We start from the raw sequence: 42,497 nt of genomic DNA, 5'->3' as shown, positions 1-42,497 counted from the left end.
GACCCCGACTCCGGGCGAGCTCCCCAGCCAACCAGCGGGAGAGGCCAACCGAAACAACAAATCTCAAGTCTCTACGGTTTCAGGGGATTGCCGGAGTCGTGGATCCGGGTCCAACGAATCGGCGTGTCGGCAACCGCGGTAGTGGGCCGGGGTGCTTGGGGGTGGGTGGTTGATAGGTGGGGGCTATCAGGTCATAGGCAGGAATGCTTTGACCGGGGTGGTGGGGGCGGCGGAATATTGTATACATGGTTAGCGAGGTTGTGGCCGGTGCTTTCGTCCCGGGGCCTGGGCGTGCGGTGCGGGTGCGTGAGATTGCCACTGAGTTGCGGGGGCTTCGTGGGGCGTTGATGCCGGTTTTGCACGCGGTGCAGGAGGAACTGGGGTACGTCGCTCAGGATGATGTGGCTGTGATTGCGGACGTGCTCAACCTGTCCGTGGCTGAGGTGCATGGAGTGGTCACGTTCTACAAGGACTTCCGGCGTACGGCGGGTGGGCGGACGACTGTGGGGATCTGTCAGGCCGAGGCTTGCCGGTCGGTGGGGGCTGTTGAGCTGGCTGAGCACGCGAAGCGTGTGACCGGGTGCGGGTTTGGCGAGACGACGTACGACGGGCGGATCACGCTCGACGAGATCTTCTGCTTCGGGAACTGCGCACTGGGGCCGGCGGTGCAGGTCGGGGAGAAGTTGCACGGGCGGGTCACGGCGGCACGGCTCGACGCCTTGCTTGGGGAGGCTCGATGAAGGTCTATGTGCCTAGGGACTCCGCGGCGCGGTCGGTCGGTGCGGATGAGGTCGCGGAACGGATTGCTGCGGTCCGGGGTGAAGTGGAGATCGTCCGCACCGGTTCGCGTGGCATGTTGTGGCTTGAGCCTCTGGTCGAGGTGGAGACACCCGAAGGCCGCGTCGGTTACGGACCGGTGGCTCCGGAGGACGTCGATGGGTTGATCGCGGCCGGAATGCTGCAAGGTACGGGCGCGCACCTGGGGCTGGTGGAGGAGTTGCCGTGGATGAAACGGCAGCAGCGGTTGACGTTTGGGCGGGTCGGAGTGATCGATCCACTGTCCGCCGAGGACTACACGTCGTACGGCGGGAATACGGGCCTGAGGCAAGCACTTGCCATGGCCCCGGCCGAGGTGGTCGAGACCGTGGTCGACTCGGGGCTGCGCGGGCGAGGCGGTGCCGGGTTTCCGACCGGGATCAAGTGGCGGACCGTGCTCGGTGCGCAGGCGGATCTGAAGTTCGTTTGCTGTAACGCGGATGAGGGCGACTCGGGTACATTCGCGGACCGGATGCTGATCGAGGGCGATCCGTTCACGCTGATCGAGGGCATGACGATCGCGGCGTACGCCGTGGGGGCGTCGGAAGGGTATGTCTACCTGCGCTCGGAGTACCCGGATGCGGTCGCGACCTTGAAGGCCGCGATCGAGATCGCGCGGGCGAAGGGCTGGTTGGGGCCGGACATCCTTGGCTCAGGGTTCGGCTTCGACCTGCATGTCCGGGTCGGCGCGGGTGCGTACATCTGTGGTGAAGAGACCTCGATGCTGGAGAGTCTCGAAGGCAAACGCGGGATGGTACGCGCGAAGCCGCCGATCCCCGCTCTGGAAGGGCTCTTCGGCCGCCCGACCGTGGTCAACAACGTGTTGTCCTTGGCGACAGTCCCGACGATCCTTGCCAATGGCGCCAAAGCGTACGCCGCGTACGGGACCGGAAGATCGCTCGGTACGAGCGTCTTTCAGCTGGGCGGGAACGTCGCCCGCGGCGGCATCGTCGAGACCGCCTTCGGCATCACGCTCGGCGAACTGGTGAACGACTTCGGCGGCGGTACGTCGTCCGGACGGCCGGTGCGGGCGGTCCAGGTGGGTGGGCCACTGGGGGCTTACCTGCCGGTCGAGCAATTCGATTTGCCGATGGATTACGAGGCGTTCGCGGCGGCCGGCGCGATGGTCGGGCACGGCGGGATCGTGGTGTTCGACGAGACCGTCGACATGGCGTCGATGGCCCGGTTCACGTTCGAGTTCTGCGCGGCCGAGTCGTGCGGCAAGTGCACCCCGTGCCGGGTCGGCGCGGTCCGCGGCGTCGAGACCATCGACCGGATCGTGGCCGGCGAGGACCGCCAGAAGAACCTTGTTCTCCTCGACGACCTGTGCGATCTCATGACCGACGGCTCCCTCTGCGCGATGGGCGGCCTCACCCCGATGCCAGTCCAAAGCGCCGTCCGCCACTTCGGAGAGGACTTCAACGCATGAACGAGCGAAGCGAGTTCATCATTCAATACAGCCCCCTAAGTGCCTCATCGGCGCCCGGAGCGAAGCGAGGACGCCGATGAGCTTGCTCAAGGAACCCGACTTCGGTACGCCGGCCCGCGCGGGCGAGGCCACCATCGAGCTGATCGTCGACGGGGTCGCGGTGAAGGTCCCACCAGCTACGTCGGTGATGCGGGCGGCGAAGCAGGCCGGGGTCGACGTACCGAAGTTGTGCGCGACCGACAACCTGGAGGCATTCGGGTCGTGCCGGTTGTGCGTGGTCGAGATCGACGGCGTGCGCGGTACGCCGGCCTCCTGTACGACGCCCGTCGCGGACGGCATGGTGGTCCGGACGCAGAACGAGCGGCTCGGCAAACTCCGTCGCGGCGTCATGGAGCTGTACATCTCCGACCACCCCCTGGACTGCCTGACGTGCTCGGCCAATGGTGACTGTGAACTGCAGGACATGGCCGGTGTCACCGGACTCCGCGAAGTACGGTACGGATCCGGCGTCGAGGCGGGCGCGAACCACATGGATCTGCCGACCGACAGCTCCAACCCGTACTTCGACTTCGAGGCGTCCAAGTGCATCGCGTGTTCGCGGTGCGTCCGCGCGTGTGACGAAGTACAAGGGACGCTGGCGCTGACGATCGAGGGGCGTGGCTTTGATTCGAAGGTCGCCGCGGGTGCCGGGGTGTCGTTCTTCGACTCCGACTGCGTGTCGTGTGGCGCGTGCGTCCAGGCCTGCCCGACCGCGACGCTGCAGGAGAAGTCGGTGGTCGAGCTGGGCATGCCTACGCGATCGGTCGTGACCACGTGCGCGTACTGCGGTGTCGGGTGCTCGTTCAAGGCCGAGCTCCGCGGTGACGAGCTGGTCCGGATGGTGCCGTACAAGAACGGCGGCGCGAACGAGGGCCACTCGTGTGTGAAGGGCCGCTTCGCCTTCGGGTACGCGAGCCACCCGGACCGCGTGCTCGAACCGATGGTGCGGGACACGATCGAGGACGAGTGGCGGACGGTGTCCTGGGACGAGGCGATCTCGTTCACGGCTCGCCGGTTGCGCGAGATCCAGGCGTCGTACGGCCAGGGGTCCATCGGCGCGATCACCTCGTCGCGGACCACCAACGAAGAGGTGTACGCCGTTCAGAAGATGGTGCGCGCGGTCTTCGGCAACAACAACGTGGACACGTGTGCACGGGTCTGCCACTCGCCGACGGGCTACGGGCTCAAGCAGACGTTCGGTGAATCGGCCGGCACGCAGGACTTCAAGTCGGTCGACGAGGCCGATGTGATCCTGGTGATCGGCGCGAACCCGACCGACGCGCACCCGGTCTTCGCATCCCGGATGAAGAAGCGGCTCCGGCAGGGCGCCCAGCTGATCGTGATCGACCCGCGCACGATCGACCTGGTCCGCTCGCCGCACATCGAGGCCGCTCATCACCTGCGGCTCGCACCCGGGACGAACGTCGCGATCATCAACGCGATTGCCCACGTCGTGGTCACCGAAGGCCTTGTCGATCGTCCTTTTGTCGACAATAGGTGTGAGGACTTCGAGTCGTGGGAGGCGTTCATCGCGCGACCCGAGCACAGTCCCGAAGCGGTCGCCGAGCTCAGCGGCGTACCGGCCGAGGAGATCCGCGCGGCCGCCCGGCTGTACGCGACCGGCGGGAACGCAGCGATCTACTACGGTCTCGGCGTCACCGAGCACAGCCAGGGCTCGACGATGGTGATGGGCATGGCCAACCTCGCGATGGCCACTGGCAACATCGGCCGCCGCGGTGTCGGCGTGAACCCCCTGCGTGGGCAGAACAACGTGCAGGGCTCGTGCGACATGGGCTCGTTCCCGCACGAACTGCCCGGCTACCGGCACGTGTCCGACGACGGCGTCCGCGAGGTCTACGAGAAGCTCTGGGGTACGCCGCTACTGAACGAACCGGGACTGCGAATCCCCAACATGTTCGACGCGGCGATCGACGGATCGTTCAAGGCGTTGTTCGTACAGGGTGAGGACATCGCACAGTCGGATCCGAACACGCAGCATGTCTTCGCGGCACTCGGTGCTCTCGACCTGCTCGTCGTACAGGACCTGTTCATCAACGAGACGGCGAAGTTCGCGCACGTGTTGTTGCCGGGGACATCGTTCCTGGAGAAGGACGGTACGTTCACGAACGCCGAGCGGCGGATCAACCGGGTCCGGCCGATCATGGCGCCGAAGACCGGCAAGCAGGAGTGGGAGATCATCTGCGAGATCGCCCAGGCGATGGGCTACCCGATGCACTACGACTCGGCCGCGCAGATCATGGACGAGATCGCGGTCACCACGCCGACGTTCATGGGTGTCTCGTTCGATCGGCTGGACGAGGCCGGGTCGATCCAGTGGCCGTGCAACCTCGAGCACCCCGACGGCACGCCGATCATGCACGAGGACGAGTTCACCCGGGGTAAGGGGCGGTTCATGGAGACCGTGTACGTGCCGACGTCGGAGCGGTCGACGCGGAAGTTCCCGCTGATCCTCACCACCGGGCGGATCCTCTCGCAGTACAACGTGGGTGCGCAGACCCGGCGTACGGCGAATGTCGCGTGGCATCCCGAAGACATTCTCGAGATCCACCCGCACGACGCCGAGGTACGCGGGATCGAGGACGGTGACACGGTCGCGCTGTCGAGCCGGGTCGGGCGGACGACGCTGCGGGCGAAGCTGTCCGGGCGGATGCCGGTCGGGGTCTGCTACACGACCTTCCACCACCCGGTCACCGGGGCGAACGTGATCACGACCGACAACTCCGACTGGGCGACGAACTGCCCGGAGTACAAGGTGACCGCGGTGCAGGTCGACCTGCTCCCCGACTCGGTCGCGACCGCTGCGGAACGCGAACCAGTTATCGCTGGTGGTAGCCGATGAGCGGGGCTACGATCCCGCCGTACGTGCGGCTGGCGAACGAGATCGCGGCCCAGTTCGCACACCGGCCCCCGACCGAAGCCGCCACCGCGATCGCCACCCACCTGAAGGCGGTCTGGGACCCCCGCATGAAGAAGGCCCTGATAGCCCACGTAGAAGCCGGCGCCGAAGACCTCGACCCCGTGGCCGCCCTGGCAGCCCAACAACTGGCAGCCGCCCAGTGAGCCAGCCAACGCCCGACGGCGAAGGCGCCGGAGGCCGGCGGCAGGTGGAGGCCGGCCTGGCCCGAAAGCCTTCCGAGGGCCTCGGCCTTCGGGCGCGGCGGGACGCTCTGCCGTGGGATGTGGCTCGGGAACTGGCGCATGCCGCAGGGCGGCCGGGGCGGGTGGTTTCTCGGGGGTTGGGTGAGGCTGAGGGGGGTGTGCTGGCCACTCCGTTGGTTTCGGTGGGGAATGTGCCGCCGGTGGATCGGGCGGCTATGGATGGGTACGCCGTTTGTGGTGCGGGACCGTGGCAGGTGGTTGGTCGCATTGGGGTGAGCTGTGCGGCGGGTGTGGTGCTGGCGGATGGTGAGGCGTGCGGGATTGTCACAGGGGCCGCGGTGCCGTCGGGTGCCTCGTCGGTGATGCGGTCCGAGGATGCTGTGGTGGTTGGGGATCGGCTGCACGGGCCGGCCGAGGAGGGTCGGCATATCCGGCGAGCGGGTGAGGAATGTGCGGCCGGCGAGCAACTGCTTCCTGCGGGAGTGGTGGTCGACCCCGCGGTGCTTGGGCTGGCTGCCGCGGTAGGGCTCGACCGGCTGACCGTCATCCCGCCACCGCGAATCGCCGCCCTCGTCACCGGCGATGAACTCGTGCACCGCGGACCGTCAGGACCAGGCCGAGTACGGGACGCGATCGGCCCGATGCTGCCCGGCCTGATCCGCCGGGCGGGCGCGCACGGCGCCCCCGTGAACCCCGTGCCGGGAGCGTCAGGTTCCCCCGTGCGGCATTTGCCGGACTCTCGGGACGAGCTGGTCCGCGCTCTGAGCGACACCGAGGCGGATCTGATCCTCGTTTCCGGGTCCTCGGCGGCTGGGCCCGCGGATCACCTGCGGCCGGCGCTGGCGGCGCTGGGAGCCGAGCTGATTGTCGATGGGGTGGCGTGCCGGCCGGGTCACCCGCAGGCGCTGGCGCAGCTTGCCGACGGTCGCCTGGTGCTCGGCCTGCCGGGCAACCCGTTCGCTGCCCTCGTCGCCTTCCTCACGCTCAGCGTCGCCACGATCAGCCGGATGCGCGGCCTCCCCTTGCCCACGCTGACGAGAGCCCCCGTCCCGGGCGGACTCGCCTGCCACCCGACCAGCACCCGCCTCGTCCCCGTCCGCCTCACCCCACAAGGCGCCGTTCCGGTGGGCCACGGTGGTTCCGCCATGCTCCGCGGCGCCGCGGCCGCCGACGCGCTCGCAGTCGTCGACCCCGGCCCGTCCGAAGCGATCGCGGCTCGCCTGCTCCCCCTCGACCCCGGAGCCCGGCCATGGACCGTCTAACCGCCCGCCTGCTCCCCCTCGACCCCGGAGCCCGGCCATGGACCGTCTAACCGCCCGCCTGCTCCCCCTCGACCCCGGAGCCCGCCCGTGGGCCGGCTGATCGCCCGCCGCCCGGTCGTCCGCATCACCCCGACCGGCGACCGCTCCCGCCCGGACTCGATCGCGGTCGAGGAACCACTCGAGCTCCGCGTCGACGGCAAAGCGCTCGCCGTCACCATGCGCACTCCAGGCCACGACGTCGAGCTCGCGCACGGGTTCCTGCACACCGAGGGCGTGATCGGCAGCGTCGACGACATCCGCGACGCCCGGTACTGCGACTCCCGCGACGACGAGGGCCGCAACACCTACAACGTCCTCGATCTCGGCCTCGCCCCCGGCGTCCCAGCACCCGTCACGGGCGTCGAGCGCAACTTCTACACGACCTCGTCCTGCGGTGTCTGCGGCAAGGCTTCACTGGACGCAGTACGAACGAAAACCCGCTTCTCCCCGGCCGACGACGACGTCCAGGTCCGGTACGACGTACTCGCGGGCCTCCCGGACGCACTCCGGACCAGGCAGCAGGTGTTCGACCGTACCGGCGGACTGCACGCGGCCGGCCTGTTCACCTCGGAGGGCGACCTCCTCGTCGTCCGCGAGGATGTCGGCCGGCACAACGCCGTCGACAAGGTCGTCGGCTGGGCTCTGCTGAACGACCACATCCCGGCCCGCGGCCTGATCCTCATCGTCTCCGGCCGTACCTCGTTCGAGCTGGCCCAGAAGGCCGTCATGGCCGGCATCCCCGTCCTTGGCGCCGTCTCCGCGCCCAGCTCGCTGGCCATCGACCTCGCCGCCGAATCCGGCCTGACCCTGGCCGGGTTCATCCGCAACGGCAGCATGAACCTCTACAGCCGCCCCGACCGCATCACCACACCGGCGTTGCAAGGCCGGCAGGAAGGTCACGCCGTGCAGCCGCCGTTGTGACCGGTAGCTGTTGCCCATCCACAGCGAAATGTCGAGGTGCGGGAATCGGTGCCGACGTGACTTGCATGGATGACTACGGAGTGACCGGTGCTACCACCGGAGCAGAGGTGTTGCTGACGCTGCCGGTCGAGACCGTCTGGACGGGGATCACGGCCATCGACCGGTACGGCGAGTGGAGCCCGGAGTGCTACTACGGCGCCTGGCTGGATGGCGCGGACGCGGTGGTCGCAGGCGCGCGGTTCGAGGCGCGGAATCGGTTCCGGGACGGGCTGGAGACCTACGTGTCCTGCGTGGTGACGGTTGCCGATGAGCCCTGGCGGTTCGGCTGGGATGTGTACGGCGATGAGGAGGTGCCGTTCGCACACTGGGAGTACCAGCTCGAGGCGCAGGGCGCGACCACTCTGGTGAAGCAGAGATTCACCCACGGGCCTGGAGACAGCGGGATGCGGGAAGGCGTTCGGCTGCATTCGGACCGGGCTGCCGAGATGATCCAGGGACGCCTCGACCAATTGTCCGCCAACATGCGCACGACTCTGCTGGCCATGCAGACGACGCTCGGCGGCTAGGAGGCTTCGCTGGCCTTCGTGGTGGACGGGGCCACCCACAGGGAGTCGGCGGTGCCTTCGGCCACGTGCTCTTCGTAGATGGTGACCTTGTAGGTGATGACGTTCAGGCACTCGTTGAGTTCATGGATCTGGGCCGCGACATACTCCTGGTGGCCGCGCAGCAGGGCCAGACGCTCCTGCTCGTTGCCAGGACCCTGCCGGACGAGTTCGGTGTACTTGCGGATCGTGTCCAGCGGCATCCCCGACGAGCGGAACTTGATGCACATGTCCAGCCAGTCGACATCGTCCTCGGTGTAGACGCGCCGGCCGTTCGACTCCCGCCGTACGGCGTCTGCCAGCAAACCCTCACGCTCGTAGAACCGCAAGGCGTGCACGCTCAGCCCGGTCCGCTCCGCCACCTGCCCGATACTCAGTCCAGCGTCCATACGCGGCACCCTAACCCCGCAACCAGCTCTCAGAGCAGTGGTTTCAGGGCGGTGAGCGCCTGATGGACGTCGGCGAGGGTCGTGTAGATGTGGAACGACGCGCGCAGCTTTCCGTCCCGGACGGCCGCGCGGATCCCGGCTGCCTCGAACGCCTCTTTCGCGCCCGGCAGCGACGTACTGACGATCGCGGAATCGCCCGGCGGCAGCCCGAGACCGGCGCGGAACTCGTTCGCCAGGTCCAGGTTGTGCCGTTGGATCGTCTCGACGCCCATCTGCTCGACGAGCTCGAGTGCGGGCGCCGCGCCGACGAAGCTGAACCAGGCCGGCGACTGATCGAACTTGCGCGCGCCGGGAGCGAGTTCCATCCGCGTCCCGTAGTACGAGTCGTGCACCTGAGCACCGGAGTACCACCCGGCGGCCGACGGACGGCAGCGCTCCTGCAACCGCGGCGAGAGATAGCCGATGGTCGCACCGCGTGGCGACATCAACCATTTGTACGTGTGGGCGATCAGCACATCGACGCCGTCCACACCGACCGGCAGCCAGCCCAGCGCCTGGCTGGCGTCGATCACCAGCAGCGCGCCGATCTCCGTGCTGGCGGCAACAACCGCGGCCAGGTCGAGGACAGCGCCCGTGGACGACTGGACCGCACTCACCGCAACCAGGTCGGTGCCCGGCCGGATCGCGGCCACCAGCTCATCCCCCGGTACGGCGACCACCTCGACGCCACGGTCCGCGTGCACCTGCCACGGGAACACGTTCGACGTGAACTCGACGTCGTCGGTCAGTACCTTCGCCCCGTCCGGCAACGCCGCCGCGATGGGCACCAAGGCAGCGGAGACCGTGCTGCCCACGAACACATCGGTGGCGTCCGCACCGACCAGCCGCGCGAACGATTCGCGAGCCCGGGTCGTCGACTCGTCCCACGGCTCCCAGCTCGTCGCGCCGACCCGCCAGTCGGACAGCGCGGCCTGCAGCGCCTCCCAGGCCGGTCGCGGCGGCAACCCGTACGAGGCCGTGTTGAGCCAGCCCGGCTCCGGATCCCAAAGCTCCGCGAAGTCCATTGCCCCACCCTACGTGTCACGCAGATGCGCAAGCAGGGTCGCCAACCGCCGCTGAGCCCGGGCCGTGCGGCTCTTGACCGTGCCGAGCGGGACACCGAGTACTTGCGCGATCTCGGTCTGGGTCAAGTCGTCGTAGTACGCGAGTCGCAGCACCTGGCGCTCCCCCGGCCGTAACCGCTCGAGCGCCGCCTGCACCTGCCCGGCCTGCCAGACCGCCACGATGTTCGGCGCCTCCGTGACCACGGTTTCGGTCGCCGGGTCGAAGGTCAACTGCTGCTGGGTACGCCGTTCCCGCCGATAGATGTCCACCGCCGCCCGGCGCGTGATCGCGTAGAGCCACGGCTTCAGCTCGCGCGCCGGGTCGAACCGGTCGGCCGCCCGCCACGCCTGCACGAAAGCCCGCTGTACGGCGTCCGCCGCGTGCTCACGATTTCCGAGCAGGGTGAGCGCGGTCGCGTCCATCGGCGCGGAGTAGCGCTCGTACAGTTCGTGCATCGCCACCCCGTCGCCGACCCGAAAGCGCTCCCCCAGCGTCTCCTGTTCCATCAAGGTCGTCATGGAATCCCATGCTCGGCGCGGCCACTACCTGCCCACATCGGTGGCGATCACCTATTCGCTGGGCCCACCTACCTATGGGTTGACCTAGACCGGGCTCTAGCTCCTAGCGTTCCGGGCACAACGAACGGAACGCTAGGAGCTGTTACATGCGCTATCGCACGCTGGGTGGGACCGGGATCGAGGTCAGTGCGCACTGTCTCGGCGCGATGATGTTCGGCGCGGTCGGGAACCCCGACCACGAGGACTGTGTCCGGATCATCCACGCCGCCCTCGACCAGGGCATCAACTTCGTCGACACCGCGGACATGTACTCCACCGGCGAGTCCGAGGAGATCGTCGGCAAGGCGCTCAAGGGGCGCCGGGACGACGTGATCCTCGCGACCAAGGTGCACTTCCCGTTGCACGACGACAGCCGCAACCGCAGCGGGAACTCCCGGCGGTGGATCACCCGCGCGGTCGAGGACAGCCTGCGCCGGCTCGACACCGACTGGATCGATCTCTACCAGGTGCACCGGCCTGATGACACGACGGACATCGAGGAGACGCTCTGGGTGCTGACCGACCTGGTCAGCGCTGGGAAGATCCGTGCGTTCGGGTGCTCGACGTTCCCGGCCGAGGACATCGTGGAGGCGTACCACGTGTCCGAACGGCGTGGGTACGGACGTTTCCGCACCGAGCAACCGCCGTACTCGATGATCGGTCGCGGGGTCGAGCGTTCGCTGCTGCCGACGTGCCAGCGGCTGTGGATGGGGGTGCTCACCTGGAGCCCGCTCGCGTTCGGATTCCTGTCCGGCAAGATCCGCAAGGATCAGCCGGTCGACCTCACCTCCGGCCGGGCCGCCATCGCACCGCACCGCTTCGACCCGTCGCTGCCCGCCAACGCCGCGAAGTACGACGCCGTCGAGCGTCTGATCGAGGTTGCCGAGGGCGTCGGGGTGTCACTCCCGGAACTGGCGATGGCCTTCGTCACCACGCATCCGGCGGTCACGTCGGTGATCAGCGGACCCCGCACGATGGAACAACTCGACGGCCTCCTCAAGGGCGCCGACCTCACCCTGGACGACTCGACCCTCGACCAGATCGACGAGATCGTCCCCCCAGGCACCGACCTCTGGGACACCGACGCCGCCTGGCGACCCCCGTCCCTCACCAATCCCACCACCCGCCGCCGCCCGATCCCCGACCGCTGACGAACTTCCCGTCGGACCAGGGCGTCTCACAAGATGCCCTGGTCCGCAACAGACGGTAGTTAGTTTTTGACAGAGCCCGGCTGGGCACCGGGAGATCGTCAACCGAAGAAAGAAGTGAGAGCGATGACACCCCTGCCTCTGTCCATCCGCAACGCAGAGGAGCCCTGGACCGCCCGAGAAGTCAGTACGTTGAAGCAGCTCGCCGCGGCGAATCTCTCGCCGTCGCTGATCGGCCTCCGCCTCGGCCGCCCCGAGCCGGCCATCCTGAGCAAGGCCGTCCAGGCAGGTATCACGCTCACCCCGCTCAACCGCCCGCCGTACGGCGTGTGACGCCGACATTCTGACGCCGGGACGGCGCCGTCGTACCGTGGAGTGCAAACACGTCCCAGGGAGGGTGTCATGACTGTCCGCAGACCCGGTAGATGGGATCCCGGCGAAGAGCCGTCCCCGGTGATCGACGAGACGCTGCAGGAGGAAGGCCTCGAGCTGACCAACTACGACGGCGAGATCCCCGACCACCCCGGTGGCAAATCCCTCGGACCGCAGCCCAACCCACCCCGGCGCCCGCCCCACAAGGCACCCCCGGAGGAACCGGCGGAGGAGCCGGCGGACAGCTGACCGGAGCGACCCTCCAGCGGCGAGCGAGCGCGCGGCCGACGGCGACAGCCGGCCGCGTGCACTACCGTGTGTGCTCATGACCTTGGGGGTGATGTCGTGGCGGTGACGATGCGGGACGTGGCCCAGCATGCCGGGGTGTCGCCGAAGACCGTCTCCAACGTGATGAACGGGTATCCGTACATCCGCGAGGAGACCCGGACCAAGGTGCTCGCCTCGATCGACGCCCTCGGCTACCAGATGAACATCTCGGCCCGGAACCTGAAGTCCGGCCGGACCGGCATCATCGCGCTCGCCGTCCCCGAGCTGAGCAACCCGTACTTCGCCGAGCTCGCCGATGCGGCGATCGCGGCCGCCGGCGAGCACGGACTGACGGTGATGATCGAGACCACCGGCGCCGACCGCGACCGAGAGCTGACCGCGCTGGCCCGGCCGCGCGGCCACCTGGTCGACGGCCTGCTGTACAGCCCGCTCGGCCTCGGCCCCGAGGACGTCGAGCAGCTGCGAACGCCGACGCCGATGGTGCTGCTCGGCGAGCGGATCTTCCACGGCCCGGTCGACCACGTGATGATCGACAACGTCGAGGGCACCAAGGCCGTCGTCCGGCACCTGCTCGACCAGGGCCGGCGCAAGATCGCGGTGATCGGCATCCGCCCCGGCGAACAGGTCGGCACCGCGGCCATCCGGTACGGCGCCTACGCCGAGACACTCGCGGAGTACGGCGTACCCGTACCGGCGGATCTGGCCGTGTCCGGAGGGAAGTGGCACCGGTCGAGTGGAGCGGACGCGATGGAGGTGCTGCTCGCGACCGGCCAGAAGTTCGACGCGGTCCTCGCCCTCAACGACACGCTGGCGCTCGGCGCGGTCCGGGCCCTCGCCGCGCACGGGCTCCGGATCCCGGACGACGTCGCGGTGGCCGGCTTCGACAACATCGACGAGGCCAGCTACAGCAGCCCGACCCTGACCACGGTCGATCCGAACCGTGTCGACATCGCCCGGACCGCGGTCGACCTGTTGGTCCGGCGGATGGCCGGGGACGACTCTGAGCACGTGGAGATCGTCGCGCCGTACAAGCTGCACACCCGTGAATCCACGCTCGGCACGGACTGATCAAACCCTGAACTATTGACGCTTCCCGGCCTCTCGGGCATCCTCTCTACACCGATGTAGTACACCGATGTAGAAGTCCCTGTCCCCACCCCCGCCTGGAGGACACGCAGATGCTTGACGACTCCCCTCCGCCCTTCCGCCCACGGCGTCGAGCAGTACTTGGTGGCATGCTCGGCGCCCTCGCGCTCACCGGTTGCGGCACCCTCGGCAGCAGACCCAGGGTCCGGGAATGGAATCTGTTCGGCGGCGGTGACGGTGCCCGCCTGCTGCAGATCCACCAGCAGTACGTCGCCGAACACCCCGGCGTACGGTTCGAGGCGACCACGCTCGCCTGGGGCCCGCCGTTCTACACCAAGCTCGCGATGTCGGCGGCCGGCGGCCGGGCGCCCGAGGTCGCGACCATGCACATGTCGCGGCTGAAGGGATTCAGCCCGACGACGATGCTCGACCCGATCCCGGTCGACCTGCTGAGTGCCGCCGGGGTGCACCAGTCCGACTTCCTCCCGGCGACCTGGGACCGCTGTGTGATCGACGGCAAGCTGTACGCCGTTCCGCTCGACCAGCACCCGTTCGTCCTCTACTACAACACCGAGATCTGCAAGAAGGCCGGGCTGCTCGGACCAGACGGCAAGATCAAGGCCGTCAAGGGCGTGAACGAGTTCCTCGACATGCTCCGGGCGGTCAAGGAGACCACCGGCAAGTACGCCGTCTCCGTCGACACCACCAGCCCGTGGCGGCTGTGGTACACGCTGTACGGCCAGCTCGATGGCGGATTCTTCAGCGAAGACGGCAAGCAGTTGGTGATCGATGACGCCAAGGCCCTCGAGGCCCTGGACCTGATCGCGAAGCTCGCCGCCGAAGGGCTCACGCCGCGGTCCGCGAACTACCCGGCCCTGGTCGCCCAGTTCACCAACGGCGAGGCCGGGATGAGTTTCAACGGCGAGTGGGAGGTCACGACGTACCAGACCGCCAAGATGCCGTTCAGCATGGCGCCGTTCCCGGTCGTGTACGACGTACCGAAGTTCCAGGGGGACTCGCACACCTTCGTGCTGCCGCACCAGGCCCACCGCAACGCCGACGACACGAAGGCGACGATCGAGTACATCGCCTGGATGCTGAAGCACAGCGTCGAGTGGGCGGCCGGCGGCCACATCCCGGCGTACCAGCCGGTGGTGAAGAGCACGGAGTACCTGGATCTCAAGCCGCAGGCGGAGTACCGCAGCGTCGCCCCGAACGTGCTGTACGACCCGGACGCCTGGTTCAGCGGTTCGGGAGCCCAGCTGGAGAACGAGTCCGCGGCCGCCTTCAGCGGGATCGCGACCGGTCAGGCTACCCCGAAGGCCGCGCTCGCCCAGTTCAAGGCGGCCACCCAAAAGCTGCTCGACACCCCGTCCCCGGTCTGAAAGGAGGCCCATCATGGCTCTACTGATGCCACGCCTCCGGCGCGGCGGGTCATGGGGCTGTGGCTCCCAGCCTTCCCTCGTCACTCCAGTCGCTGCGCTCCCTCCGTTCCTCAGTCCAGGCCGGGAGGCCCCATGACCGTGCAGACACCACCTCGTGCCGTCAGCAGCACCCGACCGGCCGCGGCGAAGCCGGCTGCGGGCCGGCCGTGGCAGGAGCGTTGGAGCGGGCTGTTCTTCGTGGCGCCGTTCCTGCTGCTGTTCGCGGTCTTCCTGCTCTGGCCGATCGTCTCCGGGCTGTGGAACAGCTTCTTCAACACCAGTCTGGCCGGGGTGAAACACCAGTTCCTCGGCCTGGAGAACTGGCGGGAGATGGTCGGCGACCCGGCCGTCTGGTCGTCGCTGAAGAACACCTTCGTCTTCACCGCGATGAGTACGCCGCCGCTGGTGATCATCGCGCTCCTGATGGCCCTGCTCGCCAACCGCAAGGGCCTGCTCGGCTGGCTGCTGCGGTTCTCGTACTTCGCTCCGTTCGTCCTCCCGGCCACCGTCGTGACGCTGATCTGGGTGTGGATCTTCCAGCCCGGCTTCGGACTGGTGAACGGGCTGCTGACGGCCGGCGGGTTCGCCGAGATCGACTGGCTGAACACCGAGAACCGGGCCATGCTCGCGATCGTGATCACCACGGTCTGGTGGACCGTGGGGTTCAACTTCCTGCTCTATCTGGCCGCTCTGCAAGGGATTCCGGCCCAGGTGTACGAGGCGGCCGCGATCGACGGCGCCAACGGACGGCAGCAGCTGTTCCGGATCACGCTGCCACTGCTGAGCCGGACCACCGGGCTGATCGTCGTACTGCAACTGGTGGCGTCGCTGAAGATCTTCGACCAGGTCTACCTGATGACCGACGGCGGGCCGAACTTCGCGACCCGGCCGATCATCCAGTACATCTACGAGAACGGCTTCACCAATTACCGGATCGGCTACGCCTCGGCGATCTCGTACATGTTCTTCGCGGTCATCGTGGTGGTCGCGCTGCTGCAGTTCAAACTGTTCTCCGGCCGTAAGGAGGCCGGCGAATGAGGACGACGTGGACCTTCCCGAAGGTGGCGAGCATCGTCGGGGCAGTGATTCTCGCGGTGGTGTGGCTGGTCCCGCTGCTGTGGGCCCTGGACACCTCGCTCAAGCCGGAGCCGGAGACGACCCGGTCGCCGATCACTTGGTTGCCCAACGCACCGACCGCGGACGCCTACCGCAGCGTCATCGACCAAGGTGACCTGATCCGCTGGTTCCTGAACAGCAGTGTCGTGTCCGTCCTGGTGACCGGCCTGACGCTGCTCGTCTCGGTGCTGGCCGCCTTCGGGTTCTCACGGACCCGGTTCCCCGGCCGGCGGGTGCTGTTCGGGCTGATCATCGCCGGTATCCTGGTCCCGCCCCAGGTGCTGATCGTGCCGCTGTTCCAGGAGATGACCGGGCTCGGCCTGGTCGACACCTACTGGGGCATCGTGTTGCCGCAGGTGGTCGCGCCGGTGATGGTGTTCGTCCTGAAGAAGTTCTTCGACGGCATCTCCCGCGACTACGAGGACGCCGCCCGGGTCGACGGCGCGTCCCGGTGGCGGATCGTCTGGAGCGTGATGGTGCCGATGTCGCGGCCGATCCTCGTTGCCGTCGGCATCTTCACCTTCATCGGGGCCTGGAACAACTTCCTCTGGCCCTTCATCGTGACCACCGACCCGTCGATGATGACGATCCCGGTCGGTCTCGCCAACGTGCAGGGCTCCTACGGCCTGCGCTACGCCCAGATCATGGCATCCGCCGTACTGGGCGGACTTCCCTTGCTGATCGTCTACGCCCTGTTCCAGCGCCATGTGGTCCGCGGTGTCGGCGACGCAGGCATCAAGGGATGATTACACCCATCACGACAGGAGCAACCTGGTGCCCTCTGCCACCCTGACCATCGATCCCGCCTTCACGATCGCGCCCGTCAATCGCCGGACCTTCGGGACCTTCGTCGAGCACATGGGCCGGTGTGTCTACACCGGTATCTACGAGCCCGGCCACGCGACCGCCGACGAGGACGGTTTCCGCAAGGACGTCCTCGAGCTGACCCGGGAGCTCGGCGCCTCCGTGGTCCGCTACCCCGGCGGCAACTTCGTCTCCGGCTACCGCTGGGAGGACGGTGTCGGCCCGCGCGAAGGACGGCCGCGCCGGCTCGACCTCGCCTGGCACAGCATCGAGACGAACGAGTTCGGCCTGGACGAGTTCATCCGCTGGTGTGCCAAGGCCGGCGTCGAGCCGATGATGGCGATCAACCTCGGTACGCGCGGAGTCCAGGAGGCGCTCGACCTCCAGGAGTACTCGAACCACCCAGGCGGTACGGCGTTGTCCGACCTGCGCGAGCAGCACGGCGCATCGCCGTACGGCGTGAAGTTGTGGTGCCTGGGCAACGAGCTGGACGGCCCGTGGCAGGTCGGCCACAAGACACCGACGGAGTACGGACGGCTCGCGGCCGAGACCGCGCGGGCGATGCGGATGATCGAGCCCGACCTGGAACTCGTCGCGTGTGGCTCGTCGTCGTCCGCGATGCCGCTCTTCGGCACCTGGGAACGGGAGGTCCTGCGGGAGACGTACGACTTCGTCGACTACATCTCCTGCCACGCCTACTACGGCAACGACGACGGCGACACGGCGTCGTTCCTGGCCTCGGCGGTGAACATGGACCGCTTCATCGAGTCCGTCGTTGCGACTGCGGACCACGTCGGCGCGGAGCTGAAGAGCCGCAAGAAGATCGGTATCTCCTTCGACGAGTGGAACGTCTGGTACGGCCAACGGTCTCGCCGGACCGACGGACCGCACGACCAGTGGGAGGTCGCGCCGCGGCGGATCGAGGACGAGTACAACGTCACCGATGCCGTTGTCGTCGGCAACCTGCTGATCTCGCTGCTGCGGCACAGCGACCGGGTCGGGGTCGCCTGCCTCGCGCAACTGGCCAACGTGATCGCGCCGATCATGACCGAGCCCGGCGGCCCGGCCTGGCGGCAGCCCACCTTCCACCCGTTCGCGATCACCTCCCGGCTCGCGGGCGGCCAGGTCCTCCAGGTGCAGACGAACTCGCCGACTGTCAGCACCACGAAGCACGGTGAGGTCCCGGCCGTCGACGCGGTCGCGACGTACGCCGAGGGCCGGCTCACGGTCTTCGCCGTCAACCGCTCGACCGAGGGCCCGATCGAGGTCACCATCGACGTCAGCCGGGCCGGCGTCACGACCGTCGACGAAGCCGTCCTCATCCACGACGCGGACCCGCTTGCCACCAACTCGGCCACCCAACCGGACCGCGTCACGCCGCAGCCTCTCGAATCGGCGCAACTCGCCGACGGCAAGCTGACCATTACGCTACCGGCGATCAGCTGGACAGCGCTTTCTCTGTCGACGGACTGATGGTGCTGGGTCAGACTGGGTGGCCGTGAGCACCCAGTCTGACCTTGCCGAGACCACTCGTCTGGAAGCCTTCAGTGACGGCGTCTTCGCGATCGCGATCACCCTCCTGGTCCTCGAACTGCACAACCCCGAGCTCGAGGAGGGGCAACGGCTGTGGCCGGCCTTGCTGCACGAGTGGCCGCAGTTCGCCGCCTATCTGACCAGCTTCGCGATTCTCGGCGTCATGTGGGTCAACCATCACTCGCTGTTCCGCCAGATCCAGCGCGCCGACCGCGGGCTGATGTTCCTGAACCTGTTGCTGTTGCTGTGGGCCACGTTGCTGCCGTTCCCGACCAGTCTGTTCGCCGAGCACCTCAGAGACGACTCGATCAACGCCAGCGTCGCCGCAGCCGTCTACAGCACCAACCTGACCCTGGCCGCGATCGCGTTCAGCCTGATCTGGTGGCACGTCCTGCGCAAGCACCTGGTCGAGCACAACATGACGAACGCGCAGGTCCGGAGGTCGCTGCTCAGGTACTCGATCGGCACCTTGATCTACGCGGCCTGCATCGGGCTGTCCTTCATCTCCGCGCGGGCAACACTGCTGGTCGTCTTCCTGCTGGCGGTGTACTACGGCTTCGAGCAGCTCAGGACACGCGCCTGAACTGCGTGAGGTGGATGCCGGCGGCGATCTCGACCTGGCCGATCTCGGTGTAGCCGCGGGACTTGTAGAGGCTGACCGCCGGCGTGTTCGCCGAGCCGGTGGAGACGACGCTGATCGGCCGCGGTTCCAGCTGGTCGAGGTGGTCGAGCAGGGCGCGTCCGTGGCCGCGACGGGCGTGCGCGGGGTCGACGATCAGGCGGGAGATGTCGACGGTGTCGTTGTCCGGGAGTTCGTAGGCGACCGCGCCGACCAAGGTGTCGCCGGCATACCGGCCGAGCCAATACTCGGTGGACGCCATCAGGCCGGCCAGATCCTCCTGTAGCGGCGGGATCCCGTCGAACCCGATCAGCTCGGCCTCGACGGCGTACGCGGCGTGCTGGATTGTCAACAATCGCTCGGCGAGGGCCTGGTCGGTCAGGTCGAGGGGTCTGATCACGCGCGTCAGGCTACGTCAGGCTGCTCTCCAATAGCCGAGCGCCTTCACCCGGTGCTTCGGTACGGCGAGGTCCTTCACGACGTAGGCCGTGAGCGCCCGGGTGGTCGCGGTGTCGCAGGCGATCCACACGTAGGCGTCCGGGCCGATGAGCTCGGAGAGATCGGCCTTGAGGGTGTCGACCAGCTCGGGACGCGGAACGGTGCGCAGCTCGTGACGCTCGGGGTCGAGGCGGAACGGCAGCGCGTGGTCACCGTCGTGCGTGGTCTCGAACCAGATGGTCGCCGGCAGCTTCGGCGCGACCGCGAGCAGCGAGTTGATCGCCGGCAAACGAGGCCGGGTCGCCGATCACCAGCATCCGCTGCGGCAGCGGATCCGGGACCTCGAACCCGGTCCCCTGCACGGTCGCCTCGATCGTGTCGCCGGCCTGCGCCTTGCGGGACCAGTCGCTGGCGCACCCGTCGTGCAGCGCGAACTCCAGACTGAACGTGGCGGTCTCGACCTCCGGATCGACCAGCGTGTACGCGCGCTGGTGCGGCTTGCCCGCGTTGTCGAACCACAACCGCACCCACATGGTCGGGTGCACCCCGATCGCCGCGAGCAATCCACCGTCGGTGAAGTGCACCCGACGGTAGCGCTCGGTGACCTGTTCGGCGCCCGTCACGGTGAAGGTGAAGTCCTTCGCGCGGAACAGCTTGAGCACCACGCCTTCCCAGCCATGCCCCACTGCGCACCTCCAGCGACAATTGCCCTTGCGACCACGATTCCTGCTTTGTAAGTTAGCGCAGCCTAACCTAACTGAAACGAGGACCCGTTGTGAATGCGAGGGTGTTCCGGGACGCGTACGGCGTTCCGCAGCTGCAGGCCGGAGACCCACTTGCCCTCGTCTATCTCCAAGGCGTCACCACCGCCCGGGACCGGGCCTGGCAGATCGAGCTCGAGCGCCGCCGGTACCTCGGGACGAGTGCGGCGTTCCTCGGTCCGGAAGCCGCCGGCTGGGACGTGTTCGCCCGGCAGGCCCGCCTCGCGGACACAGCTCAGCGCTGTTTCGAGGCGCTCGACGAAGAGACCCGCGAGTGGATCACGGCGTACGTCGAAGGTGTCAACCACGGGCTCCCCGGTGGGGCGGCGCGCGCCCCGGAGTTCGCCGAGACCGGGCTGAAGCTGCAGGAGTGGGAGCCGTGGACGCCGCTCGGGATCTGGCTGGCGATCCACGTCCTGTTCGCGGGGTTCCCGTCGAAGCTATGGCGGACGCATGTCGCCGAGCACCTCGGTGACGAGAACATCGAGTTGTTCAGCTCGGAGGGTCCGCGGACGGCCGGAAGCAATGGGTGGCTGATCCCCGGATCGCACACCGCCTCGGGGCAGCCGATCGTCGCGGGCGATCCCCATCGCTTCATCGAGAGCCCAGGTGTCTACCAGCAGATCCGGCTGACCTGCCCGGAGTACGACGTCCTCGGCCTCGCCGTCCCGGGGGTCCCGGGGATCGCGCACTTCGGCCACACCGGCAAGGTCGCCTGGGCGATCACCAACGCGATGTCCGACTACCAGGACCTGTACGCCGAACAACTCCGCCGGACCGAGTCCGGTGTCGAGGCCCTCGGGCCTGACGGGTGGACGTCCTGCACGAGGCACACCGAGGTGGTCGAGGTGGCCGGCGTGGATCCGATCGAGATCGAGGTGATCGAGACCGATCGCGGCCCGGTGATCATGGACGGTATCAGCCTGCGGTATCCGCCCCGAGTGACTGGCCGGCTGGGTTTCGAGGTGCTACCTAAGTTGCTTCAGGCAACCACTGTCGCCGACGTCGACGCGGCTGCGGAGAGCTGGGTCGAGCCGGTCAACGTGATCCTCGCGGCCGACACCGCGGGCGGACTGCTGCATCGGACCGCCGGACTGGTCCCGCGGCGCCACCCCGACAACCGGCTCCGCGTCGTACCGGCCTGGGAAGCGGACCACCAGTGGGACGGCTGGCACGATCCGATGCCGCGGGCAACCGTCGACGGTCCGGCCGTGATGGCGAACGCGCGCGAGCTGGCGGCGCCACTCGGCGTGGAGTTCGCAGCCCGGCACCGGTCTCATCGGATCCGGGACATGATCGCCACGCGGTCCGACTGGTCGGTCGGCGAGATGCCTGAGATCCACACCGACACCTTCCTCGGATCGGCAGGCTCGATCCTGGATCTCCTGGCCGGCTTGGCGGATCTGTCCCCGGAAGCCGTTGCCCTACGCACCGAGTTTCTCGACTGGGATCGCCGGATGGACGCCGCGAGTACGACGGCGTCGTCGTACGCCGCACTCCGCAAGGCCCTCGTGTCCCGGCTGGCCGATCACTTCACGGTGCTCGAGAACGCCGAGTGCACGGAGCTGTTCGCGCCGTGGATGGACACGCTCACGCATGTCTCGTACGCGGTGGAGAACCTGCTGAGCGCGGACCTCCCGGACATCAACGTGAGCTGGCTGACACGGGAGGCGCTCGAGGAGGTCGCAGGCCGGAAGCCCCGGCCGCCGTGGGGTGAAACCCATCAGCTGGCGCCGCTGCATGCGCTGCGGGGTCCGGTCTTCGCAGCGGACGAGGAGCCGTTCGATCTCGGCCTGTCCGGAGACCACCACTGCGTGATGTCGACGTCGAGCCTGCCCGGTCTGACCGACGTGTGCATCCGTGCCTCCGCCGCCCGCTATGCCTGGGACCTGGCCGATCGGTCCACCAGCGCCTGGATCGTGCCGCTGGGTGCGTCCGGAGTACTCGGGGATGCTCATCACCACGACCAGCTCCCGCTGTGGTTGCGCGGTGCGCTGGCGCCGGTCCAGGGCGAACTCACTCGGGAGGATCGGAGCTTCACCACGAAGGTCGACGGTCTCGGCACGGTTCACCTCGAGGAGTCCGATCCCGAGCGGGACCTCGATCTCATCTACGAGTGGGTGACGGCCGAGCGGGCGACGTTCTGGGGAATGGGTGAGCTGTCCCGGGATGAGGTTGCCGCGACGTACCGGTTCCTGGACTCGGTGCCGACGCACCATGTGTACGTCGTACGACTGGACGACGTACCGGTCGCGCTGTTGCAGACCTACGATCCGCAGGCGGATCCGGCGGGGGCGGCGTACGACGTCGAGGCCGGGGACCTCGGGCTGCACCTACTGATCGCACCCGGGGAGCGCCGGGCTGGCTTCACCGGCCAACTGCTCGGCGCGCTGGCTGAGTTCATCTTCAGCCACCTCGGGCATCCGCGCTTGGTGGTCGAACCGGACATCCGCAACACAGGAGCCATCGACCGCTTCCACCGCACCGGCTTCATCCTCGGCCGGGAAGCCAAGATCACCCACCCGGACGGCACCACGAAAACAGCCCAGTTCGCCTTCCTGACCCGGGAAGCGTTCTACGGCTGAGGGTCAGTTCTTGACGGCGAGGACTGCGGCGATCAGGCGTTGCCAGTCGGTGAGTTCTTCGGGGGCGTCGGGGTTGCGCCAGTTGACCGCGGGCACCAGGCCGGGGTCGACGACGGTGAAGCCGTCGCCGAAGAGCGCGAGGATCTGCTCGTCGGTGCGCCAGCGGCCGCGGCCGAGGGAACCCTGCAGGACCTGCTCCAGTTCCTGGCTGCGCGGGTCGTTCTCGCTGCGGAAGTGGCTGATGAAGACGTAGCTGCCGGAGGGGATCCGGTCGTACCAGAACCGGACCAGGCCGGCCGGGTCCTCGTCGTCGTTGACGTGGTGCAGCGTGGCGCTGAAGACGACCGCGACCGGCTGGTCGAAGTCGATCAGCCGCGCGTCCTCGCTGTCGTAGATCGCCTTCGGGTCGCGCAGGTCGGCCTGGAGGACCGTGGTGTTCTCGTTCTCCGCCAGCAGGGCTCGGCCGTGGGCGAGCACGATCGGGTCGTTGTCGACGTACAGGACCTTCGCCTCGGGCGCGTACCGCTGGGCGACCTGGTGGACGTTGTCCGCGGTCGGCAGACCGCTGCCCAGGTCGACGAACTGCCGGACCGGGGTGCTGGTGATGATCTCGCGGATCGCCCGGACCAGCGCGCCGCGGTTGTCCGGGGCGATCTGCCGGGAGCCGGGCAGGTCGTTGATGAACTTGTCCCCGAAGGCCCGGTCGATGGCGAAGTTGTCCTTGCCGCCGAGCAGGTAGTCGTACGTGCGGGCAATACTCGGCCTGCTCACGTCGAACCCGGGGAACGGTGCGTTCTCCGGGACCTGCTCGTCTGCATCGGCCATCGCGGCGGTCCTTCCGATCCGGTGGTGACAGCAGTCACTCTATGCGACTCCGGAACTACCTCGCTCGGCACCCCGGCCAGTCTTTGCGCACCCTTGTCCTACCGGCCGGTCAGCGGGCATGCCACAACGGCCGTCGGGTTCCGGCACGACGGCCGCTGTGGTACCGGCTGAGTGCGGTGACTTGGTCTGGCGGGCCCTGCCACCGGGTGTCTCAGGTCAGGACGGTCTTGGACTTGTCGCGCTCGCGGGCGGCCGGATGGCGCTCGCGGGGTGCCTCGTGCAACGAGACGTCAGCGGTGCGTGGAGCCGGGCACACGGGGCCGCGGTGAATCGGTCCACCTCCCAGCCGCCGGCTCTTCCACTGCTTCTCTTCGTAGTCGTAGTAAGTGTCGACGCCTCCGACTGTCATCCAGTTCCTCCCGTCGAACCCCCCGTCCCCTGCTGGCCAAATCCACAGTCCGTCACGAGACCCCTGTCACACAAGCGATTCCTGAAATCACCATCGATCAACAGGGTCGAACGCCTTGTTCTGTTGGATTCGGCCGGAAATATGCGTCCTTGGAAAGTCTCAGACAGCAATGATCGCAACGCCGTGAGCTGGCAACCGGACACCGTCAGTGACCGTGTCCGCGTCCCCGAAAGCCATCACCACCCACGACGGAGGCTCGTCGACCGGTACGACGGTCTCGTGGGCGGCCAGGTTCGCCACCACCCGGAGACTGCCACGGGCCACGACCAGCCAGTCCCCGCCGGGATCGAAAGAGATACCGACCGAGCCCAGATCGTCGTTGCGCAGCTCCGGCATCCGGGCGCGGAACGTCAGCAGGTGGTGGTACCACGCCCACAGCTCCCGGTGCGGTGACGCGTCCAGCTCGGACCAGTCGAGCACCGAACTGCGCCAGGTCTCGGGGTCCTGCGGGTCCGGGATCTCGTCGGCGCTCCAGCCGTGCGCGGCGAACTCGCGGCGCCGGCCGGTCCGGACCGCCTCGGCCAGCGCGGGTTCGTCGAAGTCGGTGAAGAACCGCCACGGCGTCGAGGCACCCCACTCCTCGCCCATGAACAGCATCGGTGTGTACGGCGAGGTGACCACGAGCGCGGCGCCGATCGCGAGCTGGCCGGGCGTGAGCGCGGGCCGGTCACCGAGCGCGCGGTTGCCGATCTGGTCGTGGTTCGACGTGTAGGCGAGGAACTCGGTCCCGTGATGTTTCGCCGGATTGACCGGCCGGCCCCAGTCCGCACCGCGGAAGGTCGAGTACGACCCGTCGTGCAGGAACACGCGGGTCAGGGTCTTCGCGAACACCTCCGGCGCACCGAAGTCCACGTAGTACCCGAATCGCTCACCGGTCAGCAGTGAGTGCAGCGCATGGTGGAAGTCGTCGCTCCACTGCGCAGTCATGCCGAGCCCGCCCTCGGCCACAGGTTCGACCGTGCGCGGTTCGTTCAGATCCGACTCGGCCACCAGACCCAACGGCCGGCCGAGCTCAGTGGACAGGTCCGCGGTCTCCAACGACAGCTGCGCGATCAGATGCATCGGGCTGTCGTCGACCAGCGCGTGAACGGCGTCCAGCCGCAGAGCGTCCACATGGAACGAGTCGAACCACCGGAGTGCGTTGTCACAGATCCAGCGACGTACCTCGGTGCTGCCGGTGTCGTCGAGGTTGACCGCCGGACCCCATGGCGTCGTGTGGTTGTCGGTGAAGTACGGACCGAAGCTGGCCAGGCGGTTCCCACTCGGACCGAGGTGGTTGTAGACGACGTCGAGACACACGGCCAGTCCGGCGTCGTGACAGTGGTTGACGAACCGCTGCAGTGCTTCCGGGCCGCCATAGGGCTCGTGGACGGCGTACAGGTGCACACCGTCGTACCCCCAGCCGTGGCGGCCCGGGAACGCAGCGACCGGCAGCAGTGAGATGACCTCGACGCCCAGCAGCGCCAGGTAGTCCAGGTGCTCCGCGGCCGCGTCCAGCGTGCCTTCCGGGGTGAAGGTCCCGATGTGCAGCTCGTAGAACACCGAGCCGCGCACATCCCGGCCCATCCAGTCTTCGTCCGTCCAGGTGAAGCGGTCCGCCTCGAACACTCGACTGAAGCCATGAACGCCGTCGGCCTGCCAGGCACTGCGTGGATCAGGCAGTGGCTCGCCGCCGTCGACAGAGAACGCGTAGTCGGTGCCGTGGCGCGCCTCGACCACCTCCCGCTTCCACCAGCCGTCGGCCGCCCAGCGCATCGGCAGTACGCCGTCCCGCAGCACCAGGTCCACCGACGACGCGGCGGGCGCCCACACGGAGAACGTGTGCATCTGTTCAGCTCCTGACGAGCAGAGCTACCGGGAGGTCTTCCAGTAGCTCGTGGATCCGGGCAGCCCCACTACCCACTTCGCGACCGGTCAACACGTTCTTCCATTGTCCACTCGGCAACACCACAGTGCTGTCACCCCAGCCACCGAGGCGGTGCAGCGCCGCGGGCAGTCTGGTTGCCACGGTGAGGACTGCGTCGCCACGGGCGAAGGCGACCGCGTGACCGTTGGAGGTCGGGAGCGGGGCGTAGCTACCGGCGAAGGCCTCCGGATACTGCCGGCGAACGCGCAGCGCCCGCGAGGTGACGAGCAGCTTCTCGTCGGACAGGTCCTCCGGCTTGGCGCCGTCATCCAGCCTACGAAGCCGGTCGATCCGGTACTGGTAGTCCACCGGCCGCCGGTTGTCCGGGTCCACTAGCGACAGGTCGATCAACTCCGTGCCCTGGTAGACATCCGGTACGCCGGGCATCGTGAGCTGGACCAGCTTCTGGCCGAGCGTGGCCGCCCGGACGAACTCGGTCTGCCTGGCGGCAAAGCGTCGTACCGACTCGAGTACGGCGTCATCGCGCAGAACCGCCGTGGTGAAAGCGGCGACGGCCTGCTCGTACTCCTCGTCCGGCGAAGTCCAGGTGGTGTGGCGCTTGGCCTCGCGGATCGCCTTGAGCAGATAGGCCTGCAAGCGATCCTCGGAGAGCAGGCCGTCGTCCCAGGTGCCGAAGAGCGTCTGCCAGAACAGGTACTCCGTACTCCCGTCCAGCACCGGACTCCGGTGATCCTCCGACAACCGCCGCCACTCCCGGACGGCCTCGGACCAGGCCGCGGGCTGCTCCGACAACACACCGAGCCGCGCACGCACGTCCTCGGACCGCTTGGTGTCGTGAGTGGACAGCGTGGTCATCGTCTTCGGCCAGTGCTGGTTGAGCCGGGCCGCGAACGCGTGGAACTCCTCCGGAGTCACACCGAAGTGCTCTGGATCCCCACCGACCTCGTTCAACGACGTGAGCCGGAACCACCGGTAGAACGCGGTGTCCTCGACGCCCTTCGCCATAACGGGTCCACAGGTCTGCTGGAACCGCACGATCAGCTCGTGCCGCGCGTGCTCGTCGATCCGGCTCGCGGTCCCGGTCTCCTGGCCGAGCAGCAGGTGCAGTACGACGTCGAGCGTTTCCTGCCGGTCCTCATCGAGGTTCTGCCGAGCCTTCGCGGCGGCCCGCTCCAACGCGTGCATCGCCCGCGCGGACGGCTGCTCACCGGGTACGACGTACGCGCGGTAGACGTCGAAGTGGACGAGCAGCTCGACGACCACCTCGTGGAACGCACGCCGGGTGTGGTCACGCAGCCGAACGTCCTCCTGGCAGATGTGAGCGAGGAGCTCGACGAGTCGATGGACCTCGGCGTACTGCCCTTGCCTGACCACCTCCCGTTTCGCCTCTTCCACCACCGGGCTGAAGTCGGCGGGGGCGCCAGACAGCTCGGAGTGCAAGGCCGCCAGCGGTGCGGCCCCGGCGGGGTCCACGAACAGGCCGCCGACGCGGAGGAGAGCGTCGTACCCGGTGGTGCCGGCGCAGGGCCAGTCACTCGGCAGCTCTTCGTCACCTTCGAGGATCTTCTCGACCACGACCCAGGCACCGCCGGTGCGCTCGGCCAGACGCCGCAGATAGCCACGCGGGTCGGCCAGACCGTCCGGATGGTCGATGCGGAAGCCGTTGAGCTTGCCCTCACGCAGAAGCTCCAGCAGTAGCTCGTGCGTGGCGTCGAAGACCTCTTGCGTCTCCACGCGCACTGCGGCGAGCGTGTCCACATCGAAGAAGCGCCGGTAGTTCAGTTCCTCGTCAGCGACTCGCCAGTGCGCGAGGCGGTACCACTGCTCGGTCACCAGCTCCGCGATCGGCAGATTCTCGGTGCCCGGCCGGAGTGGGTACTCGTGGTCGTAATACCGCAGTACGTCGCCCTCGACCGACAGCTCGCCGTCCGCCAGCACCCTCCCGATGCGCTGACCGAGCACCGCCATCAACAACGGCTGGTTCCCCGAACCCCAGTCCACGTCGAACCACTCGGCGTACGGCGAACCCGGACCGTCCCGCAGCACCGACCAGAGCGCCTTGTTGAGCCGCGCCGGCGTCGGCACGGCCACATGGTTGGGTACGACGTCCGCCACGGCCCCCATGAGATGGCCGGCCAGCCGTGTCGCGAGCCGATCGAACGCAGGGCGACCGCCGGCCGGTTCGGACAGGCGGCTGTGGTCCACCACGTCGTACCCGTGGGTGGAACCGGGCGCGGCCTGGAGGATCGGGGACAGGTAGGCGTGGGAGATCCCGAGGCCGTGCAAGTACGGAACTACTGCCGCGGCGTCGTCGAAACCGAACTCGGCGCGCAGCTGCAACCGATACGTGGCCTGCGGGACCCCGGTCATCCGGCCGCCCGCGCCCGGGTCAGGACGAGGGTGCTGCGGGACTCCAGCGGCACTGTGCTCCCGGCGGCATGCGGCTCGTCGGTCGCGGTGCCCTGGGCGGTCGTCGTGTCCACGACCACAGTCCACTCCTCGCCGTACTCCTTGGGCGGGAGGAGGAAGTCGACCGGCTCGTGGTCGCTGTTCAGCAGGATCAGGAACGAGTCGTCGACCACGGGCTCGCCGCGCGGGTCCGGCTCGGAGATCGCGTCGCCGTTGAGGAAGACCGCGATCGCGCGGGCGTCGTCGTGCTGCCAGTCGCCGTTCTGCATCTCGGTGCCGTTCGGCGTGAACCAGACCAGGTCGCCGAGGCCGTCGATACCGGTGTCGCCGTGGAAGAAGCGGCGGCGGCGCAGGACCGGGTGGTTGTTGCGCAGCTTGACCAGGGCCTGGGTGAAGGCCAGCAGGTCCTTCTGCGAGTCGGTGAGCTGCCAGTCCACCCAGGCGATCTCGTTGTCCTGGCAGTAGACGTTGTTGTTGCCGGTCTGCGTCCGGCCCAGCTCGTCGCCGTGGGCCATCATCGGCACGCCCTGGGAGATCAGCAGCGTGGTGAGGAAGTTGCGCTGCTGCTTGGCCCGCAGCTTCTTCACCTCGGGGTCGTCGGTCGCGCCCTCGACGCCGCAGTTCCAGGAGCGGTTGTGGCTCTCGCCGTCCTTGCCGCCCTCCCCGTTCGCCTCGTTGTGCTTGTCGTTGTACGAGACCAGGTCGCGCAACGTGAAACCGTCGTGGGCGGTGATGAAGTTGATACTCGCCAGCGGCCGGCGGCTGTCGTCCTGGTAGAGGTCGGACGAGCCGGTCAGCCGGGACGCGAACTCGGCCAGCGTGTACTTCTCGCCGCGCCAGAAGTCCCGGATGGTGTCGCGGAACTTCCCGTTCCACTCGGTCCACAGCGGCGGGAAGTTGCCGACCTGGTAGCCGCCGTCGCCGACGTCCCACGGCTCGGCGATCAGCTTGACCTGGCTGACGACCGGGTCCTGCTGGACCAGGTCGAAGAACGCCGACAGCCGGTCGACCTCGTGGAACTGCCGGGCCAGCGTGGACGCGAGATCGAAGCGGAAGCCGTCGACATGCATCTCGGTGACCCAGTAGCGCAGCGAGTCCATGATCAGCTGCAGCACGTGCGGGTGCCGCATCAGCAGGCTGTTCCCCGTGCCGGTGGTGTCGTAGTAGTGCGACTTGTCCTGGTCGACCAGGCGGTAGTACGCCGCGTTGTCGATGCCCTTGAACGACAACGTCGGGCCGAACTGGTTGCCCTCGGCGGTGTGGTTGTAGACCACGTCGAGGATCACCTCGATGTCGGCCTCGTGCAGGGCCTTCACCATGATCTTGAACTCGGTCACCTGCTGACCGCGGGTCCCGCCGGCGGCGTAGTCGTTGTGCGGCGCGAAGAAACCGATCGTGTTGTAACCCCAGTAGTTCGACAGGCCGAGCTCCTGCAGGTGGCCGTCCTGGGCGAACTGGTGGATCGGCATCAGCTCGATCGCGGACACTCCGAGGTCCTTGAGGTGGTCGATGACGGCCGGATGCGCGAGGGCGGCGTACGTACCGCGGATGTCCTCCGGCAGCGCCGGGTGGGTCTTGGTCAGCCCCTTCACGTGCGCCTCGTAGATCACCGTCTCGTGGTAGGCGTGCCCCGGCGGGCGGTCGTTGCCCCAGTCGAAGAACGGGTTCGTCACCACCGACAGCATGGTGTGCTCGCGGTTGTCCATCGTGTTCAGCTCGTCCGGTTTCGCGAACCGGTAGCTGAACAGCGACTCGTCACCGTCGATCTGCCCGTCGATCGCCTTCGCGTAAGGATCCAGCAGCAGCTTGGACGGGTTGCACCGATCTCCGTCGGCCGGGTTGTACGGCCCATGCACCCGGAACCCGTACCGCTGTCCCGGCTGCACCGCCGGCAGGAACGCGTGCCAGACGAACCCGTCCACCTCGGTCAGCTGGACCAGTTGCTCGTCCCCGTCTTCGTCGATCAGCGCCAGATCTACTCGTTCCGCAACCTCCGAGAACACAGCGAAGTTCGTCCCGGCACCGTCGAAGGTGGCGCCGAGAGGATAAGGACGGCCAGGCCATTTCTGCACCAGATGACAGTAGCCACCCCCACCCCCGGACACGGCATGGTGGGTCCATTTGAGCCCGACTATTCATCCGCCCCGAGTGATCCGCCGGCCACTCTCCGCAGTCATCCTTCCACCGGACTCCCGCGACCCGCCGGTAGCCCGTAACATCCCAGGCTTGTGAAGTCGCCCTCCGCGCGGCGGCCGGTCTTTCTGGACTCGACCGGGCGCCGTCATCGTGCCATCCGCCGTGCCGGCGTGGTGCTCGCCGTACCCGTCGTCGGCTACCTGGTCCTGATGACCAGCAGCCTGTTCGGCGGACCGCGGCTGGACACGCCGCTGGTTCCCCTCCCCGAAGCCATCGTCCGGCCCGCGCACCGACCTCCCACGAGTCCGCCGCCCGCCGCGATTCCCACGATCGGCTCGACGCCCACCCCGGAGCGCGCAAGCAGCACACCGAGTACGACGCCTTCGGGTACGCCGTCCGCCACGCCGGCGGGGACGCCGACCGTCGTACCGACGACCCCGACCGCCACGCCGACCCCGCACACCACCGGCTCACCCACCTTGCCACCCGGTAAGCCGACGAGCGCGCACGCCAGCAACAGGCCGACCGCACCGCCCGGCCAGACGAAGACGCCCGGCAAGCCGTGAGCCGGCCGGTCGCCCGTCGTGCCAAGCCCGTCCCGCTGCGCTCCCACTGGGTCGTGCTGACCATGCTGCTCGTCTGCCTGTCGAGCATGCTGCTCCTGAACGGCTACACGCACCATCTGTACGGCGCGGAACCCGACGGCGCGGTCGCGGCCGACGGACCGGCCGACGCCGTCCCGAAGGCCATCGCGACGGGCGGGCCGGTGATCGACGCCAGCCCCTCGGCGATCCGCTCGGTCCGGCCGGCCGCGCGGACCATCGCGCTGACCTTCGACGACGGACCGGATCCGGTCTGGACCCCGAAGGTGCTCGACCTGCTCAAGGCCCAGCACGTCAAGGCGACCTTCTTCGTGGTAGGCACCGAGGTCGCCGCCCATCCCGGGCTGGCCCGCCGAATAGTTGCTGAGGGCCACCAAATCGGCCTGCACACGTTCACCCACGCGAACCTGAGCACGGTCCCCGGCTGGCGCAGGTCACTCGAGCTGCGCCAGAGCCAGCTGATCCTGGCCGGCGCCACCGGTGTCAGTACGCCGCTGCTGCGGCCGCCGTACTCGTCCGAGGCGGACGCGGTCCGGAACGCCGACTGGACCTCGATCGAGAAGACCCGGCAGGCCGGGTACCTGACCGTGCTGAGCACGCAGGACAGCGAGGACTGGCGCCGCCCCGGAACGGCGAAGGTGATCGCGAACTCGATGCCGCGCGGCACCGCCGGACAGGTGCTGCTGATGCACGACGCGGGAGGCGACCGCAGCGAGACCGTCGCGGCGCTGGCCAAGCTGATCCCGACGCTGAAGGCGCGCGGATACAAGTTCGCGACGGTCAGCGACGCCGTAGGTCTGCCGCAGCCGGTCCACGCGGCCGGCCTGTTGGAACGCGGTCGCGGCATGGCAGCGATCTGGGCCATGCGGGTGAGCGACGGCGTACTGACGCTGCTCACCTGGCTGCTGTACGCCGCGGGCGCGTTGAGTGTGCTCCGCGCCATCACGACCGTGGTCGCGGCCCGCCGGCACGCCCGGATGCGCGACTGGTCGTGGGGGCCGCCGGTGACGGAGCCGGTCAGCGTGATCGTCCCGGCGTACAACGAGAGTGCTGGGATCGAGGCGGCGGTCAGGTCGCTGGTCGCGTCGGACCATCCGCTCGAGGTGATCGTGGTCGACGACGGTTCGACCGACGGTACGGCGGACCTCGTCGAGGCGCTGGGCATCCCCGGGGTCCGGGTGATCCGCCAGCCGAACGCGGGCAAGCCGGTGGCCCTCAACACCGGTCTCCAGGCCGCCCACTTCGACCTGGTCGTGATGGTCGACGGCGACACGGTATTCGAGCCGGACGCGGTCCGGATGCTGGTCCAGCCGTTCGCCGACCCGTCCGTGGGTGCGGTGTCCGGCAATGCCAAGGTGGGCAACCGCGGTGGGCTGCTCGGTCGCTGGCAACACATCGAGTACGTGATCGGGTTCAACCTGGACCGGCGGCTGTTCGACCTGGCCGAATGCATGCCCACCGTGCCCGGGGCCGTCGGCGGCTTCCGTCGTACCGCGCTGGAGCGGATCGGCGGGCTGAGTGATGTGACGCTCGCCGAGGACACCGACCTGACCATGGCGTTGTGCCGGGACGGGTGGCGGGTCGTCTACGAGGAGCGCGCGATCGCCTGGACCGAGGCTCCGGCGTCACTCGGCGCGTTGTGGCGGCAGCGCTACCGCTGGTGCTACGGCACGTTGCAGGCGATGTGGAAGCACCGCGGTGCCTGGCTGCGGCGCGGCCGGGCCGGGAAGCTCGGCCGACGCGGTCTGACGTATCTGCTGCTCTTCCAGGTCCTGCTGCCACTGCTCGCACCGGTGGTCGACGTCTTCGCGATCTACGGCTTGGTCTTCCTGAACCCGCTGCGCGTGGGACTGGTCTGGCTGGGCTTCCTCGCCCTGCAGTTCGCCATGGGCCACTATGCGTTCCACCTGGACGGTGAACGGGCCGGGCCGTTGTGGACGCTGCCGCTGCAGCAATTCGTCTACCGGCAACTGATGTACCTGGTCGTGATCCAGTCGGTGTTCACCGCTTTGGCCGGGTCCCGGCTGCGCTGGCAAAGGATGGAACGCTACGGAAGTCTCCAGGCCCCCGCGAGCGACTCCTCACTCCTCTCCTGATCCTTGCCCACCAGGTGGGATCACCGAAGGTTTTCCCTAGATCGCGGGAGAATCAGCGGTGATCGCTTCCGTGGCAGGGAATTTGTTGCGCAGGATGCCGGGCAACCGGCCGCCCGCCCAGCGGCCCGACCCGGAGGAGCGCAGCTATGCGATCTTTCATCACCCGTCCCCGCGCCGCGGCAGTCCTGCTGGCCAGCTCGGCGCTGTTGTTCACTCCGCTCGGCGGCCAGGCTTCGGCCCGGGTGCCGGCGGACCGACTGCCGGCGGCTGACTGTTTCGTGCCACCGGCCGGCGCCGCCGCCAAGGGCGGTCACGGCCCGGACACCCGGGACATCTCGGTCGCCGAGCAGAAGGCGATCGAGGCCCGGACCGCGCAGGTGCTGAAGGCCAAAGGTGCCTTACCGAAGGGTGCGCTGGCCGCCGCGACCGTCCCGGTCTACGTGCACGTGATGCGTGACGCGGCCGGGAACGGTGACGTCACCGACACCCAGATCTCGCAGCAGATCGCCGTACTGAACACTACGTACGCCGGTCAGGAGTCGTCGCAGGCGGCGAACACCGGCTTCACCTTCACGCTGGCCGGTGTCGACCGGTTCAACAACAACAACTGGCACAAGGACAAACAGAGCAGCACCTACCGCAAGCAGACCCGCCAGGGCGGCGCGAACGCGCTGAACATCTGGCTGGTCGACTTCGCCTACCTCGGCATCGCGACGTTCCCCTGGGACTACAGCCGCAACCCGGGGATCGACGGCATCCGCGTGCACTACGACTCGCTGCCCGGCGGCGGGATCGCGAACTACAACCTCGGTGAGACCGCGACCCACGAGGCCGGGCACTGGCTCGGCCTCTACCACACCTTCCAGGGCGGCTGTACGCAGACGAACGACGAGGTGTCCGACACTCCGGCCCAGAGCAGCTCCACCAACGGCTGCCCCGAGGGCCGCGACTCCTGCTCGCTGCCGGGTCTCGACCCGATCCACAACTACATGGATTATTCGTACGACACTTGCTACAACCAGTTCACGCCAGGCCAGAGCACCCGCATGAGCAGCATGTGGACCGCCTACCGCGCCTGAGCACTCGATGTGGTCACCCCGGCATGCGTGGCCGGGGTGACCACCCCGGGCGGCGTCGGCCGGGTCGAGTCCGGCACCGATGAACAGCTCGAGCAGGCGCTCGTTCAGGGCCGTCGTCCGCGGGCCGTCCATCGGGCGCACTGATCGGCGAACACCTGGGCGAGTTGCTCGGGATCGCCTGGAGCGTCGGGGTCAGCGTGTTCATCCTGCGGACCTCCGTACTGCCGCGGTGGATCGGCTGGGCGGGCTTGGTGGCGGGCGTCCTCTATCTGGCCAACCAGGGCGACATCCTGTCGACCGCCGTACCGGACTTCCCGGTGTGGGATGCGGCCGGACTCCTCGGGAGCACGGCGTGGGGGGCGTGGACCATCCTGCTCGGTGTGGGACTTTACCTAAGGCAATCAGGGTCTCACTTGGAGTAGTCAATGCTGAAACGCGCCACGGTTCTCGCCGGTGTTCTCCTACTGGTCACGGCGGGGTCGGTCTCCGCGTCCACGACCTCGGAGAAGCCGCTCGTCGTCGGGGGGACGCTGGCGAGTGTGACCGAGGCGCCGTGGGCGGTGGTGCTGACGAACACGCAGTCCGCCCGACCGACCGGGCGGTGGTGTGGTGCGGTCCTCGTGAGGCCGGACAAGCTCGTCACTGCGGCGCACTGCATGATCAAGCCCGCGTCGACGTACGCCGCTGTCCAGGGGCGGGCCGATCTGACGGATGACAGCACCGGACAGGTGTCCGGGATCAGCAAGGTGTGGATCCATCCCGGATACAGCACGAACGACAGCCACAACGACTTCGCCGTACTGACGCTGTCGAAGCCGTTCACCGGTGTCCCGGTGCTCGGGCTGGAGACGAACCCCAAGGCCGACCGGCGTGGCGTCGTACCGACGGTCTACGGCTGGGGCGACACCGACGGCACCGGCCCCGAGGACACGCTGCAGAAGCTCGCCGTCCCCGACCTCGGCGACGCCACCTGCCTGGCCAACAAGGAGTACGTCGCCAACGGGTACGCCGCCGCCTCGAACATCTGCGCCGGCTACCTCAACGGCACCGCCGACACCTGCCAAGGCGACTCCGGCGGCCCGCTGGTCCTCAACGGCCGCCTGCTCGGCCTGGTCTCCTGGGGCAAGGGCTGCGCCGAGCCCGGTTTTCCTGGCGTTTACGCGGAAATCGCCCCCGTCGTCAAGGTGCTACGGGCTCAGCTCCAACAGGTTCGTTAGCCCGAAACATACCTGTCAGTACCGGTCTCAGTTCGTCACCGCCCGGACACAGTCCGAAAACATCAAGTCCTTACCTTTCTGGTCAGCTACCCCGTTGCCCAGTGAGGAGAAGGCATGGCGCAGACCAGACGTCAGTTCCTGCAACAGGTCGGTATCACCGGTGGGGCCGGTGTGCTGTACTCCACGATGTCGGCGCTCGGCCTCACGGGCGTCGCCGAGACGCCCGCGTACGCCGCCCCGTCGCGGATCGAACTGAACGGCCGCGGCACCAAGCACGTCGTCGTCCTCGGCGCCGGGATCTCCGGCCTGACTTCGGCGTACGAACTGCTCAAGGCCGGCTACAAGGTCACCCTGCTGGAGGCCCGCAACCGTCCTGGCGGCCGCAACTGGACAGTCCGCGGCGGCACCGTGGAGACGGATCTGGCCGGGAACACCCAGCGGGCGACGTTCTCGCCCGGCCAGTACATGAACGCCGGCCCGGGCCGTCTTCCGCAGCACCACGTGACGCTGGAGTACTGCCGTGAGCTCGGCGTCGCGATCGAGCCGTTCGTCAACCAGAACGCCGACGCGTACCTCTACCGCGAAGGCACTACAGCCCTGTCCAACAAGGCGATCCGGCACCGGACCGCTAAGGCGGATGTCTACGGCTACGTGGCCGAACTGCTGGCCACGGTCACGGATCAGGGCGCGCTCGACGGCCGGCTGACGGCGGCCGACAAGCAGGCGCTGACCGGGTTCCTCAGCAGTTTCGGTGCGATCGGGAACAAGGCGGCCGGCTTCGCCTACACCGGTACCGACGGCCGCCGCGGCTACACGGTCGAACCAGGCGCCGGGCTGGAAGGCGGTACGACGGCAGCGCCGTACCCGCTGAGCGACGTGTTCGCGAGTGGGGTCGGCAACTACTTCTCGTTCGAGTTCGGCTGGGATCAGGCCATGATGATGTTCCAGCCCGTCGGTGGGATGGACCGGATCCCGTACGCCTTCGAGAAGGCGATCGGCCGGGAGAAGATCAAGTACGGCGCCGAGGTCACCGGTCTGCAGAACACGACAACCGGCGTCCAGGTCACGTACCGGACCGGGACGCGGACGCGGGTGCTGACCGCGGACTACGCCATCTGCACGTTGCCGCCGCACCTGGCCGCCAAGGTCCCGTCCAACCTGCCGGCCCCGATCCTCGAGGCCCTCAACTACGCCCGACCGACGAACGCGGGCAAGATCGGCATCGAGTACGGCCGGCGCTGGTGGGAGGAGGACCACCGGATCTACGGCGGAATCACCAACAGCAATCTCGACACGGTCAACACCTGGTACCCGTCGACCGGGTTCCACGGCGAACGCGGCACCGTCATCGGCTACTACAACACCGGCGCCAACGCCACGGCGTACGGCGCTCTGACACCGGCCGCCCGGCTGGAACGCGCGCTGATGCAGGGCGCCAAGATCCACGGTGACGTCTACACCAAAGACGTCAAGGCGGCCTTCTCGGTGAACTGGCTGGGCACCAAGTACTCCGAGGCCTCCTGGGTGAGCTGGCCGTCGCAGACCGACGGGATCTACGCCCGCCTGCTCGATGCCACCGGCAACATCTACTTCGCCGGTGACCACCTGTCCCACACGATCGCCTGGCAGCACGGCGCGATCGTGTCCGCCCGGGCGACCGTGACCGCCCTGCACAGCCGGGTGACGAGCCGATGAGGCGCCGGCTCCTGATCGGCTTCGTCGTCGTACTGATCGCCTCGTGCTCGTTCACTGCCGGCGCCGCGGGGTGGTGGGACCGGCCGAAACCGCCGCGGCCGGGCACCGTCGTACCGGTCTTGCCCGCGGGTCAGTCCAACCCGATGATCGCCAGCGGCGTCGGGATCGGGGCTGACACCCCGGTCTACAAGACGAGCGGGATCGGGCCGTCGGCTCTCAACACGGGAGCACCCGCGGGCTCGGAGGCGGCGTACGTCGACACCGTCGTCTTCCCCGGCGGCACCCTGCCCGCGGGCGTCACCATCACCGAGGCCCAAGGGATCAACGTCCTGCGCCGGATCGGTGAGAACCTGCAGGCAGCGGGTCTGTCGTACGCCGACGTCTACACCATGCGCGTCTTCCTCCAGAACCCCGCCGGCGCGACCGCCGCCGACTTCGCCGGGTGGAACCGCGCCTACCGCCAGTACTTCGCCAACACCGACCTCACCACAGGCAACTACGTCCCCGTCCCCCTCGGCACAGCGCCACCCGCCAAACCCTTCGTGACCAACAAGTCCCGCCCGTCCCGCTTCGCCCTCGAGATCGAGAACCTCCCGGTCACCGGCTGGCTGGTCGAAGTAGAAGTAGACGCCGCCTTCCCGAAACGCTGACTCCGGTTACAGGACCGCACCTCGTGGGGCGATCTCCACGGCGGCGACTCCTCGCGCGTAGAGCACGAGGAGTCGATCGCCGTGTCTGCACCGAAGCATGCCGGCATCGTCCGCAAGCGCTGCGACAGCGTGCTCGACGACCTCGTCGTCATCGGCCGCGGCAGTCTCCTCGTAGGTGACATCCAGGTGGTCACCGCTCGTGAGCCGGATCCGCAACACAATGTCCGCCATGCTCGCAGCCTAGGCCCGCCGACGCGTCGTTGACAGTGTTCCCGGCGAGCCGCAGGCTGCAGTCAACGGCGTCGGCCCGAGGGAGGGCGCATGCTGCACGGGATCTACTTGCCGAACCAAGGTGCTTTCGCTGACGTCGGTGTACTCGTGGAGCTGGCGCGGTCAGCTGAAGCGGCCGGATGGGACGGATTCTTCATCTGGGATGAATTGCTGCCGCTGCACCCGCACACGGACGCGGTCCGGGAAGCACTCGGTGAGTCCGACGACGTGGCCGACGCGATGGTGGCACTCACGGCGGTGGCCCGGTCGACTGAGCGGATCCGCTTCGGGACTCTGGTCACGGCGGTCGCCCGGCTGCGGCCGGAGACGTTCGCGCGCCAGGCGGTGACGCTGGATCGGCTGTCTTCGGGCCGCCTGATACTTGGCGTCGGCCTCGGTCACCCGGATGACCAGTTCACCGCGTTCGGGATGGACCTGGACCTTCGGACCAGGGCGGCGATGGTCGACGAATTCCTCGACCTGGTGAACCGCCTGTGGACCGGCGAACGGGTCGACTTCGAAGGCAGGCACTACACCTGCCGCGGCGTCTCTCTCCGCCCCACGCCGCTTCAACGCCCCAGAATCCCGATCTGGATCGGCGCCGGCGGCTCCTTCCGTCCGCCCCGCCGCCGAGCCGCCCGCTGGGACGGGTTCGCCCCAGCCAGCGAGCAGTGGCCGCTGGTGGTGATCCCGCCCGAAACGTACGAGGAGATCGCCGAGGATCTCCGCGCCGTCCGGACGCCCGATACGCCGTACGACCTCGTCCTCATCGGCAACGCCGATGCGACCGAACCCACCCCGGCCACGGTCCCGCAGTACGAACGCTACGGCGTCACCTGGCTTCTCACCCAGGCCCTCACCGTCCCCGATGCCCGCGCCCGCATCCTCCAGGGCCCACCCGGTGGCAGGATCAGCTGAGGCGGAGGCAGACTGCTGGCATGACTGAGCCTGTGCGGGTGATCAAGGCCGGTGAGCTGGTGGCGGCTGATCCGACGGCGGGGATGTTGCGGATGCGGGCTTTCGAGTTGCCGATTCTTTGGGCGGGGCAGGTTGTCACCGAGCCTGGGGCGATCTCGGGGTGGCATCACCATGACAAGAACGAGAGCAGTCTCTACATCGTCTCCGGCGTACTGCGGCTGGAGTTCGAGGGCAGCGATGAGTACCTGGATGCCGTGGCCGGGGACTTCGTACACGTGCCGGCCTTCACCATCCACCGGGAGAGCAACCCCTCCGCCGACCCGTCCCTCGCGATCATCGCGAGGGCGGGCGGCGGCATCCCCACCGTGAACGTCGACCCACCTCAGCTGAAGCGCTCGTAGGCAGGAAGCGTCAGGAAATCTACGTACTCATCAGCCAGAGCCACCTCGAGGAAGAGAGCTCGGGCTGACTGGTAGCGGAGGTACTGGTCGAGCTTGGTGATCTCCTCGTCGGCGATGCGTTCGACCAATTCGGTGGTGACGGTCTCGCCGGTGTCGAGGACGACGCCGTTCCGGCGCCACTGCCAGATCTGGGAGCGGGAGATCTCCGCGGTGGCGGCGTCCTCCATCAGGTTGAAGATGCCGACCGCACCAAGACCCTCCAGCCAGGCCGCCAAGTACTGAATCGCGACGCTGACGTTGTTCCGCAGGCCGGCCTCGGTCACCTCGCCGGGCGTGGCTGCGACATCGAGCAACTGCTCGGCTGTCACCGACACATCCTCGCGGAGCTTGTCGACCTGGTTCGGCCGGTCGCCCAGCACCGAGTCGAAGACGGTCCGGCAGGTCTCGACCATGCCGGGGTGCGCGACCCACGACCCGTCGAACCCGTCGCCGGCCTCGCGCGTCTTGTCCGCCTCGACCTTCGCGAACGCCTGCTCGTTCACGGCCGGGTCCTTGCTCGGGATGAACGCCGCCATCCCGCCGATCGCGTGCGCCCCACGCTTGTGACATGTCCTGACCAGCAGCTCGGTGTACGCGCGCATGAACGGCACCGTCATCGTCACGCTGTTGCGGTCCGGCAACTGGAAGTCGACGCCCCGGGTCCGGTGCGTCTTGATCACGCTGAACATGTAGTCCCAGCGCCCCGCGTTCAGCCCGGCCGAGTGCTCGCGCAGCTCGTAGAGGATCTCCTCCATCTCGAACGCGGCCGGGTAGGTCTCGATCAGCACCGTCGCCCGGATCGTCCCGCGTGGGATCCCGAGCGCCTCCTGCGCGGTCACGAACACGTCGTTCCACAGCCGCGCCTCGAGGTGCGACTCCATCTTCGGCAGGTAGAAGTACGGCCCCTGCCCACGGTCGAGCTGCAGCTGCGCACAGGCGGCGAAGTACAGCGCGAAGTCCACCAGCGAACCGCTCACGGGTACGCCGTCGACCCGGATGTGCTTCTCCGGCAGGTGCCACCCGCGCGGCCGGACGACGATGGTCGCCAGCTCGTCGTCCGGCTTCAGCGCGTAGCTCTTCGCGTCGGTGCTGAAATCGATCCGCCGGGTGATCGCGTCGAGCAGGTTCAGCTGACCGCCGACCACGTTCTCCCAGGTCGGCGTGTTCGCGTCCTCCTGGTCGGCCAGCCAAACCTTCGCGCCCGAGTTCAGCGCGTTGATCGTCATCTTCCGGTCGGTCGGCCCGGTGATCTCCACCCGGCGGTCGACCAGCCCCGGCGCGGCGGCGACGACCCGCCAGTCCGGGTCGTCCCGCACATCCTTGGTCTCCGGCAGGAACCCCAGCGACGCCCCGGCCGCGATCTCCGCGACCCGCTCCTTGCGCCGCTCGAGCAGCTCACGCCGCCGCCCGTCGTACTCGCGGTGCAGTTGCTCGATCAGTCCGAGCGCTCGCTCGGTCAGGATCTCGTCGTACCGCTCGTTCCGTGCACCGGTGACCTCGACTGCCACGAACCCACTCCTTCTCACTCGAAGACCACGACCTCGTGATCGGCGATCCGCGCCACCTCGACCGTAATCCAGCCGTCCCGTTCGTTCACCTCCGCCTCCCCGCCCGCGACCAGGAACCGCGCCCGCCGGCCGCCTGCCCTGACCCTGATCGTGAACGGACCGGCCGGCGTGAACTCCTCCAGCCGCCCTCGCCAGGCACCTCCCTGGTCGAGGTTGACCAGGTGCAGGACGTGCCGCTCGCCCTGCCGGTACAACTGGCAGTCGAGCACCCCGGCACCGTCCACCTGCAACGGGATCTCGCCGTCGGCCGCCCGGCGGACGAGATTCGCCAGCAGCCGTCCGTGGTCGGGATGGTGATACTGCGCGTACAGCCGGTCCAGGTCCGCGGCCAGGTACGCCGTCCGCTCGCCGAGCACCACCACGGGTACGTCGGTCCGCGGCTCGGCCATCCACGACAGTTCCGGCGGGTAGATCGGGAACGGCGGCACATAGGTCACCGCGGCCCCGGCGGCCTCGACCAGCTCCAACTGTCCACCGAACGGCAACAGATCGGTGTCCCCGAAGCCGTCTGCGATCCCCCGATCCTCGATCCGCAGATAGCTGTGCGCGCCGTACGTCTCCCAGTCGACCTGTCCCGCCTCCAGCCGCTTCCCCTGGTGACGCACCCCGAGCAGCCCGGCGAGCGCCGACTCGTCCCGCCGATCACCCCACTCGTCGTACAGGCCTGACTCCCCGGTGACCACGAGCCGCCCACCGCCCTCGACGTACGCCGTCAACGCCTCGCACTGGGGATCGGTGAGCACACCGACGTTCGGGACGATGATCACCGCGAGCCGCGGGTCGACCTCGTGGATCGGCAGGTACGGGATCCGGGCCCGGACCAGCGCGTCCACCCACCCGCGATACGGCAGCTGGCTCGTCGTCTCCGGATCGTCCTTGCCGTGGAAGTCCACACTGCGCTGACTCCACAGCAGCCCGACCGTGGCGACCGGCTCCCGGTTGATCAGGAAGTCCTCGTGCTTCTCATGCCACTCGAACAGCGACTCGGCCGTGGCGTACTGCCGACGGTCCTCGTGCAGAGACCCGATGTGGTGCCACCACGGCTGGATCCCGCCCGCGAACCCCTCGACCGCCCACATCCGCGCCTCCGGCTCGGGCTTGCTCCCGAGCCGGAAGGTCGGTACGCCGGCGTCGTACATCGCGGTGCTCTCCGGGATCAGCGTGTCCCACCCGAGCAGGCCGTGCAGCCGTTTGCCGGAATCCGCGTTCGCCTGGAACCCGGACTCCTCGTGCCGCCACTGCGAGTCGAGCATGAAGATCGACGCCCGCTTGCTGATCTCCACGTCATCGCGGAGTCGTTTGCTCTGGGCAACGACCTCGCCGCCGTTCATGCCGATCCACAGGCAGTCCGGCCCGCCGGCTCTGCGCGTCACCTCGTTGTTGAGATCCCAGACCGCCAACCGCCGGTCGTAACTCCACCGGATCCACTGCCGGTACGCCGGATCCGCCCAGTCCACGCCGGTCGGGAGGTCCTGGCCGAAGCTGTCCCGGCAGTTCGGGCAGTAGCAGATCTGGTCCCGGCCGAGTCCGCTCCAGCTGTTGTCGGTGAGCCCGTCCGGCGCGGTGCGTTCGATGATCTCCTCGAGGATCCCGGTCAGGAAGTCCCGGTAGTACGGGCCGGTGACACAGGCGACGTACAGCTTCCCGGCCCGGTACGGGTTGCCTTCGGCATCGATCGCGAACCAGTCCGGATGGGCGTCGTACAAGGGCTGGTGGGCCCGGTTCGAGTCCATCCGGGCCAGTACGGTGAGCCCGTCCTCCTTGGCGAGCTCGACGATCTCGCCGTACAGGTCGCGATCGCCGA

General features: G+C 68.1%; 40 protein-coding genes (1 of these 40 cut by a window edge). 26 read left to right on the top strand and 14 right to left on the bottom strand.

Translation table 11 applies throughout. From position 1 onward, the window contains the following. Nucleotides 1–245 precede the first annotated feature (245 nt). The 7 genes from ACZ3HV_RS30805 (at nucleotide 246) to ACZ3HV_RS30775 (ending at nucleotide 8,192) form a co-directional block, all read left to right on the top strand. Nucleotides 246–740 carry an NAD(P)H-dependent oxidoreductase subunit E gene (locus ACZ3HV_RS30805; RefSeq protein ID WP_465689283.1) on the top strand — a complete coding sequence of 165 codons (495 nt, stop codon included), beginning with the start codon at nucleotides 246–248 and terminating at the stop codon, nucleotides 738–740. Next, nucleotides 737–2,245 (top strand): formate dehydrogenase beta subunit, encoded by a 1,509-nt coding sequence (locus tag ACZ3HV_RS30800; RefSeq protein WP_465689281.1) that lies wholly within the window; start codon nucleotides 737–739, stop codon nucleotides 2,243–2,245. The genes ACZ3HV_RS30805 and ACZ3HV_RS30800 overlap by 4 nt, the downstream gene beginning before the upstream one ends. Nucleotides 2,246–2,321: 76 nt before the next feature. Continuing rightward, a complete protein-coding gene (fdhF, locus tag ACZ3HV_RS30795; protein ID WP_465689279.1) occupies nucleotides 2,322–5,144 on the top strand; it encodes a formate dehydrogenase subunit alpha in 2,823 nt (940 codons plus the stop codon). After that, nucleotides 5,141–5,365, top strand: a complete 225-nt coding sequence (locus tag ACZ3HV_RS30790) for a formate dehydrogenase subunit delta (protein WP_465689277.1) — start codon at nucleotides 5,141–5,143, stop codon at nucleotides 5,363–5,365. The genes fdhF and ACZ3HV_RS30790 overlap by 4 nt, the downstream gene beginning before the upstream one ends. Beyond that, nucleotides 5,362–6,666: a molybdopterin molybdotransferase MoeA gene (locus tag ACZ3HV_RS30785; protein ID WP_465689275.1), complete on the top strand. Its 1,305-nt coding sequence runs from the start codon at nucleotides 5,362–5,364 to the stop codon at nucleotides 6,664–6,666. Before ACZ3HV_RS30790 ends, ACZ3HV_RS30785 begins: the two co-directional genes overlap by 4 nt. Before the next feature lie 87 nt (nucleotides 6,667–6,753). Next, a complete protein-coding gene (gene fdhD, locus ACZ3HV_RS30780) occupies nucleotides 6,754–7,626 on the top strand; it encodes a formate dehydrogenase accessory sulfurtransferase FdhD (protein WP_465689273.1) in 873 nt (290 codons plus the stop codon). A gap of 65 nt (nucleotides 7,627–7,691) precedes the next feature. Continuing rightward, on the top strand, nucleotides 7,692–8,192 hold the full coding sequence (locus ACZ3HV_RS30775) for an SRPBCC family protein (RefSeq protein WP_465689271.1): 501 nt from the start codon (nucleotides 7,692–7,694) through the stop codon (nucleotides 8,190–8,192). On the opposite strand, the gene ACZ3HV_RS30770 is transcribed toward ACZ3HV_RS30775, so the two are convergent. The 3 genes from ACZ3HV_RS30770 to ACZ3HV_RS30760 are packed head-to-tail and all read right to left on the bottom strand — an operon-like array spanning nucleotide 8,189 to nucleotide 10,239. Beyond that, on the bottom strand, nucleotides 8,189–8,617 hold the full coding sequence (locus ACZ3HV_RS30770) for a MerR family transcriptional regulator (RefSeq protein ID WP_465689269.1): 429 nt from the start codon (nucleotides 8,615–8,617) through the stop codon (nucleotides 8,189–8,191). The genes ACZ3HV_RS30775 and ACZ3HV_RS30770 overlap by 4 nt on opposite strands. Nucleotides 8,618–8,646: 29 nt before the next feature. Further along, entirely contained in the window at nucleotides 8,647–9,681 is a 1,035-nt protein-coding gene (locus tag ACZ3HV_RS30765) for an aminotransferase class V-fold PLP-dependent enzyme (RefSeq protein ID WP_465689267.1), read from the bottom strand. A gap of 9 nt (nucleotides 9,682–9,690) precedes the next feature. After that, nucleotides 9,691–10,239, bottom strand: a complete 549-nt coding sequence (locus ACZ3HV_RS30760) for an RNA polymerase sigma factor (protein ID WP_465689265.1) — start codon at nucleotides 10,237–10,239, stop codon at nucleotides 9,691–9,693. A 146-nt stretch (nucleotides 10,240–10,385) separates the two neighbouring features. On the opposite strand from ACZ3HV_RS30760, the gene ACZ3HV_RS30755 reads away from it, so the two are divergent. The 9 genes from ACZ3HV_RS30755 (at nucleotide 10,386) to ACZ3HV_RS30715 (ending at nucleotide 18,632) form a co-directional block, all read left to right on the top strand. Continuing rightward, nucleotides 10,386–11,429, top strand: a complete 1,044-nt coding sequence (locus tag ACZ3HV_RS30755) for an aldo/keto reductase (RefSeq protein WP_465689263.1) — start codon at nucleotides 10,386–10,388, stop codon at nucleotides 11,427–11,429. Between the two features lie 123 nt (nucleotides 11,430–11,552). Next, nucleotides 11,553–11,759: a hypothetical protein gene (locus ACZ3HV_RS30750; protein ID WP_465689261.1), complete on the top strand. Its 207-nt coding sequence runs from the start codon at nucleotides 11,553–11,555 to the stop codon at nucleotides 11,757–11,759. Between the two features lie 69 nt (nucleotides 11,760–11,828). Further along, complete coding sequence (locus ACZ3HV_RS30745; RefSeq protein ID WP_465689259.1) at nucleotides 11,829–12,047, top strand: hypothetical protein; 219 nt, start codon at nucleotides 11,829–11,831, stop codon at nucleotides 12,045–12,047. Nucleotides 12,048–12,143: 96 nt separating this feature from the next. Further along, on the top strand, nucleotides 12,144–13,154 hold the full coding sequence (locus tag ACZ3HV_RS30740; RefSeq protein ID WP_465689257.1) for a LacI family DNA-binding transcriptional regulator: 1,011 nt from the start codon (nucleotides 12,144–12,146) through the stop codon (nucleotides 13,152–13,154). Between the two features lie 110 nt (nucleotides 13,155–13,264). After that, nucleotides 13,265–14,557 (top strand): extracellular solute-binding protein, encoded by a 1,293-nt coding sequence (locus tag ACZ3HV_RS30735; RefSeq protein ID WP_465689255.1) that lies wholly within the window; start codon nucleotides 13,265–13,267, stop codon nucleotides 14,555–14,557. Nucleotides 14,558–14,689: 132 nt separating this feature from the next. Next, complete coding sequence (locus ACZ3HV_RS30730) at nucleotides 14,690–15,634, top strand: carbohydrate ABC transporter permease (protein ID WP_465689253.1); 945 nt, start codon at nucleotides 14,690–14,692, stop codon at nucleotides 15,632–15,634. Then, on the top strand, nucleotides 15,631–16,458 hold the full coding sequence (locus ACZ3HV_RS30725) for a carbohydrate ABC transporter permease (RefSeq protein ID WP_360371954.1): 828 nt from the start codon (nucleotides 15,631–15,633) through the stop codon (nucleotides 16,456–16,458). Before ACZ3HV_RS30730 ends, ACZ3HV_RS30725 begins: the two co-directional genes overlap by 4 nt. A gap of 28 nt (nucleotides 16,459–16,486) precedes the next feature. Next, entirely contained in the window at nucleotides 16,487–17,989 is a 1,503-nt protein-coding gene (arfA, locus tag ACZ3HV_RS30720; RefSeq protein WP_465689251.1) for an arabinosylfuranosidase ArfA, read from the top strand. A 25-nt stretch (nucleotides 17,990–18,014) separates the two neighbouring features. Next, a complete protein-coding gene (locus tag ACZ3HV_RS30715; protein ID WP_465689249.1) occupies nucleotides 18,015–18,632 on the top strand; it encodes a TMEM175 family protein in 618 nt (205 codons plus the stop codon). On the opposite strand, the gene ACZ3HV_RS30710 is transcribed toward ACZ3HV_RS30715, so the two are convergent. Genes ACZ3HV_RS30710 through ACZ3HV_RS30700 form a run of 3 tightly spaced genes read right to left on the bottom strand, consistent with a single transcriptional unit; the run spans nucleotide 18,616 to nucleotide 19,792 of the window. Further along, nucleotides 18,616–19,068, bottom strand: coding sequence for a GNAT family N-acetyltransferase (locus tag ACZ3HV_RS30710; protein WP_465689247.1), 453 nt, complete (start codon nucleotides 19,066–19,068; stop codon nucleotides 18,616–18,618). The genes ACZ3HV_RS30715 and ACZ3HV_RS30710 overlap by 17 nt on opposite strands. Before the next feature lie 15 nt (nucleotides 19,069–19,083). Then, entirely contained in the window at nucleotides 19,084–19,395 is a 312-nt protein-coding gene (locus tag ACZ3HV_RS30705) for an SIP domain-containing protein (RefSeq protein ID WP_465689245.1), read from the bottom strand. Beyond that, on the bottom strand, nucleotides 19,316–19,792 hold the full coding sequence (locus tag ACZ3HV_RS30700) for a siderophore-interacting protein (RefSeq protein WP_465689243.1): 477 nt from the start codon (nucleotides 19,790–19,792) through the stop codon (nucleotides 19,316–19,318). Before ACZ3HV_RS30700 ends, ACZ3HV_RS30705 begins: the two co-directional genes overlap by 80 nt. Before the next feature lie 89 nt (nucleotides 19,793–19,881). On the opposite strand from ACZ3HV_RS30700, the gene ACZ3HV_RS30695 reads away from it, so the two are divergent. Continuing rightward, a complete protein-coding gene (locus tag ACZ3HV_RS30695; RefSeq protein ID WP_465689241.1) occupies nucleotides 19,882–22,452 on the top strand; it encodes a GNAT family N-acetyltransferase in 2,571 nt (856 codons plus the stop codon). 3 nt (nucleotides 22,453–22,455) lie between these two features. Here ACZ3HV_RS30695 and ACZ3HV_RS30690 read toward each other — a convergent pair whose 3' ends face one another. The 5 genes from ACZ3HV_RS30690 to glgX all read right to left on the bottom strand — a co-directional run bounded on the left by ACZ3HV_RS30690 (nucleotide 22,456) and on the right by glgX (nucleotide 30,094). After that, nucleotides 22,456–23,277: an SAM-dependent methyltransferase gene (locus ACZ3HV_RS30690; protein WP_465689239.1), complete on the bottom strand. Its 822-nt coding sequence runs from the start codon at nucleotides 23,275–23,277 to the stop codon at nucleotides 22,456–22,458. Nucleotides 23,278–23,488: 211 nt separating this feature from the next. Then, the gene (locus ACZ3HV_RS30685; RefSeq protein WP_465689237.1) at nucleotides 23,489–23,686 is read right to left on the bottom strand and encodes a hypothetical protein; all 198 of its coding nucleotides are present in this window, start codon (nucleotides 23,684–23,686) and stop codon (nucleotides 23,489–23,491) included. A gap of 159 nt (nucleotides 23,687–23,845) precedes the next feature. Beyond that, entirely contained in the window at nucleotides 23,846–25,573 is a 1,728-nt protein-coding gene (treZ, locus tag ACZ3HV_RS30680) for a malto-oligosyltrehalose trehalohydrolase (protein WP_465689235.1), read from the bottom strand. Between the two features lie 4 nt (nucleotides 25,574–25,577). Next, nucleotides 25,578–27,983, bottom strand: a complete 2,406-nt coding sequence (gene treY / locus ACZ3HV_RS30675; protein ID WP_465689233.1) for a malto-oligosyltrehalose synthase — start codon at nucleotides 27,981–27,983, stop codon at nucleotides 25,578–25,580. Next, nucleotides 27,980–30,094, bottom strand: coding sequence for a glycogen debranching protein GlgX (gene glgX / locus ACZ3HV_RS30670; protein WP_465689231.1), 2,115 nt, complete (start codon nucleotides 30,092–30,094; stop codon nucleotides 27,980–27,982). The genes treY and glgX overlap by 4 nt, the downstream gene beginning before the upstream one ends. Nucleotides 30,095–30,250: 156 nt before the next feature. Here glgX and ACZ3HV_RS30665 point away from each other — a divergent pair, with 156 nt between their 5' ends. The 7 genes from ACZ3HV_RS30665 (at nucleotide 30,251) to ACZ3HV_RS30635 (ending at nucleotide 37,497) form a co-directional block, all read left to right on the top strand. Then, on the top strand, nucleotides 30,251–30,724 hold the full coding sequence (locus ACZ3HV_RS30665) for a hypothetical protein (RefSeq protein WP_465689230.1): 474 nt from the start codon (nucleotides 30,251–30,253) through the stop codon (nucleotides 30,722–30,724). Then, entirely contained in the window at nucleotides 30,721–32,856 is a 2,136-nt protein-coding gene (locus ACZ3HV_RS30660; protein WP_465689228.1) for a bifunctional polysaccharide deacetylase/glycosyltransferase family 2 protein, read from the top strand. The genes ACZ3HV_RS30665 and ACZ3HV_RS30660 overlap by 4 nt, the downstream gene beginning before the upstream one ends. 146 nt (nucleotides 32,857–33,002) lie before the next feature. Continuing rightward, nucleotides 33,003–33,935 (top strand): zinc metalloprotease, encoded by a 933-nt coding sequence (locus ACZ3HV_RS30655; protein ID WP_465689226.1) that lies wholly within the window; start codon nucleotides 33,003–33,005, stop codon nucleotides 33,933–33,935. A gap of 140 nt (nucleotides 33,936–34,075) precedes the next feature. Continuing rightward, nucleotides 34,076–34,357 (top strand): DUF4386 family protein, encoded by a 282-nt coding sequence (locus ACZ3HV_RS30650; RefSeq protein ID WP_465689293.1) that lies wholly within the window; start codon nucleotides 34,076–34,078, stop codon nucleotides 34,355–34,357. A 3-nt stretch (nucleotides 34,358–34,360) separates the two neighbouring features. Next, a complete protein-coding gene (locus ACZ3HV_RS30645) occupies nucleotides 34,361–35,152 on the top strand; it encodes a S1 family peptidase (protein WP_465689224.1) in 792 nt (263 codons plus the stop codon). Nucleotides 35,153–35,266: 114 nt separating this feature from the next. Beyond that, nucleotides 35,267–36,847: a flavin monoamine oxidase family protein gene (locus tag ACZ3HV_RS30640; RefSeq protein ID WP_465689222.1), complete on the top strand. Its 1,581-nt coding sequence runs from the start codon at nucleotides 35,267–35,269 to the stop codon at nucleotides 36,845–36,847. Then, on the top strand, nucleotides 36,844–37,497 hold the full coding sequence (locus tag ACZ3HV_RS30635; RefSeq protein ID WP_465689220.1) for a Rid family hydrolase: 654 nt from the start codon (nucleotides 36,844–36,846) through the stop codon (nucleotides 37,495–37,497). The genes ACZ3HV_RS30640 and ACZ3HV_RS30635 overlap by 4 nt, the downstream gene beginning before the upstream one ends. 6 nt (nucleotides 37,498–37,503) lie before the next feature. On the opposite strand, the gene ACZ3HV_RS30630 is transcribed toward ACZ3HV_RS30635, so the two are convergent. After that, a complete protein-coding gene (locus ACZ3HV_RS30630; protein WP_465689218.1) occupies nucleotides 37,504–37,728 on the bottom strand; it encodes a hypothetical protein in 225 nt (74 codons plus the stop codon). A 90-nt stretch (nucleotides 37,729–37,818) separates the two neighbouring features. On the opposite strand from ACZ3HV_RS30630, the gene ACZ3HV_RS30625 reads away from it, so the two are divergent. Continuing rightward, a complete protein-coding gene (locus ACZ3HV_RS30625; RefSeq protein WP_465689216.1) occupies nucleotides 37,819–38,685 on the top strand; it encodes an LLM class flavin-dependent oxidoreductase in 867 nt (288 codons plus the stop codon). A gap of 20 nt (nucleotides 38,686–38,705) precedes the next feature. After that, on the top strand, nucleotides 38,706–39,086 hold the full coding sequence (locus ACZ3HV_RS30620) for a cupin domain-containing protein (RefSeq protein WP_465689214.1): 381 nt from the start codon (nucleotides 38,706–38,708) through the stop codon (nucleotides 39,084–39,086). On the opposite strand, the gene aceB is transcribed toward ACZ3HV_RS30620, so the two are convergent. Further along, complete coding sequence (gene aceB / locus ACZ3HV_RS30615) at nucleotides 39,068–40,633, bottom strand: malate synthase A (protein WP_465689212.1); 1,566 nt, start codon at nucleotides 40,631–40,633, stop codon at nucleotides 39,068–39,070. The two genes, ACZ3HV_RS30620 and aceB, sit on opposite strands and share 19 nt — an antisense overlap. 14 nt (nucleotides 40,634–40,647) lie before the next feature. Further along, nucleotides 40,648–42,497, bottom strand: partial view of an alpha-amylase family protein gene (locus ACZ3HV_RS30610; RefSeq protein WP_465689210.1) — the 3' portion only. 193 nt of this gene lie beyond the right edge of the window; 1,850 of the gene's 2,043 nt are visible here — the last part of the coding sequence; its start codon lies beyond the right edge, outside the window — the gene reads right to left on this strand; it ends in the stop codon at nucleotides 40,648–40,650.

Source organism: Kribbella sp. NPDC020701 (assembly GCF_055562215.1).
This window is presented reverse-complemented; position numbering and strand designations above follow the sequence as displayed.

Bases quoted from the DNA above. Each gene is read 5' to 3' on its own strand.
- ACZ3HV_RS30805 (WP_465689283.1), top strand. From the start codon at position 246: ATGGTTAGCGAGGTTGTGGCCGGTGCTTTCGTCCCGGGGCCTGGGCGT.
- ACZ3HV_RS30800 (WP_465689281.1), top strand. From the start codon at position 737: ATGAAGGTCTATGTGCCTAGGGACTCCGCGGCGCGGTCGGTCGGTGCG.
- fdhF (WP_465689279.1), top strand. From the start codon at position 2,322: ATGAGCTTGCTCAAGGAACCCGACTTCGGTACGCCGGCCCGCGCGGGC.
- ACZ3HV_RS30790 (WP_465689277.1), top strand. From the start codon at position 5,141: ATGAGCGGGGCTACGATCCCGCCGTACGTGCGGCTGGCGAACGAGATC.
- ACZ3HV_RS30775 (WP_465689271.1), top strand. From the start codon at position 7,692: ATGGATGACTACGGAGTGACCGGTGCTACCACCGGAGCAGAGGTGTTG.
- ACZ3HV_RS30770 (WP_465689269.1), bottom strand. From the start codon at position 8,617: ATGGACGCTGGACTGAGTATCGGGCAGGTGGCGGAGCGGACCGGGCTG.
- ACZ3HV_RS30765 (WP_465689267.1), bottom strand. From the start codon at position 9,681: ATGGACTTCGCGGAGCTTTGGGATCCGGAGCCGGGCTGGCTCAACACG.
- ACZ3HV_RS30760 (WP_465689265.1), bottom strand. From the start codon at position 10,239: ATGACGACCTTGATGGAACAGGAGACGCTGGGGGAGCGCTTTCGGGTC.
- ACZ3HV_RS30755 (WP_465689263.1), top strand. From the start codon at position 10,386: ATGCGCTATCGCACGCTGGGTGGGACCGGGATCGAGGTCAGTGCGCAC.
- ACZ3HV_RS30750 (WP_465689261.1), top strand. From the start codon at position 11,553: ATGACACCCCTGCCTCTGTCCATCCGCAACGCAGAGGAGCCCTGGACC.
- ACZ3HV_RS30745 (WP_465689259.1), top strand. From the start codon at position 11,829: ATGACTGTCCGCAGACCCGGTAGATGGGATCCCGGCGAAGAGCCGTCC.
- ACZ3HV_RS30735 (WP_465689255.1), top strand. From the start codon at position 13,265: ATGCTTGACGACTCCCCTCCGCCCTTCCGCCCACGGCGTCGAGCAGTA.
- ACZ3HV_RS30730 (WP_465689253.1), top strand. From the start codon at position 14,690: ATGACCGTGCAGACACCACCTCGTGCCGTCAGCAGCACCCGACCGGCC.
- ACZ3HV_RS30725 (WP_360371954.1), top strand. From the start codon at position 15,631: ATGAGGACGACGTGGACCTTCCCGAAGGTGGCGAGCATCGTCGGGGCA.
- ACZ3HV_RS30690 (WP_465689239.1), bottom strand. From the start codon at position 23,277: ATGGCCGATGCAGACGAGCAGGTCCCGGAGAACGCACCGTTCCCCGGG.
- ACZ3HV_RS30685 (WP_465689237.1), bottom strand. From the start codon at position 23,686: ATGACAGTCGGAGGCGTCGACACTTACTACGACTACGAAGAGAAGCAG.
- treZ (WP_465689235.1), bottom strand. From the start codon at position 25,573: ATGCACACGTTCTCCGTGTGGGCGCCCGCCGCGTCGTCGGTGGACCTG.
- treY (WP_465689233.1), bottom strand. From the start codon at position 27,983: ATGACCGGGGTCCCGCAGGCCACGTATCGGTTGCAGCTGCGCGCCGAG.
- ACZ3HV_RS30655 (WP_465689226.1), top strand. From the start codon at position 33,003: ATGCGATCTTTCATCACCCGTCCCCGCGCCGCGGCAGTCCTGCTGGCC.
- ACZ3HV_RS30645 (WP_465689224.1), top strand. From the start codon at position 34,361: ATGCTGAAACGCGCCACGGTTCTCGCCGGTGTTCTCCTACTGGTCACG.
- ACZ3HV_RS30640 (WP_465689222.1), top strand. From the start codon at position 35,267: ATGGCGCAGACCAGACGTCAGTTCCTGCAACAGGTCGGTATCACCGGT.
- ACZ3HV_RS30635 (WP_465689220.1), top strand. From the start codon at position 36,844: ATGAGGCGCCGGCTCCTGATCGGCTTCGTCGTCGTACTGATCGCCTCG.
- ACZ3HV_RS30630 (WP_465689218.1), bottom strand. From the start codon at position 37,728: ATGGCGGACATTGTGTTGCGGATCCGGCTCACGAGCGGTGACCACCTG.
- ACZ3HV_RS30625 (WP_465689216.1), top strand. From the start codon at position 37,819: ATGCTGCACGGGATCTACTTGCCGAACCAAGGTGCTTTCGCTGACGTC.
- ACZ3HV_RS30620 (WP_465689214.1), top strand. From the start codon at position 38,706: ATGACTGAGCCTGTGCGGGTGATCAAGGCCGGTGAGCTGGTGGCGGCT.